We start from the raw sequence: 57,671 nt of genomic DNA on the forward strand, positions 1-57,671 counted from the left end.
AAACGTATTTTTTCTTTTCATAACGATCTGGAAGGGTTCAATTCTTTCAACCTTTGGGCAGAGACACTTAAGACTGAGAATAAAAAGACTGCAGTTCTGATCGGCTGCGAGCCAACAGGTCATTACTGGTTTGCGTTTGCGAAGTATGTAAATGATCATCAGAAAAGATTAGTAATGGTCAATCCATTCTCGGTTAAGAAGATCAAGGAACTTGATGATAACAGTCCAAAGAAAACAGATTCAAAAGATCCAAAAACAATCGCAAAACTAGTTGTGGATGGGAGATATTCAATCTCATACATGCCAGAAGGCATTTATGCCGAAATAAGAGACCTGGTATACAGCCGTGAGCCTATATGGATAATCTGAGGCATAAGTGTCGTGAAGAGCCGTATGCCTGAATTGGGCACGTACGGATCTGTGGGGGATATACCTAGTAATAGGTGTTTCTACCCGACAATTTAGGACTCGTCAGAGGATGGTGATCCTGGTAGACATGAGAGGTTAGTTACGAGAGGTCCTCACCCACTGCTTATTGCTTTTCGCAACCTCCACAGGGGAGTTACTTGATTCGGTTAAAATATATGTAAATTTTCCACCAAAATATTATTGACGTAAGAAAAACCACATGGTATTTTATTTTTGGAAAAAATGAAAATTATTTTAAAGGCAAACCTGTTGAAAGGCAGGGTCGCAAAGCCAGAAGGGACTAAAGTCAGAAAGTTTGACCATGTCAGCCGGTTGCCACTGTTTCCATATCATCATAATATATGGAAAAGATGTTTGAACAGGAGAGATTCCGATACCTTTTATACTATATAGATGTGTGATTTTAAAGAATATAGTAGGGACACTGGCAGATTTTGGCAGATGTCCTTTTTGTATGCAAAAATGGGTAACAAAACTAGCAGGGACAGGTTTTCTGTATACAGATAAAAGCAGGATGAAGAAGGCATAAGACGGAGAGAGGACTTTTATAAAATGAAAAGTTATGAAGACAAAATATATTCCTTAGGTGAGACTGTAACGGGGCAGACACAGGCCATGTCACAGGCCGTACAGAAAACACTGGAAAATAATGGCGGGGTAGGTATAATGACAGGATCTTATGACCAAAACCTGTCTATTTTGTCTGTGGATAATCTGCTGTTGCATAGTACAGGATATACATTCGATACTTTCATGGAACAGACAAAAGGCTCATTGAGAAATTTCTTTTATGACGAGGAAGATATACTGGAGCGAGACCGTTTTTTGCAGCTTCACGGAACAGGGGAAGCACAGATCCTTGCAGCAGACGGTACAGTGAATAATGTACGGCTTTGTAAAGAGGATGCGACAGATGAGGCGGGCAGACAGATCTGGGTTATGTCCGTACAGGTCAACTGGGATCATGTAAATCTGGCACTGCTCAATGAGGCTATCTATTCCGGCTTCTGGTATTTTGACTGTGACGAAAACAGTGAGATTGTGAATGCAAACTGGAGTCATGAATTCCGAAAAATGCTTGGCTATCATGACACCCTGGACTTTCCGAATAAACTGGAATCCTGGTCAGATCTTCTGCATCCACAGGATAAAGAAAGAGTGATGGTGCAGCTTCAGGCGGCAATTAAGGATAAGACGAACCAGATAAAATACCAGGTAGAGTATCGTATGAGAATGAAGGATAATCAATACCAGTGGTTTCGGGCATCGGCAGAAGTAATACGCCGTCTGGATGGTTCTGCCAGCAGGATTGCCGGGATTTTTATTAACATTGATGGGGAGAAAAAAGAAATCATGCAGGCACAAAAATCTGCTGCTTTCCACCGGGCTTTTACGAAAGCAGATTTGTGCGAGTATTATGTGAATCTGGAAGCGAATACTTTTGATACCTTTAAGGTTGAACCGTCCCTGATGACAGTCTTTGAACAGAGTCATACGTGGGATGAATTGATCCGGCATTTTGTGGATTCCTATGTTGTGGAGACAGATAAGAAGGCGGTATCCTCTTTTTACGACCGTGGTTATATTGCAGAAAGGCTGAAGGGGCTGGAAACCGAATTGGCTTTAGAGTGCCGTATCACTCTGAATGGAGAAGAACGATGGGTCCGCAATGTGGTCATACGTGGCGAAATAGAGGATTCAGAATATGCCATGATCTTTCTGCGTGATATCACAGAGACAAAGGTAGAGAGCGCACGGCATCTGCAGATGGTAGCAGATAATGCTTCCATGGAGCAGCTGATCCAGAGCATAGTGCGTCTGGTTGACCGCTTTGTTGTCTGTGATCTGGAAAATGACAGATATGAATTCTACAATCTGAATGGACAGATGATATATAAACCTCTGGGATTTTATCATGATTTTCAGATGCAGGTTCTTGAAAAATATAAGACACTGGAACCATTGGAAGCTATAGATATCCTGATAGCCCCGGATAATATTCGGAAAAAACTGAAAAGTGAAAATGATATTTATAAGTTTGAGTATTGCAGCCTGGATGAAAAGACTTATAAAATCGCTTCTTATATTCCCTTGGAATGGAAGAATGGAAAGCTGGAAAAGGTATTGCTGGCATCCATGGATGTGACACAGGAGAAGAAAGCAGAGATTGAATCCCGTCAGGCACTGAAAGAGGCTTACCGGTCCGCAGAAAATGCAAATCGTGCGAAAACAGAATTCCTTTCCAATATGTCCCATGATATCCGGACACCAATGAATGCGATTGTGGGTCTGACAGCAATCGCAGGAGCAAATGTTGAGAGCCAGGACAGAGTCATTGAATGCCTCGGCAAGATCACAGAATCAAGCCGCCATCTGCTGGGGCTGATCAATGAAGTATTGGATATGGCACGTATTGAAAGAGGAAAAATGACACTGGCACAGGAAGATTTCAATCTGTCAGAGCTGGTAGATAATCTTATTACACTCACGAAACCGGTGCTTGATGAACATAAACATAATTTTGATATACACATCAATCATATTGAACATGAGGCTGTCTGTGGTGACAGCTTGAGAATTCAGCAGGTATTTGTGAATCTGATGAGTAATGCGATCAAGTATACACCGGATGGCGGGAATATTATTTTTTCCATAGAGGAAAAGCCAAATGGATTTTCAGAACTTGGATGCTATGAATTTACGATTGAGGATAATGGAATCGGTATGTCACCGGAATTCCAGAAAATCATGTTTGAGCCGTTCAGCCGCGCGGATGACCACCGGACAACCAGAGTCCAGGGAACTGGTCTGGGAATGGCAATCAGCAGAAATATTGTGAACCTGATGAATGGCACTATTAAAGTGGACAGTACCTTGCACAAGGGAACTAAAATCACAGTAACAATTTATCTGGAGCTTCAGGAAAAAGAAAAAGAACAGGACAGAGATCTGATGAATCTGCCGGTCCTGGTTGTGGATGATGATAGGACATGCTGTGAAAGTACAGTTGCAACATTAAAGGAAATCGGTATTATGGGTGAATGGGTTCTCTCTGGCAGGGAAGCGGTTGAGCGCTGTTATGCACGGCATGAGTTGAAAGATGATTACTTTGCTGTTATTTTAGACTGGAAGATGCCGGAGATGGATGGTATAGAAACTGCCAGACAGATCCGGAAACGGATAGGAAAAGAGATCCCCATCATTGTACTGACATCCTATGAATTCAGCGAAATTGAAGAAGAAGCAAAGGCTGCAGGTGTAGATGCTTTTATTGCAAAACCGCTGTTCCGTTCCCGGCTGACGGCAACACTGCGGCAGTTTACTTCAGGAAGAAAAGAAAAAATAGCAAGAAATTATCTGGAGAAGCTGTCAGAATCAGACTACACGGGAAAAAGGATTCTGCTGGTTGAGGATAATGAGTTGAACAGAGAAATTGCTGGTGAAATTTTACAGATGACAGGTGCAAAAGTGGAAACGGCAGAAAATGGGAAAATTGCAGTTGAAAAAGTGGAAGCTTCTCCGGAAGGATTGTATGATCTTGTTTTTATGGATATCCAAATGCCTGTCATGAATGGTTATGAGGCAACTGCAGCAATCAGGAGCCTTCCGGGTGAAAAGGGAAAACTGCCTATTGTTGCCATGACTGCCAATGCTTTTGCAGAAGATGTACAGCTGGCCAAAAATACAGGCATGAATGGACATATCGCGAAACCGCTGGATATGAATAAGCTGAATGATGTTCTGGAAAGCTGGCTGTAACTGATTTTCATGTGATCACAAAGTATATTACTAGGAACAGAGTGAACAGTAACAGTAACTCAGGTGATGCTGCATAAATCCTCAAATACTCCTTGCAATAAAAAAATACAGCAATTATAATATAAATACAAAAGCCGGATGCGGAGGCTGACTTCTGAAAACAAAGAAAGGAAGTATAAAATGGCGAAAATTTTAATCAGTCCGTCCAAATATTTACAGGGTGCGGGAGAAATGAAGAATCTTGGAACTTATGCTGCAAAGAGCGGAAAAAAAGCGTTGGTTCTGATCAGTAAAGGCGGATATAAAAGAATCGGTAAAACGATCGAAGAGAGCTTTGCTGAGAGTACCTGTGAGGTGGTTTTTGATTATTTTAACGGAGAATGCTGTAACAGTGAGATTGATCGTCTGGTAAAGATCGTAAAAGATGAGCAGTGTGATCTTACCATTGGTATTGGTGGAGGAAAGATCTTTGATACAGCGAAGGCAGTTGCATACTATGCGGGAACACCGGTATTTATCTGTCCGACGATCGCATCTACAGATGCCCCTTGCAGTGCTTTGTCTGTTATTTATACAGAAGAAGGAGTTTTTGAAAAATATCTGTTTCTTCCGGCGAATCCGAATCTTGTTCTGATGGATACAGATATCATCACCAAATCGCCGGTTCGTCTTACTGTGGCTGGTATGGGAGATGCACTGGCAACATATTTTGAGGCAAGGGCATGCAAGAGAAGCGGAGCAACTTCCTGTGCAGGAGGTAAGACAACAGAGGCTGCCATGGCACTGGCTGAACTTTGTTTTAATACCTTGATGGATGAGGGCGTAAAAGCTAAGATAGCTCTGGAAGCAGGCGTATGCACACCGGCAGTTGAGAAAGTGATTGAGGCTAATACACTTCTTTCTGGAATTGGTTTTGAAAGTGCAGGACTTGCAGGTGCACATGCGATCCATAACGGATTTACTGTACTGGAAGAATGCCATCATATGTATCATGGAGAAAAAGTTGCATTCGGAACCATCACACAGCTGGTACTGGAGAATATTCCCCAGGAAGATCTGGAAGAGATCATCTTATGGTGCATTGAAGTAGGACTTCCTGTTACTCTGGCAGAGCTTGGAGCTGGGAAAGTAACTGATGAGCAGCTTATGGAAGTTGCCACAACTGCATGTGCGGAGAATGATACACTTCACAACATGCCATTTGAAGTTACACCGGAAACTGTATTTGCAGCAATCAAAGCGGCAGATGCATATGGAAGATATTACCTGGATGAGGAATAAACAGATAAAAAGTAAATAGCTGATATAAATAAAAATTGCAATCTGCAGAAACAAGAGTTATCAAGTATTGTTATCCTGCAGGTTGCTTTTTTTTATGTATGGCTGTAATATAACAGAAAGATCAGTAAATATTGGAACAGAAAACATACGGAGGAATATTTGTGGCAAAAAAACGAAAACCCAAAATGGAGCTTCGATATTATAAGATGCCGGAGGGGAGCCCCATCCTTGCATTGCTTGGACAGAAGTGGGTTCAGAATTATGGGAACGATATCGATTATCTCCATTTTCATAATTATCTGGAAATCGGATTCTGCTATGAAGGACAGGGATTTATGATACTTGGAGAGGATAAGGTACAGTTTCATGACCGGGATTTTACGGTGATCCCATCCAATTATCCACATACCACAAACAGTGATATTGGAACTATCAGCCGCTGGGAGTATCTTTTTATTGATGTAGAAGGATTCCTGGATAAATTTATTAATAATTCGGTAAAAAAAGAAAAAATCGTTCAGCGGATCAACTCCAGATCACTTTTTCTGAATGAAAAAGAAAACCGATCCATGGCAGGTAAGATCCTTAAGATCCTGGATATCATGCGGGATGGAGAGGAATTTTATCTGGAAGAAGCTAAGGGAGTTTTGGCATCGCTTCTTGTGGAAATCGCAAGGATAAACCGGGATTCAGGCGAAGAACGTTACAGCGAAGGCAGAGGAAAAGTCATGGATATGATATCCAGGTTCCAGGATTATATTTCTGATCATTACATGGAGGATCTTCGTATTGACGAACTGGCAGAATACTGTCATATCAGTGAAACTCATTTGCGCCGGATATTTACGACTTACATGAAGATGAGCCCGCTGGAATACATCAATACGATCCGTATCCAGGCGGCCTGTGATTATCTGAAAAAAACAGATCAGCCAATTGCAGATATAGCACATAAGTGTGGCTTTACCACCAATTCCACATTTAATCGGAATTTTCGTCAGGTTACGGGAATGACACCGCTGGAGTGGAGAAAACGTCCGGAGAACTATGAACAGCAGCTTCTTAAGTTTGACATCCATTCAGAGGAAGGCTGGTAAAACAACAAAACCAGATCTGTGGATCTGTCACGACAGAATAGAAATATCAGACTGTATGCGGATCAGGCAGATAGAAAGAGGTAAGAAATGTACGATTACAGGATTGTGGAGCAGGTCTCCAGAAAAAAGAAACATATGTCAGGAGCTCTCAGAAAAGTAATGGTGATCTTTGCGGCAATTTTTGTACTGATGGGTATCACGATCTCTCAGGCATTCATGCTTCCGGGATTTCTTCTGGCGCTGCTTTACTTTGCTTATGACATATTCAGCCAGAGAGACTATGAATATACCATGGAAAACGGACAACTGACCATAGATGTGATCTATGGAAAAAAATATCGTAAAACAGCTCACGTGCTGAAGCTTGAGGAGATGGAAGTGACAGCACCTCACTATCATGAAAAAGTGGCAAAATATAAAAAGAATACCGGAACGGAGAAACTGAAAAAATACGATTATACCTCTTATGAAGATGATGTGCCTTACTATACCATGATCATTCAGGAAGATGGACGTAAAATAAAACTTCTTCTGGATCTGACAGAGGAAATGCTGCATACGATGAAAACGCAGTTTCCTGAAAGGGTTTATTTTGCATAATATGCAGAAATGTTTGTGAAATATGTATGAAAAACAACATAAAATTTTATGAAATAGAAACAAAAACCTTCTTTTTTGACAAAAAATGTTCGCACAATGTCAAAAAAGAAGGTTTTTTTGGGGCATCCTGACGAATGTAAAAAGAAAAAATCCTCAAAGTGCATATTTTTTGTAAAAATATAGCGTGACAATAGTGCACAATCAATAAAATGGTTGAAATTGCACATTATATGAACAATTCTGCAAACTATAGAGGAAATACGTATGCTATAATCCATTCATAAGCAAACGGGAAATGCTTAATAAAGGAGGAAAAGTAAATGAAGAAAAAATTACTCGCAGTATTAATGACAGGTATCATGGCAATGTCTTTTGCTGCAACTACTACAGCAGTATATGCAAAAGGTGATGACGATAACACCCTGACTGTATGGGCATGGGATCAGAACTTCAACATCAAGGCTATGAATATTGCAGGTGAGCAGTATGCAAAGGATCACGAAGGATTCAAGGTTGATGTAGTTGAGACATCTTCTGATGACTGCCAGACCAAACTTACAACAGCAGCAAACGCCGGAGATTACAGCACACTTCCGGACATCGTTCTGATGCAGGACAACAGCTATCAGAAGTATCTGAAGAGTTATCCGGATGCTTTCACAGATCTGAAGGATATGGATATCAACTGGGATGATTTCGGAAAACTGAAACAGTCCTACTCCATGGTAGATGACACACATTACGGAGTTCCGTTTGATAACGGTGCAACAATTGCCTGCTATCGTACAGATATCCTGGAAGAAGCAGGATATACCATTGATGATCTTACAGATATCACATGGAGCAAATTCATGGAGATCGGAAAAGACGTTCACGAAAAAACAGGTAAATATCTCCTTACAAGTGAAGCAACAGGTGGCGATACTCTGATGATGATGATCCAGTCCTGTGGAGCAAACTTCGTAAATGATGACGGAGAGGCTTATATCGTTGGCAACGATGTAGCAGAGAAATGCGTAGATCTTTATGTGGATCTTGTAAAGAACAATGTTGTTAAATTAGTAAATAACTGGGATGAGTACATCTCCACAATCACAGGCGGAGAGGCTGCCGGTATCGTTAACGGTAACTGGATCACAGCTACACTGATGGGAACAGAGGATCAGAAGGGTCTGTGGCAGATCACAACAATGCCGAAAGTTGACGGCGTTGATACAGCTACAAACTATGCAAACAATGGCGGATCTTCCTGGTACATTACATCTAACTGCAAGAATGTAGAGCTTGCTGAGGACTTCCTTGCAAGTACATTTGGTTCCAGCACAGACTTCTATGATGCAATCCTTCCGGAAACAGGTGCAATTTCCTGCTACCTGCCGGCTGGTGAGTCTGAGGTTTACAATGAGCCAAGCGAGTTCTTCAATAACCAGCCGATCTTCTCAACAATTGTAGAGTACTCTTCACACATTCCGGAATTTACAAAAACTCCGTACCACTATGAGGCAAGAGAGTGCATCAACACAGCTGTTGTTAATATTGTAAACGGCGCAGATAAAGAATCTGCACTTCAGGAAGCACAGGATACACTGGCATTCAAGATGACAGAGTAAAACTGAAATATTAATGAAATACAGAGCAGGGGACTGCATGCAGTCCCTTGTCTTATGTAAAGGTTTAGATGTTTGAAAGGAGGAGTTCCTGTGAATTCCAAAAAAAGTGGCATGTCTCTGGTAGCGAAACAAAGAGCGGCCGGCTGGATCTTTCTGGCACCGGCAACCATTATGATCGCTGTCATGAGTTTTTATCCGATGATCCGCGCATTTATCATTTCTTTACAGACAGGTGCCGGAGCAAACATGAGGTTTGCGGATCCGATCTTCAGTAACTATAAACGTATTATGGTGGATAAGGTATTCCAGCAGTCCATTGTCAATACATTTCTGTATCTTATTATCCAGGTGCCGATCATGCTGGTCCTTGCGATCCTGCTCGCACAGCTTCTGAATAACAAAGATCTGAAATTCAAAGGATTTTTCCGTACATGCGTATTCCTTCCATGTGCGACATCTCTTGTATCTTATTCCCTGATCTTCCGTTCCATGTTTGCAACAGATGGCCTGATCAACAGTATCCTGATCAAACTTGGAATTTTAACAACCGGTTATAACTTCCTTGGAAACTCCACAAGTGCAAAGATTGTTATTATCATCGCGCTGATCTGGAGATGGACTGGATATAACATGGTATTTTATCTTGCGGGACTTCAGAATATCGAATATTCCGTATATGAGGCAGCAAAGATCGATGGAGCCAATGGCTGGAAGACTTTCTGGAAGATTACAGTACCGCTTCTGAAACCGACGATCATCATGACATTCATCATGTCTATTAATGGTACACTGCAGTTGTTCGATGAGTCTGTCAACCTGACAAAAGGTGGCCCGGCTAACTCAACCATCACAATGTCTCACTATGTTTACAATACATGTTTTATTAATGTGCCAAACTTCGGATATGCTGCAGCAATGTCATTTATCATATTTATCATGGTAGCTATCCTGGCCTTTATCAACTTGAAAGTAGGTGATACACGTGACTGAGAAAAAGAACAAATCCGCGATCCAGAGAAGATTGATCCCTACATATATTTTCCTGATCATCGTATCATTTATCTCTGTATTTCCGTTGTACTGGATGATCTCCGCAGCAACCAATACATCCACAGATGTATCCAGAGGCCGGATTCTTCCGGGTACATATTTCATGCAGAACTTTAAGAACCTGACAGCACAGCAGCCGCTGTGGAGAGCACTTGGAAACTCTCTGTTTTATGCGGTTCTGACTACTGTTATCTGTCTTCTGATCTGCTCTATCGCAGGTTATGGATTTGAGGTATATCATGACAGATGGAAAGACAGACTGTTCTCCATCCTGCTTCTTGCAATGATGGTTCCTCAGGTTGCCACAATGGTTCCGTTATTTAAGATGTTCTCCAAAGCAGGCCTCTTAAATACAGCGGTAGGTTTTATCCTTCCGATCATCTCCACGCCATTTATGATCATGATGTTCCGTCAGAATGCAAGAGCATTCCCGATCGATATCATTGAAGCAGCTCGTATTGACGGATTAAGTGAGGTAAGGATCTTTTTCCAGATGTTTATCCCGACTATGAAATCTACTTATGCGGCGGCAGCAGTTATCACATTTATGAATGCATGGAATTCCTATCTGTGGCCGAAGGTAATCATGACAGATAATAAGGCGATGACCATGCCGATGTTGATCGCCAATCTGATCACAGGATATGTAACGGATTACGGCATGCTGATGTGCGGCGTATTATTCTGTTCCATTCCGACTATGATCGTATTCTTCGTATTACAGAAACAGTTCGCAGAGGGTATTACTGGAGCTGTAAAATAATTTTAAAACAAAAAGGATGCTGCTGAAATCTTTAGGTATATTGTATAATATGCTTTAACTGGATCACGCAGCATTCTTTTTATACCAGATCAACTGTGGATCAGTTGCCTGGTATAAAGCTTCGTAGCGGAGCGGATGACTTTGTCCGCTTGATGCGAATAAATCATAAGGAGATAAAAAAATGGCAGAGCAGATCAGATACGGCCATTATCTGCACGGCGGCGATTACAACCCTGAGCAGTGGCTGGACAGACCGGATATTCTGAAAAAAGATATCGAATATTTCAAAAAAGCCCATATCAATACCGTTTCCATGGGAATGTTTTCCTGGGCAGTGCTGGAGCCGGAAGAGGGGAAATATAACTTTGACTGGCTGGAAGAAGTGATCGATAATCTGTATAAAGAAGGAATTTATACGATACTTTCCACACCATCCGGAGCAAGACCGAAATGGATGGCAGATAAATATGAAGAAGTTCTTCGCATGGATCCGGATCGCACAAGAAGATTTTTCGGTGGAAGACATAATCACTGTTATACTTCTCCAGTATACAGGGAAAAAGTCTACAATATTAATAAGAAGCTTTCTGAACGTTTCGGAAAACATCCCGCAGTGCTTTTGTGGCATATTTCCAATGAATATGGTGGAGAATGCCACTGTCCTCTGTGCCGGGAAAAATTCCGGGAATGGCTGAAAGAAAAATACGGGACCATCGAAAATTTAAATTCCAGCTGGTGCACAACGTTTTGGAGCCATACCTATAACAGCTTTGATCAGATCGAAAGTCCTTCGCCAAAGGGGGAAAATGCTCTTCATGCACTTACCTTGGACTGGAAACGTTTTGTTACAGACAGGACTGTGGATTTTATGAAGCATGAGATTTCTGCGATCCGTGCAGGTGGTTCCGAGCTTCCGGCAACCGCCAATCTGATGTATGACTACAACGGACTGGACTATAAAAAATTTAAGGATGTTATGGATATTGCATCCTGGGATAATTATCCAAGCTGGCATAAAAAAGACAATTATACCACAGCGTTGGACGGAGCCATGCAGCATGATCTTATGCGAAGCATCAAGAAAGCACCGTTTCTTCTGATGGAATCCTGTCCCTCTGCGACCAACTGGAAGCCTATCAACAAGCTGAAAAAACCAGGAATACATCTGGCTGCCTCTCTGCAGGCAGTTGCTCATGGTTCAGACAGTGTTCTGTATTTCCAGCTTCGTCAGAGCCAGGGAGCCTCTGAGAAATTCCATGGTGCGGTGATCGATCACTACGGTGGGGATGATACTCGTATTTTCCGCGAAGTGACAGAGGTAGGAGAAGCGTTGGAGCAGATCCGGGAAACTGCTGGAAGCGTGACGAAGTCTCCGGTGGCTGTTCTCTATGACCGGGAAAATGACTGGGCGCTGAAGGATGCGCAGGGACCTCGAAACGAGGATATGCATTATCAGGAAACTGTACTGAAACAGTATCGTGCTCTCCGAAGAAAAGGCTATAATACAGATATCATCAATATGGAACATGAGCTGTCCAGGTACCGTTTGGTAACGGCACCGATGGCCTACATGTTTTATCATGGATATGCCGAAAAGCTTCGCACTTTTGCAAAAAACGGTGGTACTTTGGTAATTTCCTACTGGTCCGGACTTGTAGATGAAACAGATAAATGCTATCTGGAGGGAACCCCTCACGGACTGATGGAAGCAGCTGGTATCCGTACGGAAGAGATCGATGCACTTTATGACTGGGAAGAAAACGTAGGTATCCCGGAAACAGGAAATCATCTCAGAATTACAGAAAGCTATACCTGCAAAAATCTCTGTGAGCTTGCAAAGGTTTCCGATGCGGAAGTACTGCTGCGTTATGGAAGGGATTTCTATCAGGGGTATCCGGTACTGACTCACAAGAAATACGGAAAGGGCCATGTTTATTATGTGGCGGCAGATATGGAAGCAGCCTTTTATGAGGATTTTCTGGGAAGGGCAGCAGAGGAAGCAGGCGTGAAGATGCCGCTTACATTTATACCGGAAGGTATTTCTGTGACAACCAGAGAAAATGAGGATACGGAATATCTGTTTATCCAGAACTTCGGAGAAAAGACAGAAACAGTTTCTGTCTCGGGGGATTACGAAGTTCTCTACGGATCAACAGATGAAAATATTGCTCCGCTTGCCACCAGGATTTTAAAGCGGAAAAAATAATCACAGTAAAAAACACAGCAAAAAGTATAAAGCATATTTGTTTTCGGACGGTATGCTTTTTACTGCTGTCTGGGAAAGAGAAGGTAAAATGGCAGGTACACCAAAAGAAGAGATAAAAAGAATAGCGGATCAGTTTGCATTTACCGGAGAACTGGTTTCCTGCGGCCCCTGCGGAAGCGGGCATATCAACGAAACCTATATGCTTAGATATCGGATCGGAGAGATGGGGTCCATTAAGGTGATCCTTCAGAAGATCAATCGGGAGATCTTTCAGAAACCGGAAGAACTGATGGAGAACATTGCCGGAGTCACCGGGCATCTGAAAAAGAAAGTTCTTCAGAAGGGAGGAGATCCGGAACGGGAGGTTCTGAACCTGATTCCGACAAAGGACGGGAAGGCATTCCTGACAGATGAAAACGGAGAATGCTGGAGAGCTTATATTTTTATTACCGATGCAGTAAGCTATGATCTGGCAGAAAAACCGGAGGATTTTTATGAAAGTGCAGTTGCATTTGGAAAATTCCAGGAAATGCTAGCAGATTACCCGGCAGAGACTCTGCATGAAACGATAAAGGATTTCCATGATACAAAGAAACGTTTTCAGACTTTGAAAAATGCCATAGAGAAGGACAGCCGCCATCGTGCTGCATCCGTAAAAGAAGAGATCGCATTTGCGTTTCAGCATGAGTATCTGGCAAATGTATTCGGTGAGCTTCTGGCAAAAGGTGAGGTGCCCCTTCGGGTAACGCACAACGATACGAAGCTGAATAACGTTATGATCGACTTGGAAACAGGAAGGGGAATCTGTGTAGTGGACCTGGACACGGTTATGCCGGGACTTGCCATGAATGATTTTGGAGATTCCATTCGTTTCGGGGCCAGCACTGCATTGGAGGATGAGAAAGATTTAAGCAAAGTTTCCTGTGATATGGAGCTCTATGAAATCTATGTAAAAGGCTTTCTGGAAAGCTGTGGAGATAAGCTTAGTGCAAAAGAGATCGAGATGCTTCCCATGGGAGCTAAGGTGATGACTTATGAATGTGGCATTCGCTTTCTTACCGATTATCTGGAAGGAGATCATTATTTTAAGATCGACCGGGAAGAACACAATCTGGACCGCTGCCGCACACAGTTTAAGCTGGTGGCTGATATGGAACAGAAATGGGATACTATGCAGACGATCGTGAAAAAATATCAGAAATAAAAAAACAGGGATTTTTACAATGGAGGTAAAGTGATGAGCGAAACAAAAGGAAGAGTGACCATTCCGACAGATCTGGATGTGATCCCGGAGACACTGAAAATGCTGGATGAGTGGGGTGCAGATGCCATCCGTGACTGTGACGGAACGGAATTTCCAGCAGAGCTGAAGAAAACCGGCGCAAAGATTTATGCAACTTATTATACCACCAGAAAGGACAATGCCTGGGCAAAGGCCCATCCGGAAGAAATCCAGCAGATGTATATCATGACATCCTTTCACACGGCAGTGTCGGATACTCTGGAAATCCATCTGATGGATCATCTGTATCCGGATATGCTGGCTGTGAATACAAGAGATGATATCAGAAGATGGTGGGAAGTCATTGACCGGACTACAGGGGAAGCTGTCAGTACAGAGGAATGGTCATACGATGAAAAAAACGGAAATGTTGTGATCAGGCCGGCGAAAGAGTTTCATGAGTATACGGTAAGTTTTCTTGCATATATCATGTGGGATCCGGTACATATGTACAATGCAGTTGTCAATGACTGGAAGGATGTAGAGCCTCAGATCACTTTTGATGTGCGTCAGCCCGCAACACGTGCACATTCCATGGATCGCCTCCGCAGATTTCTGGATTCCCATGATTATGTGAATGTAGTACGATTTACTACATTTTTTCACCAGTTCACACTGATCTTTGATGAGATGGCACGGGAAAAATATGTAGACTGGTTTGGATATTCCGCTTCGGTGAGCCCCTATATCCTGGAACAGTTTGAGCAGGAAGTGGGATATAAGTTCCGTCCGGAGTTTATCATTGATCAGGGATATATGAACAACACCTACCGTATCCCATCAAAAGAATTTAAAGATTTCCAGGCTTTCCAGAGACGGGAAGTGGCGAAGCTTGCAAAGGAAATGGTAGACATTGTCCATGAATACGGAAAAGAGGCCATGATGTTCATGGGCGATCACTGGATCGGTATGGAGCCCTTTATGGATGAGTTTGCTTCCATCGGGCTGGATGCGGTAGTGGGAAGCGTCGGAAACGGAGCGACCCTACGTTTGTTCAGTGATATTAAACATGTAAAATATACAGAGGGAAGATTTCTGCCGTACTTTTTCCCGGACACCTTCCATGAGGGCGGGGATCCTGTAAAAGAGGCAAAAGTAAACTGGGTGACTGCAAGAAGAGCTATCCTTCGAAGTCCGATCCAGAGAATTGGATACGGCGGTTATTTGAAACTGGCTCTGGAATTTCCGGATTTTGTACAGTATATCAAGGAAGTCTGCCAGGAATTCCGTGTGCTCTACGACAATATCCAGGGAACCACACCATACTGTGTAAAACGTGTGGCTGTTTTAAATTGCTGGGGAAAAATGCGCTCCTGGGGCAACCATATGGTACATCATGCCATCTATTACAAGCAGAATTATTCCTATTTCGGAATTATCGAGGCATTAAGCGGTGCGCCTTTTGATGTGTCCTTTATCAGCTTTGATGATATCCGTCAGGATAAAGATCTGCTGAATGATTTTGATGTGATCATCAATGTAGGTGATGCGGATACTGCACAGTCCGGTGGTGAGAACTGGGCAGATCCAAAGATTCTTACAGCTGTGCGGAAATTTGTCTATAATGGTGGCGGATTCATTGGAGTGGGCGAGCCAGCAGCTCATCAGTGGCAGGGGAAATTCTTCCAGCTGGATGACATCCTTGGCGTAGAGGAAGAAAGAGGATTTAATCTTAATACCGATAAATACAACTGGGAAGAGCATAAAGAGCATTTTATCCTGAAGGATACAGACGGAACCGTAGATTTCGGTGAGGGGAAAAAGAATATCTTTGCACTTCCGGATACGAAGATCCTTATCCAGAAAGATCAGGAAGTCCAGATGGCAGTAAAAACCTTCGGAAAAGGCCGGAGCGTTTATATCAGCGGACTTCCGTACAGCTTCTGCAACAGCCGTATCCTTTATCGTGCTGTGCTCTGGTCAGCAGCGGCAGAAAATGAGCTTTTCTGCTGGTTTTCTTCCAATTATAATGTGGAAGTACATGCTTATGTGAAAAATAAAAAGTATTGTGTGGTAAACAACACCTATGAGCCACAGGACACTACGGTTTACACAGGGGATGGAAAGAGCTTTGACCTTCATCTGGAAGCTAATGAGATCCGCTGGTATCAGATCTGAGAAAGCAGGATACAGGTTTACTGATAAAGAAAAGCTGTGAAATTGTCTGAGGGCGTTGACAGAGAAAAAAACTTATAATATAATAAATCCATTCCAAAAGTAGGAAAACAAAGCTGTTGTAATAGAGAAAATCTATTATAACAGCTTTTTGTTATTGCTGACAAACAATTTTACTTACAAAGAGGAGGGATTTATGAACAAAAAGATCAAAACCCTGTTTTGCAGAAAAAGAGTGCTTTTTCTCCGGAAAATAAAAGCAGAAAAAGCAGTATTGTGATAAAATAAAAGAAAAATATTTCAAAGATAAAATGATCAGAAGAAAAGAGGCAGATAGATTATGACAAAAGCAGAAAAAAAGACACTGAAGCTTCCAGCAGAGAAGCCTCAGTATATTACAGTAAATGATATTACTTACGCACAGGTGGACTCCTGGTTCGGACATTGCAGGCGGGATCTGAAACTGGATATAATCTACCCGGAAACAAAAGATGGAAAAACCTATCCCTGCATCCTCTGGATCTGCGGAGGCGCATGGCTGATGATGGATAAATCCGCACATAATCTTTATCTGAGCAGACTGGCATCCAGTGGCTTTGTAGTGGCAAGTGTGGAGTATCGTACTTCCAATCAGGGCCCGTATCCCATGCCGCTGCAGGATGTAAAGGCAGCTATCCGTTACCTGAAAGCCCATGCAGACCGGTTCCGCATCAACAAAGAGCAGATAGGAGTTATGGGAGAGTCTGCCGGAGGATATCTTACCTGTATGGCTGCGCTGGACAATGATCCGGCTCTGGATGTGGGGGAGTATCTGGAAGAATCCAGTAAGGTACAGGCTGCCTGCCCATGGTATCCGCCTACGGATCTTTCCGCATTTCCATGTGAATCTGCAGAAAAATGTGCTTCTTCCGCAGAATCCCTTCTGCTTGGATTTAATTCCATGTTAAATAAAGAAAAGGCATACCAGAGCAGTCCGGTTTCCAAGGTTACGAAGGATGCACCGCCATTTCTGATCATTCATGGCAACTGCGATCAGGTCGTTCCTTATGTTCAGTCGGAAACTTTATACGGACTTCTGGAGAAAAAAGACTGTGATGTCACTTTGCTGACACTGGATGGTGCAGACCATGCAGATATCCAGTTTTTCCAGGATGAGGTGTGGAACCGGATCGCAGAGTTTTTCCATGAAAAACTGAAATAAATAAAAGACAGGAACACAGATCATCCAGCAGTTGTTGTAAATATGTGATCCTGAAAAGACCAAAATAGAAAAGAGAAACACAAATGATAACATTAAACGATTATCTGTATTCCGGAGATACTCTTCTCCGGATACTGAAGAAATACATTCGGGATCTTAGGACAGAGGCGAAGGAAAAACATAATGAGATCGATCTGGTACACTGTAATTTTTTGATCCAGATCCAGGAGCTTCTGGAGCATAATGATTTCCTCACTGCCCAGTCTCAGAAGATCCGGGAATTTTATAAATATATGGCAGGGGAATATCCGTTTCTGGCATTTACCTTCAAGGGAAGGATCAAATCCCTGATCCGTGCGGAGGAAAAATTTAACGGATATGTAGTGGAGTTTATTTATGACTATTATAAAGAATATGGGGAATATCCTTCCGTATCCCAGATCAAGGAACGGTTAAGCTGTTTCCGCGATTTTATTGCCTACAGGATCGTTATCGCCATGCCCAGATGTCATTTGAAAAATGGTGAGAATGTCAGAGAAGAAGAGCTTCGTTATCTTTATGAGATCGCCAATATACTTCCGGGATTTTTGGAAGAAAGAGGATTTACCGCAGAGCCGGCTAGAGGAGTGCAGGAAAGTACATCGCCACTGCTCAGCAGGGAAGCAAAGCCTTACTATAGGGATTACATCTGTAATAACAGTGAGGATGATTATCAGTCCCTGCATATCACGTTTTATGATAACAGTTCCCGAAGCTATATGGAAGTACAGCTGCGGACCAAAGACATGGATGATGTTGCGGAGATTGGTTCCGCCAACCATTTAAGCTATGAGAAAAAACAGGAAAGTGAACGCAGGAGAAGGGACGCGGTTCCCCAGGGGGAATGTATCTATTTTGATGAGGCTTATGAGCGGGGTATGCGACTTCTTGGACTGGATCTTGCTGCGCTGGACGTTAATATGTTTGGTGCGGTAAACAACAGCCTGATCAATGATGGCTGCGGACTGTTCCGCGGAAGGATGATCCTTCCTTATGAGCATCTTTCCCGTTTTCAGAATGATATCGTTGACTGAGGGAGGATGACATGAAAGACTTGACAAAAGGGAAGCCTTCCACATTGATCTTGTCCTTTGCGCTTCCTGTATTTCTGGGAAATCTCTTGCAGCTGACGTACAGCCTGGCAGATACCCGGATCGTGGGAAGCTTTCTTAAAGAAGATGCGCTGGCGGCAGTAGGGGCCACCAGTCCTTTAAGTGGGCTGATCATCGGTTTTCTGATGGGCCTTGCAAATGGATTTGCCATTGTCACCGCACAGAAATTCGGTGCCGGAAACCGGGAAGAAGTACGAAAATCCTTTGCGCTGTCTCTTGTAATGGGCAGCGTGATTTCTCTGATCCTGACTGTTTTGGGACTTTTGTTTCTGCATCCGATCCTGAGGTTCCTGAATGTTCCGGATCATTTGACGGGAACTGCCAGGCAGTATATCTTTATTATTATCGCAGGTATGCTGGCAACGTTTCTTTATGATACCTGCGCGGCATCTCTGCGCGCACTTGGGGATACGGTGACGCCTCTTGTGATCTTGGCGGTGTCTGTAACTTTAAATATCGCAGGAGATCTGTTTTTTATTCTGGTAGTAAAAGCAGGAGTTCAGGGAGCGGCCGTTGCCACGGTACTTTCACAGACGCTGGCATTTCTTATATGCTGGTTTTACATGATCCGCAGGTATGAGATCCTACGACTGAAAAAAGAGGATTTTTTCGGTCTCGAAAGAAATATGATGAAAAATATGCTGAGTGCCGGACTTTCTATGGGACTTGTAAGCTCTCTTGTAAATCTTGGTACACTGGCACTTCAGACCTCCATCAATCGGCTGGGAAGAGATATCATTGTGGCACATACAGCAGCTCGTAAGATCACAGAGATGTTTATGATCATGTTTGGCGTGTTCGGCCAGACCATGGCGATCTTCTGCGGCCAGAACGCAGGTGCAGGGAGGATGGACCGGGTACGCCATGGAATCGGTCTTGCAGTTCTGTATACCTGTATCTGGTCCGTGATGACTGTGATCTTCAGTTTTACCATTGGAAAACAGCTGATCTATCTGGTCACAGGAAGCCATAATGAAACGGTGATCCGCAATGCCGCCAATTATCTTAAATTTGATACGATCTTTTATTTCGTAACGGCTGTGATCAGTGTCCTCAGAAATGCTATGCAGGGCCTTGGAGAAACGGTGATCCCTCTGGTTTCCAGTGCGCTGGAGATGATCGGAAAAGTAGTGATCGCGGTGACTCTGGTGCCACTTCTCGGATATACCGGCGTGATCGTAGCAGAACCGATAGTCTGGGTCATTATGGTGATCCCGCTGATCGTGAAGATACTTAAGATGCCGGAATTAAAGAAAACAGTCTGAGAGATTCGAAGATCCGATGAGAAAGATTCGCGTGAAAAATAAAAAGCACATTGTATGGAATGAGCCGCCACCGGAAAGTATGACTTTTGGGGTGGTTCAACCATAGCAATGTGCTTTCTTTAATTTTACATAGTTGCTGTCGCTTCTTTTACGTTTTCCTTTTCAGGAAAGATATGTCTGAAAATAAAACGTACGATCGGACCTGCATAGATCAGCTGCCAGAAGAATGCCATCGGGAAGTTGAATGCGGTTGTCTGAAGCCATACAGCTACGAACTGATTTCCTGCATCCTTAAAGAGAATGGTTGCGGCAAGACTCATTAATGGGCACATGAAAGCAACGGAAGGAACGGAGATCGCAAGGATCTTGCTGAAGGGATGACAGCTTTTGAAATCTACCATGCGCATTGCACAACCAAAAGCAAGCTTGGATACAATAAAGAAGTCAAGGATAAATGCGATCGGTCCCATGATCACCAGCTCATGAAAAGCGTCAAGGAACACGCGGTTTGTCATACTCCCTGTGTTCAGGGAAATGTTGTAGCAGATCATGGCGTAAACCATAAAAAATACCATGATAAGGGTAAAGATAACTTCCTGAAATTTGTTTTTTGGCATAAAAAATCCTCCTTTAAAATGATTAAGTGATAATGTAAAACCTCAGAGCATGTGTTGTTCGTTAATCATTCAGGAGAATGTGCGTTTCCAATATATGACAGGATTTTGTCATAAACCATATTCGGTTTTTTGACCAAATCAAACTGCGAAGCAGTTATTTGGCTGTAAGCAGGCAGCAGAGCGGTTTACGAATATCCGCTTGATACCGGCGGTTATGATATCATAAGTAGTAAAGCCTTGTCAATAAGTAAAATTCGCAACATCCTGCGGAATGTTCTGAAAAAACATGGAAATATCAGAAGAGTAATTGAGAAAAAAATGGCAATAACTCCTCTTGACCGTTAAAGTTAGATATAGTAAACTTGTAAACAGTTAGCGGATTCTAACTAATGCGTAAAATTTGTGGCGGGCCGTATCCCCTGACAAAATGCGGCCTGAACAGGAGTTACGGACAGGGCGAAAAGACCAGACAGGAGGATAAATATCAAATGGATTATTTAGAGATTGAGAAGGTCATTGGAAGAGAGATCATTGATTCAAGAGGAAATCCGACCGTAGAGGCAGAGGTTTATCTGGCAGATGGAACGGTCGGAAGAGGAGCAGCACCAAGCGGAGCGTCCACAGGAGAATTCGAAGCACTTGAGCTGAGAGATCAGGATAAAAGCCGTTTTGGAGGAAAAGGTGTTTCGAAGGCCATTGAAAATATCAATACAGTAATTAATGATGCGCTGGCAGGAATGGATGCATCTGATATTTATGCAGTGGATGCTGCCATGCTCAAAGCAGATGGAACAAAGGACAAATCAAAACTGGGCGCAAATGCCATTCTTGCGGTTTCTATTGCGTGCGCACGTGCGGCTGCGATTTCTCTTGACATCCCCCTTTACAGATTTCTTGGTGGGGTGAACGGAAACAGACTTCCGGTTCCGATGATGAATATCCTAAACGGTGGTGCACATGCTGCGAATACCGTTGATGTTCAGGAATTTATGATCATGCCGGCAGGAGCACCAAGCTTTAAAGAGGGACTTCGCTGGTGTACGGAGGTATTCCACGCTCTTGCTGCACTTCTGAAAGAAAAAGGCCTTGCAACAAGCGTTGGAGATGAAGGTGGTTTTGCACCAGACCTTGGAAGCGATGAGGAAGCCATTGAGTACATCCTTGAAGCAGTGAAAAAAGCAGGATATGAGCCTGGAAAGGATTTTGTACTTGCCATGGATGCTGCATCCAGTGAGTGGAAAGGAAACAAAAAGGGGGAGTATGTTCTTCCGAAATGCGGAAAGAAATTTACATCTGCGGAGCTTGTTGATCACTGGAAAAATCTGATCGAAAAATATCCAATCTACTCTATTGAGGATGGCCTTGATGAGGAAGACTGGGAAGGCTGGCAGATCATGACAAAAGAACTTGGAGGAAAAGTACAGCTTGTAGGTGATGACCTGTTTGTTACAAATACAGAGCGTCTTGAGAAAGGTATCAGCCTTGGCTGCGGAAATTCTATTCTGATCAAACTGAATCAGATCGGTTCTGTATCTGAGACTCTGGAAGCCATCAAAATGGCACATAAAGCTGGCTATACAGCGATTTCTTCTCATCGTTCCGGAGAGACAGAGGATACAACCATTGCAGATCTTGCAGTGGCACTGAATACCTGCCAGATCAAGACAGGAGCTCCTTCCAGAAGCGAACGTGTGGCAAAATATAATCAGCTTCTCCGTATTGAGGAAGAGCTTGGTGATGCAGCAGTATATCCGGGATTCCGGGCATTCAATATCAAGAGATAAGATCATAACTAACACATTTCTCAAAAAGGTACGCTTTGGCGTGCCTTTTTTTGGCGAAAATAAGGTTGCCAGATTTCTCAAAATAGTATATTATGATTTACAGCCGTGTGAAAAAATAAAATTGAATATTGGAGATGCTATGAAAGAATACGTAAATACTTTTATGCGTTACAGGTTTCTTCTGGGAGAGCTTGTAAAAAAAGGAATCAAACTGAAGTACAGACGTTCCTATCTTGGTATCATCTGGTCTCTTCTTGAGCCGTTGCTTACCATGATCGTACTGACGATCGTATTCGGTACCCTGTTTGGAAACAAGGATCGGACATTTCCTGTATATATCCTGACAGGACGTCTTTTGTACACATTCTATTCCAGTGCCACAAAAGCGGCATTGAAATCAGTAAGAGCGAATTCGGCAATGATCAAGAAAGTTTATGTGCCAAAATATCTCTATCCGCTGTCAAGTGTACTTTTTAACTATGTGATCTTCCTGATCTCACTGATCGTGCTGGTTCCGGTAGGAGCAGTACTTGGTGTGGAGCCGACACTTTATATGCTCCAGATCCCGATCGCGCTGATCCTGGTATTTCTGTTGTCTTATGGTTGTGGAATGATCCTTGCTACGATTGGCGTTTTTTTCAGAGATATGGAATATCTGTGGTCAGTAGCGCTGATGCTGATCATGTATACCTGTGCGATCTTTTATTATCCGTCCAGACTGCTGAAAAGTGGTTTTTCATGGATCCTGAAATATAATCCGCTGTACTGTACCATCGATGTTTTTCGTTCAGGAATGTTCGGGGAGCCGATGAACCTGCATTATGCGGCATACGCACTGGTATTCAGCCTTGTGACGATTGCCATCGGAATGTTCTGTTTCAAGAAGAAACAGGATGAGTTTATCCTTTATATTTAACAGGAGAAAAATATGGAAAAACCTGCAGTAGTTGTAGATAACGTAAGTATGAAGTTTAATCTCAGTAAAGAAAAGGTAGACAGCCTGAAGGATTACGTGATTAAATTCTTAAAAAAAGAAATTAAATATAATGAATTCTGGGCTCTTCAGAATGTTGATTTTGAGGTGAAAAAAGGTGACCGTGTAGGAATCCTGGGACTTAATGGAGCGGGAAAAAGTACTCTGCTCAAAGTAATTGCCGGTGTATTCAAGCCTACCGAAGGCAAGGTGGTCCGAAACGGACGTCTGGTCCCTCTTCTGGAACTGGGAGCCGGTTTTGATTCGCAGTATACAGGACGTGAGAATATTTTTCTGTATGGTGCGATGCTCGGATATTCCAAGAAGTTTCTGGAATCGAAATTTGATGAGATCGTTGAGTTTTCTGAACTGAAGGAATTTATCGATGTCCCTATTAAGAATTATTCTTCCGGTATGAAGGCAAGACTTGGATTTTCCATTGCCACACTGGTATCACCGGATATCCTGATCCTGGATGAAGTCCTTTCTGTAGGAGATGCCAAATTCCGGAAAAAGAGTGAAAAGAAAGTCTTAAGTATGTTTGATAAGGGCGTTACGGTACTGTTTGTATCCCATTCTCTGGAACAGGTACAGCGCTTGTGCAATAAAGCAATGATACTTGAAAAAGGAAAACTGATCGCATATGGAGATATTGATGAGATCTCGGCCAAATATACGGAGATGATCAGATAAAGAACAGAAGGCGGCCTAGGCAGTCGCATAAATAAAAAGAACCGGACAGTGAACGGTTTGAATAGCAGATAGCCAGACGATTTGCGGAAATGATGCAAATGTCTGGCTATTGTGTTATTATATTACGAAGAAAACAGGGAGGCAAAAAGATGACTTTACAGCAGATCCTTGAAAAGGTAAAAAAAGGCCAGCTCTCTGTGGAGCATGCAGAGGACCTTCTGAAAAAAGAGGGATATGAAGAAATGGATTATGCGAAGCTGGATACTACCCGAAAAGCGAGGACCGGTTTTGCGGAGGTAGTTTACTGTGCGAGAAAAGCAGACGAACATCTTTTGAATATCTATCAGAAGCTTTATGAGGAAGATGGAGAAGTCTTTGGAACAAGGGCGTCAGAACATCAGTATGAACTGGTAAAAAAGGTTCTTCCTGATGTGGTTTATGATCCTGTTTCCGGAATTTTGAAGATTGAAAAAGAGAAGGAGCATATCGGAAAGGTGGCAGTATGTACAGCCGGAACAGCAGATATTTCTGTTGCGGAGGAAGCTGCCCAGACAGCAGAGTATTTCGGCACACATGTGGAGAGGATCTATGATGTGGGAGTCAGTGGTATGCACAGACTCTTTTCCAGGCTGGATACCATCCAGGAGGCTAACTGTGTGGTTGCGGTAGCAGGAATGGAGGGTGCGCTGGCAAGTGTTATGGGTGGTCTTGTGAAACGTCCGGTGATCGCGGTACCTACTTCTGTGGGATATGGCGCCAGCTTTCATGGATTGTCAGCGCTTCTGACAATGATCAATTCCTGTGCCAACGGAATTGCAGTAGTAAATATTGACAACGGATTTGGGGCAGGATATCTGGCAACCCAGATCAATCGGCTTGCGGAGGGAAAATAAATGAGAAACAAATTATATCTGGAGTGTACCTCCGGGATCAGCGGGGATATGACAGTTGCGGCTCTTCTGGATCTGGGTGCAGATCAGAAAAAACTGGTGAGAATTCTTAAAAGTCTGCCGGTAAAAGGTTTCGACATAAAGATCAGCCGTGTGATGAAATCAGGGATCGATGCCTGTGATTTTGATGTACTACTGGATCATGAGAATCATGATCATGATATGAAATATCTGTATGGGCATGATGGAGATTCTCACAGCCAGGATCATGAGGAACATCATTATCAACATAGTCATGAAGCCCATGAGCATCCCCATTCTCATGAACATCATGTACAGGAAACCCATGGAAACAGTCATATATATACAGAAACGATGCATTCCCACCACGGACACCATCACCATGAACACCGTGGCCTTAACGAGATCATGGAGATTATCGACCATGCAGATATGACAGATCGTGCAAAATCCTATGGAAAAAGAATTTTTAAGATTCTTGCCGAGGCAGAAGCAAAAGCCCATAATGTACCGGTGGATCAGGTCCATTTCCATGAAGTGGGTGCAGTGGATTCCATTGTGGATATTCTTTCTGTTGCAATCTGTATGGATGATCTGGATGTGGAGGAAGTGATCGTTCCAAGACTTTGTGAGGGTAGCGGAACGATTCGCTGTCAGCACGGAATCCTTCCGGTGCCGGTACCGGCGGTAAGTAATATTGTAAGTGCTCATCAGCTGAAGCTGCATATCACATCGGTGCAGGGTGAACTGATAACGCCTACAGGAGCAGCCATTGTGGCGGCATTCCTTACATCAGAAAAACTGCCTGAAGATTTTACGGTGGAGAAGATCGGTATCGGAGCAGGCAAGCGCCAGTATGAGTGCCCGGGAATTCTCCGTGCCATGCTGATCCGGGAATCCGAGGAGGAGGCTTCAGGCAATGATACTTGTACGGAAACAGACACCATTATAAAGCTGGAATCCAACATTGATGACTGTACAGGAGAAACGCTTGGCTATGTTATGGAGCTTCTGTATGAGGCAGGAGCCAGAGAGGCCAATTACATGCCTGTATTTATGAAGAAAAACCGTCCGGCATGGCTGCTTACCGTTCTATGTAAAAAAGAACAGGTTTCAGCGATGGAGCAGATTATTTTCAGAGAAACGACAACCATTGGGATTCGTCGCCAGGAGATGGGGAGAACCATTTTGAAAAGAGAGAAAAGAACGGTTACAACCCCGCTGGGAAATGTAGAAGTGAAGGTCTGCACTTTTGACGGACAGGAATATTATTATCCGGAATACGAAAGCGTAAAAAAACTTTGTGAAAAAACAGGGATTTCTTATAAAGAAGTATATCATATGGCTGTGCGGGGATAAGATCGGGTTGGTTGCCTTGTATAATGCACTTACATATTGACACCTTTTCGAAAAAACTATATAAATGTATATAGAAAGATTATTGCCGGACGGAACAGTTGGCAACGACACAGTAAGGCAGAGGCAGGAGAAGGATTTATGGCGGTAACAATACAGCAGATTGCAGAACAGGCAGGGGTTTCCAGGGGAACCGTGGACAGAGCATTGAACCACAGAGGACGGATCAATCCGGAGGTGGCAGAGAGAATCTGCCGTCTGGCGGACGAGATGGGATATGTACAGAAAGAACGGAAACATTCCAGAACAGCTAAAGATGAAAGACTGAAGATCGGAGTGGTGACACAGCTTGCCAGATCTTCTTTTATGCAGGAAGTAAACCGTGGTATTGAGAAGGCAGCCGTGGAACTGAAAGAAAAAGGGATCCAGCTGATCCTGAAAGAGGGTCTTTCCGTTGATGAAGAGGAACAGCTGCAGGCCATTGAGGAACTGGAACAGGAAGGAATCCGGGGACTTGCGATCATGCCGGTAGACAGTGAGACTGTCCGGGAGAAACTGAATGCTTTGATCGAAGAGAAGAATATCCCAGTAGTAACCTTTAACTCTGATATTGTAGGAACGAGAAGAACCTGTTTTGTGGGAATGGATAACCGCAAGAGCGGACGTACCGCAGCCGGACTTCTTGGAATGCTGACAAGAGGAAATGGAAAGATCCTGATCATCACCGGATATTTCAGCAATCATGTTGACAATCAGCGAGTGGATGGCTTTGTGGAGGAAGCCAAGCGGGCTTTTCCACATCTGGAGATCGCCGGTGTTCACGGAAGCTTTGATGAAGCAGCTGAGGTGGAGCACATTATAGAAAATGCCATGATGAGTACTTCAGGGATCAGCGGGATCCTGGTGGTATCCGGAGGCCAGGCAGGAGTGGGTAAGGCATTTGAAAAGCTGAGACTTGACCGCAGGCCCTACGTTGTGATCTACGATCAGACTCCGAAGAATGAACGGGCACTGAAGAATGATCATGTGGATTTTCTGATCGACCAGAATGGATATGTCCAGGGGTATGAACCGCCAAGGATCCTGGCGGATATCCTGACAAAAGGACAGGAGCCGGAGAGAGAATATCTCTTTACAGATATCAAGATCAAAACAAAATATAACCTTTGAACATGTATTGGGCAAAGTATCATATAAAATAGTCTGCAGGATGAAAACTGCAGGCTTTTTTATATTACAGGAAATCTGTAAGATACTACGATATGAAATATAGATTCCAAGAAAACGACTGTCTGGATACATTTGATTGCGTGTTAATAGCGTGCTAAAAATATCAACACGCAAATGCACATGCAGATAATAGCTACTTTGAACAAAACAAAACTACAAAAATTGTATAGAATAACTGAAAAAAAGAAAAATGAAAAGAAGTACTTGCCCAAATTGTAAAACAGTGCTATATTAACATCATAAGAAACACGCAAGAAAGCACGCTAAATAAAAGAAAAAGCACGCAAAGTAAAAAAGCACACAAAAAAGAAGTAAAAAATAAACCATCAAACAAACGGAGGTAAGATCATGAAGTATATCGAATTTGATGAATCCAGACCAATGGACCTGGTGCTCCTTGGAAGAGTTGCCATTGATTTTAATCCTGCTTACAACGATCAGGTAAAGGAGGAGTTCAAACCCCTGAAGAAGGTACATATGTTTGAGAAATTTGTAGGAGGATCTCCTGCAAACATCGCTGTAGGTGTTACCAAGCATGGCCTGAAAGCAGGATTTATCGGAAAGGTTTCGGATGATCAGTTCGGTGAGTATGTTGTAGATTATTTTGATGAGAGAGGAATCGATACCTCACAGATCACAAAATGTACAAACGGAGAGAAGCTGGGACTTACCTTTACCGAGATGCTTTCTCCAAAGGAAAGCAGTATCCTCATGTATCGTAACCGTATCGCAGATCTGCAGCTTCATGTAGACGACATCCACGAGGATTATATCAAAAATGCAAAAGCGATCCTCATTTCCGGAACTGCTCTTGCAGAGAGCCCTTCCAGAGAAGCAGCGATCAAAGCGGTTATGCTTGCTAAGAAAGTAAACACAAAGATCATTTTTGATATTGATTATAGAGAGTACAACTGGAAGAATGCAGATGAGATTTCCATCTACTATTCCATCGTAGCTAAGGAAGCTGACATCATCATGGGCTCCAGAGAAGAGTTTGACCTTACAGAGAAACTGATCAAAGAAGGCATGACTGATGAGGAGAGTGCAGCTTACTGGCAGGCAAAAAATGCAAAGATCGTTGTCATCAAACACGGTATGAAGGGTTCCACAGCCTACACAGTTGATGGACAGAAGTTCAGCATCAAGCCATTCCCGGTTGAGGCAAGAAAAGGCTTCGGCGGCGGCGACGGATACGGCTCCGGATTCCTGTATGGACTGTATCAGGGCTGGGAGATCATTGACTGCCTGGAGTTTGGTTCTGCTGAGGCATCCATGATGGTTAAAAGCAACAACTGCTCCGATTCCCTTCCGGGACCGGATGAAGTTCACGCATTCATTAAAGATGAAAAAGAAAAATTCGGCGAAATGATCGCAAGAGTATAAAGAAAAGGAGTGGGAAAAATGGCAAAGACAGTAAGAATGACAACTGCACAGGCAATTGTAAAATTTCTGGATAATCAGTATGTTTCCATGGACGGAGTGGAGACAAAATTCGTAGAAGGATTTTTCACGATCTTCGGACACGGTATTGCTGTAGGACTTGGTGAGGCACTGGATACAAATCCGGGACAGCTGAAGGTTCTTCAGGGAAGAAATGAGCAGGGTATGTGTCACGTTGCTACCGCTTTTGCAAAACAGAGCAACCGCAAAAAAATCATTGCATGCGCTTCCTCCATCGGACCTGGAGCTGCAAACATGGTAACAGCATGTGCAACAGCAACTGTAAATAATATTCCGCTTCTTGTATTCCCGGCAGATACTTTTGCATCTCGCCAGCCTGACCCGGTTCTCCAGCAGCTGGAGCAGAGCAGCAGCCTTGCCATCAGTACGAACGATGCATTCAAACCAGTCTGCAAATACTGGGATAGGATCACAAGACCGGAGATGGTCATGACCGCTCTGATCAATGCAATGAGAGTTCTTACAGATCCGGCTGAAACAGGTGCATGCTGCATCGCGCTTTGCCAGGATGTTGAGGGTGAGTCCTTTGACTTCCCGGAGTACTTCTTCAAGAAGAGAGTGCACAGGATCACAAGACCGGTTGCAGTAGAGGAAGAGCTTGAGGATGTGGCAGAGGTCATCGCAGGAGCGAAGAAACCGCTTATCGTTGTTGGTGGTGGTGTCCGTTACTCAGAAGCTGGAGAAGCTGTTGAGAAATTCTGTGAAGAGTTCAAGATCCCATTCGGCGAGACACAGGCCGGAAAGAGTGCCTGCCAGTCTGGCAATCCGTACTGTCTTGGCGGTATCGGTGTAACAGGAACCTACGCTTCCAACATCATCGGTAAAGACGCAGACGTGGTAATTTCTATCGGTTCCAGAATGTCTGACTTTACAACAAGCTCCAAGCATCTGTTCCAGAATGAGGATGTTCAGTTTGTAAGTATCAACAACTGCAGATTCCACGCATACAAGATGGATGCAGTAAAAGCAGTGGGTGATGCAAAAGCTACCGTAGAAGCACTAGCAGAAAAGCTTCGTGCAAGAGGATATAAATCTGCATACACAGATGAGATCGAGAAAGCAAAAGCTGCATGGGATAAAGAGATGGAGCGCCTTGGAAGCATTGAGTACACAGGAGATGATTTTGAGCCGCTGATCAAGGCAAGAGATCCTCGTACGATTCCGGAATATGTAAAGCTTACAAACGGAAAGATCACACAGACAGCAGCACTTGCAGCAATCAACAGAACTATCGACAAAGATGCAACCATCATCACAGCAGGCGGTTCCCTTCCAAGCTGTATGCAGCGTATGTGGAGAACAGACAAACGTGGCGGATATCATGCAGAGTACGGATATTCCTGTATGGGATATGAGGTTGCCGCTACCCTCGGTGTGAAATTTGCTGAGCCGGATAATGAAGTATACTGCGTAGTTGGAGATTCCAGCTTCCAGATGCTCCACAGTGAGATCATGACTATCATGCAGGAGAGACAGAAAGTCAATATCATGGTATTCGATAACTGCGGATTTGGCTGCATCAACAACCTTGAGATGAACCACGGAATCGGAAGCCTTGCAACAGAGTTCCGTTATACAGACGGCAAGAAACCGACCGGAGATCTGATCCCTGTAGATTATGCAAAGATCGGCGAAGGCTATGGTCTGAAGACCTATACCTGCCGCACCATCCAGGAATTGGTAGACGCTCTGGAAGATGCCAAAAAGCAGGAGATCGCATGCCTCTTTGATCTCAAAGTTATCCCGAAGACCATGACAGACGGATATGAGTCCTGGTGGGATGTAGGAATCGCAACAACATCTGAGAAAGAAAGCGTAAGAAAGGCCTGCGAGGGAGTTATGAAAGGCCGTGAAGAGGCAAGACTGTACTAATCTGGGAGGTAAGAAAATGAGTAAAGTATTTGGTTATCCGGAATATGACGAAAAAGGCGAAAAGATTCTTACAACATACGATAATGAGTACAAGGCCATGATGATGGACATCCGTGTTTACCGTATGAAGGCAGGGGAGACAAGAACATTTTTAAGAGAGGGTGAGGAGACAGCAGTTCTCCTCCTCTCCGGAAATATCACCTATAAATGGAACGGAAACGAAGCTGCAGCAACCAGAAAAGACGTGTTCACAGAGGGACCATGGTGTGTTCACGGATGCACAGGAACTGAGATTACAGTTGTAGCAAATGCAGAGTCACAGATCCTTGTTCAGTGCACAAAGAACGAGAAAGATTTCGGTGCAAAACTCTACAAACCGGAAGATGCTCCGTGGGGATATTCCTGCGTAGGCAAGTTCGGAAATGTTGCGAAGAGAAGAGTAAACACCATCTTCGATCATGACATTTCACCGGAGTCCAATATGGTACTTGGTGAGGTTCTCAATGACAGAGGAAACTGGTCCGGATACCTGCCGCACAGACATCCGCAGCCTGAGACATACTTTTTCAAATTTGATCATCCGGAAGGATTTGGAGCAAGCTTTGTCGGTGATCAGGTATTTAAGAGTACAGATGAGAGCTTTTCCGCAATTCCAGGAGGAGAGCTTCATCCGCAGGCAGTTGCACCTGGATATCAGATGTATACATGCTGGATGATCCGCCACATTGACGGAAATCCGTGGCTGCAGACAGACCGCTGCGAGGATGAGAGATATACCTGGCTTCATGACGCCGAGTTTTAAGGATTCGGAGATACTGATACTGGATCGTAAATAACAGGCAGCAGGAAGAGGAAAATGCTGTTGTTCGTGAGGAGCGGACAGCAGTAGACCTGCTGCTATTATGAAAAAAATTGTACTGACTGAAGGGAGATTTTGACAATGGCAAGAGAATTTATTGTACCTGGAGAAATTATTTCCGGTTCCGGAGCACTGGACATGGCAGAAGGAGCACTGAAACTCCTTGGTAAAAAAGCTCTGATCGTAACCGATAAAGTAATGATCGACCTGGGAAACTGTGCAAAAGTTGAGAAGGCGCTGACAAATCAGGGCATTGAATACAGCATTTATTCTGACATCTGTGGTGAGCCAACAGATACCATGATCGAAAAAGGCTTACAGATCTATAAAGATGAGAACTGTGACTTCCTGGTAGCTCTGGGAGGCGGAAGCCCCATTGACTCCATGAAAGCCATCGGCTCACTGGTAGTAAACGGTGGAAGCATTTCCGACTACATGGGAAAAGTGATCGATGTAAAGATGCCGCCAATGGCGGCGATCCCTACCACAGCAGGAACGGGATCTGAGGCAACACAGTTCACGATTATCACGGATACCAAAAAAGACATCAAGATGCTTCTTAAAGGCAAAGTTCTCATGCCGGATCTTGCCATTATCGACCCGCAGTTTACTATGACTGCACCTCCAAAGATCACAGCAGCAACAGGTCTTGATGCACTTTGCCACTGTGTGGAAGCTTATACATCCAGAAAAGCACAGACACTTTCCGATACTTTTGCAGTATCTGCAGTAAAGAGGATCTTTAAATATCTTCCGGTTGCATACAAAGACGGAAAGAATGAAGAAGCCCGTGTACAGATGTCTGTCGCTGCTCTTGAGGCAGGAATCGCATTTAACAATGCATCGGTTACCATTATCCATGGAATGAGCCGTCCGATCGGAGCATTGTTCCATGTAGCACATGGACTTTCCAATGCCATGCTTCTGAAGGAGTGCCTTACCTTTGCGCTTCCTGGAGCATACGACAGATTCGGAGCTCTGGGACGTGATATTGGTGTGGCAGATGCAGCTGATTCTGATCAGGAAGCGGCTGAGAAATTCCTCAAAGCAGTAGAGGCACTTGTAAACGAGCTGGATACTCCGACTCTGGAGCAGTTCGGTATCAATAAAGAAGAGTTCTTCAACGTCATCGACAAAATGGCACATGATGCCATGGACAGTGGAAGTCCTCAGAATACCATGCGTGATGTAACAGAAGAGGAAGTAAAAGAAATCTACAGAAAACTCTGGTAAAATGTAAATGTAAACCCTGCATTGCCAGATAGGAAAAGACTCCGGACCGGAGAAAAAGGCTCCGGAGTCTTTTTTCCCGTGGCAAATATAGCTGCAAAAGAAAAGGAGGCATATCCTTCATGAGAAAAAAGTATATCTGTATTCTGGTGGCAGTCATAGGAGTTTGCAGCCTTTCCGGATGCGGGTCTTCTGCAAAGAAAACAGAAGAAGAGCAGGTAACGATCGGTGTTGTTACAAAATCTAAAAGCAGTGAATATTGGTTGTCTGTCTGCGACGGAATGAAAGATGCGGCAGAAAAATATCATGCAGATGTGGTGATTCTGTCTCCGGATTCCGAAACAGAAGAAGAGGTTCAGAAAAATATGATCCGGGATCTTCTGAAAACCGATATCCAGGCGATGGCAGTTTCTCCTATAGATTCCTATGAATGCGAAGATTATTTAAATTTCGCAAGAGAAAAGGGGATTTCTGTATATGCCTGTGATACTCCCATAGAGGATTCAGAAATCCCTTATATTGGAATTGACAATGAAAAACTAGGCTATGAGCTGGGCGAGCAGCTTGCAAAGGCTCTGGATCATAAAGGAAAGATTGGCGTGATCGCCGGTGATTTTAAGCAGGCTGGACACCGGATGCGTGTTGCCGGATTTGAAAAATATATGGAAAAAGAGCCAGGGATCACCATTGAAATGGTTCGGAACGGATACAGCAATATGCGGGTTTCCCAGAAGGATGTGGATGAGATCCTGGTGAAGTATCCGGATCTTAACGGAATCATGGCCACAAGTGCAGTGACGGCCCTGGGGCTTTCAGAGGCAACTGAAGGACGGGAGATTTCTATTGTTTCCGTAGATGCTCAGGAAGATGCCTTGAAAGCGGTTCAGGATGGGCGTATTGTGGCGCTTGGCGCGCAGTCCGGTTATCAGATCGGTTATGAAACCATCCGGTATATTGTGAAGGATCTGGAGGGAGAGGGAACAGGAGAAGATGAGATTCTGGATTCCCAGGTGCTTACCGAAGAAAATATTGATACATATATGAAGGATGACGGACATTCTCATCCCTGATACAAGCAGGTTTCCGTCCGCTGCTTATTATTTTTTACAATCCGGCAGAGGCATTGACTGATTCGGTAAAAAGTCAGGCTGGTATCCAAAAATAAAACACGAAACATAAAAATAGGACAAAAGAAGGATGTAGAGATATCAGAATCAGAAAAACTTTGGTACAGATTTAACAGTCAGGTAAAAATAATACCGAAAAAACTAAAATTTCTCATACTATGATAATCCTGTATTTTCGATAAAATAGAATCATCAAAAGGAAAGCGAAAATAAAAAACGAAAAGAAATGAAAGGGCGGGATAATAAGATGGAGAAGAAAAAACTTTCGGTATCAACAGGGCTGTGTTATGCTGGAGGAGATGTAGGATGTAATATCGTGTTCGGAATGATCGGAACACTGCTGACGCTGTTTTACACAGATTATGTAGGGATAAGCGCAGCAACAGTAGGACTGGTAATGTTACTTTCCAGATGCTTTGATGGATTTTCCGATTTGGTCATGGGTGTCATTGTAGAGAGGACCAATTCCAAATGGGGAAAATCAAGACCCTGGCTTCTGTGGATGAGCATTCCGTTTGCGCTGTCAGCAGTACTGCTTTTCACAGTGCCGCGTACAACAGGGATGCTTCAGTTTCTGTATCTCTTTGTAACCTATAACTTCTGTACGACCATATGCTATACAGCGATCAATCTTCCATATGGAAGCCTTTCTTCAATGATGATCCGCGAATCATCAGAGAGAGATAAACTCAGTGTATTGAGAATGGGACTGTCACCTATCGGAAAGATCGTTGCAGCAACCTGTACACTGCCGCTTGTAAAGCTTCTTGGAAATGATCAGGCTGCATGGATCAAGGTTATGAGTGTATGGGCAGTGCTTGCACTTGCACTTCTGCTTCTCTGCTTCTTCAGATGTGAGGAAAAGGTTCAGATCGAAGCAAGAAAGAAAGATGAGAAGCTTCCGATTCCGACAATGCTGAAGGCACTTTTTGCAAATCAGTATTTCTGGGCAGTAATGCTTCTGTGGACAGTACAGAGTGTATCCTTTACGATCACAGGAACCATTCTTCCGTACTACTGTAAATATATTTTCAACAATGATACATGGATGTACAGCGCACTGTTCCTTACAGAAACCCTGGTTCTGGTAGTGGGAATCTTCATCTGCTCACCGTTGATCAAGAAATTTGGAAAAAGAAATATCGCATTTGTCGGCGGATTTGTTGCACTTGGCGGCCAGATTCTGTTTTTCCTGAATCCATACAGCTTCGGCTTCATGGTTATGAGCTGTGTCACACGTGCCATCGGACTTGCTCCACTGAACGCAGTTGTATTCAGTATGGTTGGTGATGTAGTAGAGTTCGGACAGTGGAAAAACCATATCCGTCAGGAAAGTCTGATCTTTGCAGGCGGTTCCATCGGAACAAAAGTTGGCGCAGGTCTTGCCTCCGCAGTGATCACAGGTCTTTTAAGCAGTTCCGGATATGTAAGCTCATCTGCAGGAATAACTGCACAGCCGGAAACAGCACTGGAGATGATCGTTTCTCTTTATAAATTTGGACCGATTCTCATTGCAGCAGTGATCATTGTAACGCTTTTCGGATATAAGCTTGACAAAATGTATCCGGCGATCATGCAGGAGCTTACCGAGCGCGAGGCACACGGACAGTTATAAACATTTTATTGTAAAACATATATTCAACCGCAAACAGGAAATCAGGCAGGGGTAGGATACTCCTGCTGTTTCCTGCGTTTATGGGCATATAGCATAGAGAGGCGTATATCCGCTTTACGGAAGGGAGGAGTTCTATGTTAAAAAGTATCCGGGCAAAGATATTACTGGCGATCCTGACAGTAACCATGTTTACTGCCTGTTCTCTTACGGTGGTATTTTATTTTCGGGCAGCAGGGATGATCGAAGAAAATTATTCAGGTATCCTGTATGGACGGATGCAGCAGACTATAAAAGAGCTGGACGAATCCCTGAAAGAGATTTATTATGTGAATACGAGAACTGCCTGGGATACAGATATACGGAATAATGCGAAGGACTACAGCTGTACAGGAAATGAAAACAGCCTGGAAAATATGGCTGGGCTTCTCCGGGAACACAGTCGGGAATATAAAGATATCAACTCCCTTTACTTTGTCTTTCCAGACAAAAAAATGGCTGTGACTTCTGAGGAATTTCCGGTAAACAAGCAGGGGATTTCAGGAGAACATATCGAGGAATTGGAAAAAATACAGGAACTGGATTCCTTTCCGGTTCTTGTGGAATCTCCGATCCATGAAGGCGGCAGCTTTCTTTCTGTGATCCAGAAGGTAGAGGATGATAACGGAGAGATTCTGGGGTATGTTGTCGCAGACATCAGGGAACGGGCAATTTATTACGAATATCTGGAAGCTGTCAATGACGAAAAGATCACCAGAATAGTTCTGGTAGACAGAAATGATGAAATCGTGACATCCGGAGACTACAGTGACATTGGAAAAACATTTCCAGAGATTACAGACCAGAATGTTCCCAAAATGGAAGGCTATGCAGAAAAAAACGGTGTGATCTCTTTTTTTAGCAGAGGTAGCTTTTCAGACTGCGGCTTATATCTGGAGGTACCGAAAAAAGAAGTTTTAAGCGGACTTTCCCGGATGCGGCTCTTTCTGATCGGAATATTTGGTGCAGTTTTTGTGGCAGCTGTGCTGCTGGCACTGTGGCTCTCCAGAGTAGTCTGCGGACCGCTCAGATCCATGACTGGCACGGTTGAGAAGGTTGGTGAGGGAGATCTGAGCCTCCGTACAGAAGTGACTACTGCTGATGAGATCGGAACCCTCGGAAAAGAATTCAACCACATGCTGGATTATATCGAAGCTCTGATCGCCCAGGTGATTGAAGAGGAACAGCAGAAAAAAGATGCAGAGCTGGAAGCACTGCAGTATCAGATCACACCGCATTTTATGTATAATACATTGAACTCCATCAAATTTGCGGCATTTCTGAAAGGGGAAAAAGAGCTGGCGGGGCTTATTGGAGATTTCGTGGAGCTTCTGCAGGCCAGTATCAACAAAAAGGGAAGCTTCCTTTCTGTTGCCGATGAGATCCATATACTGAAAAATTATATCCATCTGCAGGATTTTCGCTATCAGGGAAGCTTTCAGGTGAAATATGAGATCTCTGAGGAAGCATACCGGTGCTATATTCCAAGACTGATCCTTCAGCCGCTTGTGGAGAATGCTCTTCTTCACGGGATCGACATCAAACGGCAAACAGGAAAAATCTGGATCAGCGGAAACGTAAGTGAAGGAAAGCTGATCCTCATAGTAAAGGATAACGGCAGAGGAATGACAAAAGAGCAGATCCGAGATCTTTTTAACAGTCATGCAAAAAAAACAAACGGACTTTCCGCAGTAGGGATTCCAAATGTAAAAGAACGCCTGGAGCTTTATTACGGGACACAGGGAGGAATGGAATACGTAAGCAGTGGAAACGGTACGGAGGTCACGGTATTTCTGCCTGCGATCTATGATATGCCTGAAGAAGGGAGAAAAAATTAATGTACAGAACACTGGTGGCAGATGATGATTTTCTTGTAAGGAGCTATCTCAAAACCCTGGATTCCTGGGAAAAAGCAGGATATGAGATCGTGGATGATGCAGAAGACGGGGAGGAAGCTTATGGATTCCTTCAGAAAGAAAAAATCGATGTTCTTGTGACGGATCTTACCATGCCTGTGATGGATGGAATTGAGCTGATCAGAAAGATCCGTGAGGAAAACAGGGATATCTATATTATCGTGCTCAGCTGTCATGATGATTTTGAATATGTAAAAGAGGCCATGCGCCTTGGGGCGGATGAATATGTATTAAAGAACAGTTTGGATGAGGATAGTCTTTATGATACTCTGGAAAAATCAGCCCGGCTGATCGAGAAGCGCAGAGAAAAAAGTCAGGAACAGGCACGGACGAGAAAGCTGATCCATCTGGGAAGTCACGCTCTGAAGTATTATTTTTTTAACGGACTGATCTCGGGGATGCTGAAAAATCAGGCACGTGAGGAAAAGCGTGTGGAAGCCGGAATCGCCGGGAAATATTTTAACAGTGCTGTGATCTGTATGTTTATGGAGAACTGGGCAGAGAGGGAAAGACAATGGACGCCGCTGGAAGTGGAACAGTATTCCCATCATTTCCGTCACAGACTGCTGGAACGTACGGAGGAGCTTCTTGGGACAGAAAGTGAATTTGCGGAAGTGGTCTATCTTGGCGCAGGGATTTTTTGCTGTTTTCTTGATCTTTCCGGAGACTGCAGGACATCGGCTATGCAGCAGAGACTGACTGAGGCAGCAGCGATCTGCTACCGGCACTGTCAGGAGGATCTTTGTGATTTTGGTATCAGTGTCAGCAGTGTCTGCATGGGAGAGGATGGGATCCGCCAGGCTTATCAGCAGGCCAGAGAAATGATGAAGCTGCATTTTTATGAGAAAAAAGAGATCCTTTATTTTGAAGGACGGAAGAAAGCGGACAGTGTTTTACCGGAAAGTGCTGAGAAGCTGGAAGGGCAGATTTCCAGGTTGAAGGCAGGGAAAGACCGAAAGAAAGCGGAGGAGCTTTGGACACAGGTTCTCGCTGACTGTCAGGATCGTTATACCGACGGAAGACTTCTGGTACAGTGGCTTAAGAAATTGAATCAGACAGCCGGAATTGAGAAAGAGCTCATCTGGTATGGAGATATCGAAAGTTTTGAGAAATTCAGGGAAAAGGGCAGTGCCTGTATTTCACAGCTTTTTGTAGGGGAAGAGGATGCTGTTCCGGAGGGGACCTCTGCTGCTGTGAAAAAAGCTCTGGAGTTTATCCGGGAACATTATGAAGCGCCGATCAGCCTTCAGGATGCAGCAGATGCGGCGGAGGTGAATCCTGCTTATCTCAGTTATCTTTTCAAACAGGAGATGAAGATCGGTTTTTCCAATTATGTGCAGGAGCTTCGGATCGACTGTGCAAAGAAGCTTCTTTCAGAGACGAACTGTAAAGTTAAGGATGTGGCGTTGCGTTCCGGGTTTGGAGATTATCATTATTTTTCCAAGATATTTAAGAAGTTTACGGGCTTAAGTCCTGCGGAATACAGAAAAGAATCCGGATTATCATAGAAAGAGGTGCTTAGTATGGGAGTTACTATAAGGCAGATCGCGGAAGCTGCCGGTGTTTCCAGAGGTACTGTTGACAGAGCGTTAAATAACAGGGGCAGGATCCGTCCGGAGGTTGCTGAGAGGATCCGTGCCATCGCTGATGAGATGGGGTATAAGCCGAATCAACTGGGCCGTGCTCTATCCATGAGCAGAAATAATATTAAGATCGGCGTGATCCTGCAGGGTGCGGAAACACCTTTTATGAAAGAAGTTCTGAAGGGAATCCAGGAGGCGTGCGCTGAGGTGGATAATCTTGGTGGTACAGTCCTGGTCCATAAGATCGAGCATCAGAATGCGGAGGATGTTATTCTCGCTATGGAGAAGATGCGGATGGAAGAGGTTAGTGGTATTGCCATGGTTCCTTTGGATGAGGAACGTGTGAAAAGGGAAATTGACCGGTTTGTGGAGGAATTTCGGATCCCGGTGGTGACGTTTACTTCGGATGTGGAGGATACGAAACGACTTTGCTTTGTAGGGCAGAACGGTGTGCAGTGTGGCCGTGCGGCTGCGGGGCTTATGGGGGAGCTGACCGGTGGAAAAGGAAAGGTTGCTGTGATTTCCGGCTATAGTACCAATACTTCTCTGAGCAGCAGGGTGATTGGATTCCGTGAGGAAATTGCGCGGAAGTATCCTGGGATTGAGATCATTGGGCCGGAGTATTGCTTTGAGGAGAATGGCAGGGCCAGGGAGATTACGGAAGGGATATTTAAGGATGTTCCGGATCTTGACGGGATATATCTTACTTCTCATGGTGAGGAGGGGGTGTGTGAGGCGATTGCCGGAGCGGGGAAAGCTGGTCGGGTGAAGATGGTTGCCAATGATTTTATGGGGCGGAATTATGAGCTGATGAGGGAAGGGTTTATTCATTTCCTGATCGGGCAGGATGCCAGGATACAGGGGTATGAGCCGGTGATGATTTTGTTCCGGCTGCTGTTTAATGGGGAAGCGCCGGAGAGGGCGAAGATTTTTACGGAAATATATATAAGGAATGAGTATACGATTCCGGAGGGGAGACACTGAAGTGGGGTGTCTTCTTTTTTTGTGCGGAGGGACGCCGCGGAAGGGGATGCTGTCTGGTCTGCGGCTTCGTCGGGGGCTGGCTTCTAGGACGCCGGAAATCTGCTAAAAGCGTTTTTCAAAAGTCCGAACTCGCGGCCTGCTGCCGCTCAGACAGCGGACTTTTGAAAAACAACGCAGATTCCCGCCGTCCAAGAATCAGCTCCCCTCCTGCAGAAGCAGAGCCAGACAGCATCCCCTTCCGCGGCTGGTGCTTCCAGCGAGAAAAAATGTCGTTTGACGATAGGTTGTGGGTCGTCAGCGCTGCGCTGGACGACTGCAAGGGCTGAGTTTGCGCCTGTTTGCAGGGAGAGTTTGGGCATCGGCGCTGCGCTGGATGCTGGAAGGGGTGTGGCATCGGCGCTGTGCTGGATGTTTGAAGGGATGTGAGCTGTGATGCTGCGCTGGATGCTTGAGGGGATGTAAGCTGTGATGCTGTGCTGGATGCTGGAGGGGATGTGAGCTGTGATGCTGTGCTGGATGCTTAGAGGGTGGTGGGGTGTGAGAGATTTGGGGTGATTGTATGGGAATGTGTTGGAGATGTTTTCGGTGAAGTTGACCTAAAAATATTACATATTGTGGCTAAAAATAGTTCTCGTCATTTTTAATAGAAAAAAGATGGTAATATTGTACAATATTAGGGGTTGCGATTTGTGTGTTGCGATGATATTATATTAAGCATAAAGAGCGTGTTCGGACACGCAAAGAGATTACATTGGGAAAATAAATCAAAAGGAGATCAAAACTATGATTAAAGTTGGTATTATCGGAGCAGGTAGAATTGGTAGAGTTCATATTACCAGTATCACAACAAGGGTGCCGGATGCAGTGATCAAGACGGTTGCAGATCCTTTCTTAAATGATGAGACTGCTGCATGGGCTAAGAGCATGGGTGTTGAGCACACGACTAAGGATTATAAGGAAATCATCAATGATCCTGAGATTTCCGCAGTTCTGATCTGTTCTTCTACAGATACTCATTCTCCGATTTCTGTAGAGGCTATCAAGGCTGGCAAGCATGTTTTTTGTGAGAAACCGATCGATCATGACATTGCCAAGATCAAAGAGGTTATCGATGCTCTTGAGGGCACAAATCTGAAATATCAGGTTGGTTTTAACAGAAGATTCGACCATAACTTTGAGTCTCTTCAGCAGGCTGTTGCAGCTGGTAAGGTTGGTAAACCGGAGATCATCAAGATCACTTCCCGCGATCCTGAGCCGCCTAGCATTGATTATGTTAAGGTTTCCGGTGGCATGTTCCTGGATATGACAATTCATGATTTCGATATGGTTCGTTATCTTGCAGGCTGCGATGCTACAGAGGTTTATGTTCAGAGCGCAAATCTGGTTGATCCGGCTATTGGTGAGGCTGGGGATGTTGATACAGCTGTTATCACTCTTCAGATGGAGAATGGTGCTATTGCTGTTATCGATAACTGCAGAAGAGCTTCCTATGGCTATGATCAGAGAGCTGAGGTTTTCGGTTCTGATGGTATGGCTGCTATTTCCAATGACAGCCAGTCTTCCACAGTAATCAGCAATGCTGAGGGTGTTACAGGCGAGAAGCCGATGTTCTTCTTCCTTGAGAGATACATGGACGCTTATGGTAAAGAGGTTGCAGCATTTATTGATGCGATCGTTAATGACAAAGAGACACCTCTTAATGTTTATGATGGTCTGAAACCGGTGTTAATGGGTCTTGCAGCTAAGAAATCCAGCGAGGAGCACAGACCGGTTAAGATTTCTGAGATTATGGAATAATTCAAATAAAAAGGAGAATTGACCAATGTTTGATAAGAATAAAGTAAAGCTTGGTATTGCACCAATTGCATGGACAAATGATGATATGCCGGATCTTGGCAAAGAGAATACTTTTGAGCAGTGCGTCAGTGAGATGGCTCTTGCCGGTTTCACAGGCTCCGAGGTGGGTAACAAGTATCCGAAGGATCCTGAGGTTCTTAAGAAGGCTCTTGAACTTCGTGGTGTTGAGATCTGTAACCAGTGGTTCTCAAGCTTCCTGATCACCAAACCGTTTGAGGAGGTTGAGAAGGAGTTCCGTGCACAGCTTGCTTTCCTGAAAGCTATGGGTGCGAAAGTGATCGGCGCATCTGAGCAGAGCTACAGTGTTCAGGGCCAGATGGATACTCCGGTTTTCGGACATAAATATGAGATGAATGACGAAGAGTGGGATACCTTCTGCACAGGCATGAACAAGCTTGGTAAGATCGCAAAAGAGGAGTATGGTATTGCTCTTACTTTCCATCATCATATGGGTACTGTTGTACAGAGCCTTGCTGAGGTTGACCGTATGATGGAGAATACAGATCCTGAATATGTAAGTCTTCTTTTTGACACCGGTCACTTTACATACTGTGGAGAGGATCCTCTTGAGGTTGTAAAGAAATATGTTCACAGGATCAAACATGTTCATCTGAAGGATATCCGTCCGGAAGTTGTTGAGCAGGTTAAGAAAGAAAACATGAGCTTCCTTGCAGGCGTAAGAGCCGGTGCCTTCACGATTCCGGGAGATGGATGCATCAACTATGATCCGATCTTCAAGGTTCTCGAGGATGCAGGCTACGAAGGATATATGGTTGTTGAGGCTGAGCAGGATCCGGCTAAGGCTAATCCGCTTGAGTATGCGATCCGTGCAAGAAAATTCATTGCTGAGAAGACAGGCTTATAATTACGACAGGGAAATAGGTGCATGCTGATGTACAGTTAAGCGGAATAAAGATGTCCGCTTTGCATAGAAAAAGCGGTATCAGCCAGTAGTGCTTTGACACCGCTTTTTTCTGTAAGATGCAAACAGTGTACGATAAACAGGACAGGAGGGCCAAATCATGGCACTTGTGAAAATGAAAGATCTGCTGAGACGTGCCGAAGAGAAAAATATTGGCTGCGGTGCTTTCAGTGTTGGTAATATGGAAATGGTAAGAGGTGCGATCCGCGCAGCAGAAGAACTGGATACTCCGATCATCCTTCAGATCGCGGAGGTGCGTTTGAAAAATTCTCCGCTTCACCTGATGGGACCGATGATGGTACAGGCTGCAAAGGAGGCTAAGGTGGATGTGGCTGTCCATCTGGATCATGGTCTTACTTTTGAGACGGTTGACAAGGCTCTGGAGCTTGGCTTTACATCGGTTATGCTGGATGCTTCTACGCTTCCTTTTGAGGAAAACATCGCCAGAGTAAAGGCCGTTGTGGAGAAAGCACGTAAATACGGTGCTACAGTTGAGGCTGAGCTGGGACTTGTGGGCGGAAGTGAGGATGGAAGCTGTGACCACGGTATCCGCTGCACAGATCCGGATGATGCGGTCGTTTACGCAAGAGAGACAGGTATTGATGCGCTTGCAGTTGCCATCGGTAATGCCCATGGTAATTATCCGGTAGCGCCGACGCTTGCTTTTGATGTATTGGAGAAGATCCATGAGAAAGTGGATATTCCGCTGGTTCTTCATGGCGGCAGTGGTATCACTGATAAAGATTTCCAGAGGGCGATCTCTCTTGGCATCCGTAAGGTGAATATTGCCACAGCAAGCTTTAACAGCCTGACAGCTCATGTGGAGAAATATATGGAATCAACAGACAAGCATAATTTCTTTGACCTCAATGAGGCTATGGTCCAGGGTACTTACGAGAATGTGAAGAGACATATTCTTGTATTTAATGAGCCATATCAGGAGTAGGCCAAGGATTTTCTTGTAAAAAAAGAAAAGGTCTGATAAGATGTTCTCAGTGAAAATAACTGGGAACATCTTTTTTGTGCCCATAAAAGAGGAGAGATAAAAATGGAACAGAAAGAGACTGTCTGTTCAGTTGCGAAGAAATGCGGCGGTTGCCGTTATCAGGGTGTATCCTACCAGGAGCAGCTTCGCAGGAAACAGAGAATTACAGAAGGCCTTCTGAAAAAATTCGGAAAAGTAGAGCCGATCATTGGAATGGAAGATCCCTATTATTACAGAAACAAAGTTCATGCAGCTTTTGGCCGTGACCGGAAGGGAAACGTAATTTCCGGGATTTATGAGGAGAAGAGTCATAGGATCGTTTCCGTAGATGACTGTATGATCGAAGATAAAAAAAGTCAGGAGATCATCCGTACCATACGTGGTATGCTGAAATCCTTTAAGATCAAGACCTATGATGAGGATACAGGATATGGACTTCTCCGCCATGTGCTTGTGCGGAGAGGCTTTTCCACAGGAGAGATCATGGTGGTATTAGTTACGGTTTCTCCAATATTTCCATCTAAGAATAACTTTGTAAAAGCTCTCCGTAAAGAGCATCCGGAGATCACTACGGTGGTTCTCAATGTCAATGACAGACAGACAAGCATGGTACTTGGAGACCGCAATATCGTACTTTACGGACCGGGATTCATCAAAGATCGACTTATGGGACTGACCTTCCGTATTTCTCCATCTTCTTTTTATCAGGTAAATCCTGTGCAGACAGAAGTACTTTACGGAAAGGCTATGGAGTTTGCGGCAATGACAGGAAAAGAGAGGGTGATCGATGCTTACTGCGGCACAGGTACTATCGGGATCATCGCTTCCGGGAATGCCAGGGATGTCATTGGTGTAGAACTGAACCGTGATGCTATCCGTGATGCCAGAATGAATGCCAGGGAAAACAAGATCCGTAATGTTCGTTTTGTTCCGGGAGATGCAGGATGGTTTATGGAAGGAATGGCAGCAGAGGGAGAGAAGGTGGAGGTTGTTCTCATGGATCCGCCACGTTCCGGAAGTGACCGTAAATTCCTTCACTCCCTTTTGACTCTTTCACCGGAAAAAATTGTTTATGTATCCTGCAACCCGGAAACCCTGGCAAGAGATCTTGCCTGCCTTACTAAGAGAGATTACCTGGTAAAGAAGATGCAGCCGGTTGATATGTTCCCGCTCACCGATTCAGTGGAGGTTGTTTGCCTTCTGGAGAATCGTAGGACCAGACCGGGAAGAGCTTAGATTTTTGGCAGCTCACAATGATATGCGATGCCAAGGGGCGTAACAAGAAGCGGATGGACCGGACGGTATACCGGAAGCTTCAGCCTCTTTTCAAAAACGGTAGTAAATTCCTTAAACATGGAAGAACCGCCAACTACATAAACAGCCGGAACCTGATAGCCCTTTAGAAATTTCTCGGTGATCACAGCCATTTTTTCTACAGTGGCCTTGATCACAGGGAAAATTTCGTCTTCTTTTTCCGGAGTAGTTTTCAATACTTCGGCTTCCTCATAAGGGATCTTATAGTGACCGGCGACTGTCATGGTCATATGGCTGCCGCCAGTAGCCTCATCATCGGTATAGATAACTTTTCCGTCTTTCAGGATGCTGATACCGGTTGTGCCGCCACCCACATCCACAACAGCACCGTCTGTGATCTTAAGGACAGCAGCTGCGGCAGTAGGCTCGTCCACGATATTTGTAACCTCGAAACCGGCACCCTCCAGAACATAGCCGATGCTTTTGACACTGCCCTCAGAAACTCCTGGAGGGATGGCAGCAGCACCGTAAATAAGTTCTGTGCCAAGCCTTTCCTCCAGCTCATTTTTAAGCTTTGTCACAAGCTGGACAGATTCATAGTAATTGACGATCACTCCATCCTGGATCGCATGGGATGGTGCGGAAATTCCGGCTATGGGACGGTTATTCCGATCGACAACGGCAAGAACGGTATTGGCAGTACCAAGGTCGATGCCTGTCTTCAGACGACCGCGGAATTTTTTACATTCACCTGTTTCTACAAGTTCTGCAAAATTGGACAAAGTTCTGTTTTTTAATTCCATTCAAAATACTCCATTTCTTTCAGACAGGGACAAAAAGAATTTTGCCCCTGATATAAATTCTAATAATTGCGGCCGGTAAAGATGGCAACGGATCTGGGCCGCATGCAGAAATCGTGTTCAATGCGTGGCTCCTGGCCTTTTTCGTAGAAATAACGGCCATTTCCGTCACCGAACGTGTTGACACAGAGATACCATGCACCGGGACGGGCAAGCTCCGGAAGTGTGACCGTCACGTCCTCCCAGTATGCGTTGATCACAATGTAGATCAGGTCATCGGTGCCTTTGCTCTTATCATAGCCTGCAAAGCTTACAGCGAAGGTGTGGGCATCTCTTGGAATGGTCACATCCCTTGCGTCAATGTTATGGGTGTGGATATTTTCCATACCGCATACTGCGTTGGGAAGCTTCCGGGAGATAACAGGGTGGTCTTTACGGAACCGGATCATAAATTTGAAAAATTCAAAAAGATCGTGATTTTTCTCCAGAAGCTTCCAGTTGATCCATGAGGTTTCGTTATCCTGACAGTAGGTATTGTTATTTCCGTGTTTTGTGTTTCCGAATTCATCACCTGCAAGGAACATCGGGGTTCCGCGGCTGGACATCAGTACAGCACAGGCATTTCGTATCATGCGGAAGCGGAGGGAAAGCACTTCGGGGTTGGTGGAATCGCCCTCTTCTCCACAGTTCCAGCTGCGGTTATCGTTGGAACCGTCGGTGTTATTCCAGCCGTTTGCTTCATTGTGTTTTTCATTGTAGGAATAAAGATCATACATGGTGAAGCCATCGTGGCAGGTAAGGAAATTGACACAGGAATTGTATCCTGCATAATTGTCATTATGATCAGAATAAAAGCCTCCGTACAGATCACCGGAACCGGAAATACTCCATGCAGCGTCCCAGGCATTCCAGAAATCTCCCTTCAGGAAGGAACGGAGGCAGTCACGGTAACGGCCATTCCATTCAGCCCATCTGCGGCTGGCAGGGAAAGAACCAACCTGATACAGCCCGCCGGCATCCCAGGCTTCTGCGATCAGTTTGACATTTCTAAGGACCGGATCGTAAGCAAGGAGCTCCAGAAGGGGCGGATTGTTAAGTGGAGAACCGTCCTCATGGCGTCCGAGAATGCTGGCAAGATCGAAGCGGAAGCCGTCCACACGGTAGTTGATGGTCCAGTAACGTAAGCATTCAAGGATCATCTGACGTACAATGGGATGGTTACAGTTCAGAGTATTTCCACATCCGCTGAAATTGTAGTAATTTCCCTCTGGAGTCAGCATATAATAAACCTTATTGTCAAAGCCCTTAAAGCAGAAGGTTTTTCCCAGCTCGTTTCCTTCGGCGGTATGATTGAATACAACATCAAGAATTACTTCGATGCCATTTTCGTGGAGCTCACGGATCAGCTCTTTCAGCTCAGTTCCCTCACAGTTATGCTCCGGCTTGGAAGCATAGCTGGTGTTTGGAGAAAAGAAGTTGACAGAATTGTATCCCCAGTATTCCAGAAGCCGTTTGCCATTTACAGTACGGGCATTCATATTCTCGTCGAACTCGAAGATCGGCATCAGCTCTACGGCGTTGATCCCCAGTTCCTTGAGATAAGGGATCTTTTCACGAAGACCGGCAAAGGTTCCCGGGTGCATAACACCGGAAGAAGAATCCTGTGTAAAGCCGCGGACGTGAAGCTCATAGATGATCAGGTCACTGATCTTACGGGTGGACTGCGGCATGTCTTCCCAGTCAAAGGAATCACGTACCACACGGGCATGATAGCTTCCGATCTTTTGCTGGCCCCATTCACGCTGACCGGCAACGGCTTTGGCATAAGGATCAAGAAGAACCTTTGTCTTATCGAAGATGTGACCCTTTTCCGGTTCGTAAGGACCGTCAATGTGGTAGCCGTACTCCAGATCTTCGATGTCCAGTCCCATGACGATCATGGAGTAGACATCACCGATACGACAGGCATTGGGAAAAGGAAGGACTGCGAAGGGTTCCTCTTCTCCGGAGTGGAAAAGAAGAAGCTCGCAGGATGTACCGTGGCGGGTATGTGCGGTAAAGTTGACTCCGTTGGAAAGAGGAGTAGCGCCATTTAATTCAAAAAACCCGGGACGTACAGGAAATCCCGCAATAATATCTGTGGGCCGGGATGTCAGTGTATTCTCAGAGAGCATAGTCTGATTCTGTGTTTTCATTTCCGGTATCCTCCTTGGTGAAAATTTTTTTACAAACAAAAATATTATAACTGATTTTCAGAAAAAAGTACAGGCTGGGTTGTTGAGAACAAAGTGAACAGCAGCATTCCAATAACGCGGGAACCTTCGGGAAAATCTTCTTGAGGTTTTTGACGGGAAGGCTTACAATATGAACCAGAAACTTTGAAAATGTAAGGAAAGGAATAATAGCAGTATGAATGAAGAAACACTGGAGATTTCTTTTGACCAGATAGAGAAAGAACGGGGGAAATATCTTCTGATAGATACCCGTGATAAAGTAACTGTAGAATATGGAATGATCCCGGGAGCAATCTCTGTTCCGGAACAGGAACTGGAAGAGCGGGCAGAAGAACTGAGGGGGGATAAGATACCGGTCCTTTACTGTACAAGAGGGCTTTTCAGCCAGGAGGGTGCAGAGATGCTCCGGGAAAAAGGAATTCCCGCACTGAGCCTGAAAGGTGGATATACAGGATGGCTTTTTCAGCAGATGCAGAAAGAATCCGGTAAAGAGAACAGTGAAGAAGAGGAAAATGATGCAATGGAACAGCGGCGGAAGGATATCGAGCTGAGTATCCGCAAAAAGTTCCATAAGCAGCTGTTTTCCAGATTTGCCAGGGGAATCAACGATTATGAGCTGGTGAAGCCGGGAGATAAGATAGCAGTCTGTATTTCCGGTGGTAAGGATTCCATGCTGATGGCCAAACTGTTCCAGGAACTGAAGCGTCATAACAAGTTTCCCTTTGAACTGGTGTTTCTTGTGATGGATCCGGGATATAATGAGGCAAACCGTGCGGTGATCGAGCACAATGCCAGGCTTCTCGGGATTCCGATCACAGTGTTTGAGACTGAGATCTTCGATGCGGTTTATAATATAGAAAAATCCCCATGCTATCTCTGTGCCCGTATGAGAAGGGGCTATCTTTACAGCAAGGCAAAGGAGCTTGGCTGCAACAAGATCGCTCTTGGACATCACTATGATGATGTGATCGAGACGATCCTGATGGGAATGCTTTACGGAGCGCAGGTACAGACTATGATGCCGAAGCTCCATAGTACAAATTTTGAGGGAATGCAGCTGATCCGTCCTATGTATCTGATCCGGGAGGCAGATATCAAACACTGGAGAGATTATAATGACCTTCATTTTATCCAGTGTGCATGTAAATTTACCGATACCTGTACTACCTGCCGTACAGATGGTACCAGTGTTTCCAAGAGAATGGAGATCAAGAATCTGATCGCAGAACTTAAGAAGGTAAATCCACATGTAGAAAGTAATATTTTCCGAAGTGTGGAAAATGTTAATCTTCATACAGTTATCGCATACAAAAAAGATGGAGTGAAACATTCTTTTCTGGAAGGGTATGAGGACTGACAGATATAAATAAAAGCTGCTCAGGCGTTAGCCCGGGCAGCTTTTACTTTTTCCCGCTGTTTGGTAAGATCATAATATTCATCAGAGATGATCCCGCGACTGGAAAGTGCTTCGTAGGTTTTCTGCTGTGCGGGGGTCATCTTCATTCCGATCGTGGAATTGACATCGGTCAGTACGCAGCTTGTTTTTTCTACCAGCCAGAAAAGTGCGGAATCATCATCGGGGATCATTTTCCAGATTTCGTTTTCTGTATATGGAAGAAGGGACATGAGAGTTTTTAAGTGTCCATCCTGGATCAGACGGTAATCCCCGTCCGGCATGATGATGCCATCGCCATAGAGTTCTTTTTTCTGTTCCATTTTCTGCAGAAGTTTTTCTGTGAGTTTCATGATCGGCTCCTTGATCTTTATTATTTCAACAGTTTTCAGGCACTGCTTTTTTATGAAGTTAAAAAAATAACAATCAGCGTCTATTGTATGAAGCGGCGACAAAAATGTCAAGAGGTTAAAAAGATTTTCGATGCTTATGAATGATTTTTGTTGTGCAATTTGTTTGCTTTTGTGAGGCTAAAGGTTAAAATTATGTAAAAATTATCGTAAAATAAGATCTTCTGTGGTATAATATGAATATTCAAAAAATTCAAGGAAGGACGATGCAGATGTTGAAAAACTGGAACCCGGAACAGATTCCGGAAAAAGAGGATATCAAAGTGCGTTTAAGCGCTGCAAGAACCAGATTATATGAATTGCAGATGGCTCTGAAAGAGCATAAGATTCCGGTGATCGTGTTGTTTGAAGGCTGGGGAGCTTCCGGAAAAGGAAGTACCATAAGCAAGGTGATCAAGAATATCGATCCTCGTTTCTTCAAAGTTGCGACTATGTCAGCGCCTACAGAGGAAGACCTTCGGAAACCATTTCTTTACCGATATTTCAGGGAAATCCCGGAAGCGGGCAAGTTTACATTTCTGGATTCAGGATGGATGGACCAGACCTGTCGTGAACGTATGGATAAAAAGCTGAAGGGTGACAATTATGTAAAACGGATTGACAGTATCCGGAGATTTGAACGTCAGCTGACGGATAATGGATATGTGCTCCTGAAATTTTTTATGCAGATCGACCGGAAAGAACAAGAAAAACGTATGGGCATTCTTCTGGAAAGCAAGGATACCAGATGGAGAGTCAATGAATATGATCTCTGGCAGAATGATCATTATAAGAAGTGCAGAAAGATTTTTGACCAGTATATGCAGGATACCAATACATCTGCGGCTCCATGGTATATTGTCGATGCCGGTGACCGGAAGTGGGCAGAACTGCAGGTGCTGGAAACCATGATCAGCAATATAGAGGTTGCCATGGAAAACAGCAAACATGCCGTGCCGATCCTGCAGAATGTTTTTCCTCTGGTGGAGATGCCCAGATTAAGCGAGATTCCTCTGGATGGAAAAGAAGTGGGGGATGAAGAATACAAGGCAGAGCTTAAGGAACTGCAGGCAAAGCTTGGAAGCCTGCATAACCGTCTTTACCGAAAAAGAGTGCCTGTGATCATCACCTATGAAGGCTGGGATGCTGCCGGAAAGGGAGGAAATATCAAGAGGATCACGGAGGCTCTTGATCCCCGTGGATTTGAGGTACATCCTATCGCAAGTCCGGAGCCTCATGAAAAAGCCCGTCATTATCTGTGGCGTTTCTGGACAAGGCTTCCCAAGGATGGTCACATTGCCATCTTTGACCGGACGTGGTACGGAAGAGTGATGGTAGAACGTCTGGAGGGCTTCTGCAGCGAGAATGACTGGAGACGTGCCTACAATGAGATCAATGAATTTGAGAAGGAGCTTTCTGACTGGGGCGCTGTGATCGTGAAATTCTGGGTCCACATTGATAAGGACACCCAGCTTGCCAGGTTCAACGACCGCCAGAGCAATCCGGAAAAACAGTGGAAGATCACGGATGAGGACTGGAGAAACCGTGAAAAATGGGATCAGTATGAAACAGCAGTAGATGAGATGCTTCAGAAAACCAGCACTGCTTATGCACCATGGCACATTCTGGAATCCGTAGATAAGAAATATGCAAGGCTGAAGGCGCTTCGGATCGTGATCGAAGAAATTGAGAAAGCGCTGAAATAAGAGATAAAAGCTGCGGCAGGATAACAGATATTCTGCTGCAGCTTTTTGTCTGAAGAGAGATGAATCAATTCCGGAGATAGTTTCGCATACTGCGAAGAGCATGTTTTTCCAGTCGGCTGACCTGAGCCTGGGAGATACCAATCTCATCAGCTACCTCCATTTGGGTTTTTCCCTCGTAGAAGCGGAGATCGATAATGTGACGTTCACGCTCTCCAAGCCGGTTCATGGCATCTCGAAGAGAAATATCCTCCACCCAGTTTTCTTCCAGGTTCTTTTTATCACTGATCTGATCCATAACATATAGGGTATCTCCGCCTTCGGAATACACGGGCTCAAAAAGGCTTACCGGGCTCTGGATCGCATCCATGGCATAGACGATCATTTCCTTGTCGATACCGATCTCATCAGCGATTTCTGCAATGGTAGGCTCTTTGAGATGCTGCCGCATATAGTTTTCCCGGGTATAGATGGTTTTGTAAGCGATATCCCGCAGAGAACGGCTGACCCGTATGCTGTTGTTATCACGGAGATATCTTCGGATCTCTCCGATGATCATGGGAACTGCATAGGTGGAAAATTTTACCTGAAGAGTGGTGTCGAAATTATCGATCGCTTTGATCAGGCCGATGCAGCCGATCTGAAAAAGGTCATCCGGATTTTCACTGCTGTTCTGAAAACGCCGGATCACGCTTAAAACAAGCCGCAGATTGCCTTTGATGTACAATTCCCTGGCTTCTTCATCGCCAGCTTTGATTCTTTTAAAGAGCTCCGCCTTTTCTTCCTGATCGAGAACGGGAAGGGTTGAGGTATTTACTCCGCAGATTTCAACTTTATTCAGTGCCATCTTAGAATCCTCCTTGTCTTGTCAGTACATTAAGATGATTCTCAGAGGGCGGTTGAAATATACTTTTTCAGGGAAAATATAAAAAATAAAGGGCCTTGACAATAAGGAGGTATTTATTCTCCGGACAGCAGTTTTTCATTACGGAAATCAACAAGGATGATATCTTCGCCGATCTGGCGGATGCAGTCCCATGGAATGGAATATTCATTTTCTTTGGAAAAACACCAGCAAAATTTTCCCGGTTCCGGCATGATCAGGGCTTTCAGACGTGCGGTTTCACAGCAGAATTCCACATCAAGAGGGCAGCCAAGACTGCGGCAGGTATGGATATTGATCACTTCTTTTTGTTTCAGCTCACAGATGCGCATAAATTCATCACCTGGTATGATTTTATGGAAAATCTGTAAAATTTATGCAAGTCCGATTGTTGACACATTATGTGCATTTATTTTATAATAAAAACGAATTTAGTAATGATTTACTGATCCGGAAAGGGGGAGAGTTCCGTGAGATGTCCGTTCTGTAACCAGGATAATACAAGAGTTGTAGATTCCAGACCTGTAGAGGATACCAATTCCATCCGCCGCCGCCGTCTCTGTGATGCCTGCGGAAAGCGTTTTACAACTTATGAGAAGGTGGAAACGATTCCGCTGACTGTGATCAAGAAGGATCAGAACCGGGAAAGCTATAAACGTTCCAAGATCCAGGATGGTGTTCTTCGTGCCTGCTATAAGCGCCCCATTCCCATTGAGAGAGTGGAAGAGATGATCGATTCCATAGAAGGAGATATTTTCCGGTCAGAAGACCGTGAGATCAGCAGTACCAAGATCGGAGAGATCGTTATGGAGCATCTGAAGGATCTGGATGCGGTGGCGTATGTACGCTTTGCGTCTGTATACAGAGAGTTTAAAGATGTCAGTACCTTTATGGATGAGCTGAAGAAGCTGATCAATTAAGAGATTAAATGAATAGACCGCAAATGCAGGAGATTTCAGGCCGATTGTCAAAAGACAACCGGCCTTTTTTGAACGCAGATCGCGAAGCGACTGCGTTCATGAGCAAGTAGCGAAGCGGATTGCGAATGTCCGCTTTACACATGAATGTTCGATTTTTCAGAGATCGTAAAAGTGGATACAAAAAAACAGGAACCGCCTGGGAAAAATCCTCTGCGGTCCCTGCTATAAATATACATTAATGATTCAGGAAACTTAATTAAACAATACCCTGAGCTTTCATAGCGTCAACAACTTTTTCGAAGCCGGCGATGTTTGCACCTACAACATAGTTGTCTTCCATACCGTAACGTTTAGCAGCGTCATCAGCTTTGTGGAAGATATCGATCATGATGTTGTGGAGTTTCTCATCAACCTCTTCTCTTGTCCAGGAAAGTCTCATGGAGTTCTGGCTCATCTCAAGTGCAGATGTGGCAACACCGCCAGCGTTTGCGGCTTTACCAGGCATGAAGAGAACACCGTTCTCCTGAAGGTATGTTGTTGCATCAAGAGTAGTAGGCATGTTTGCACCTTCAACGACGTATTTGCAGCCATTTGCAACCAGTGTTTTAGCTCCGTCAAGACCAAGCTCGTTCTGAGTAGCGCATGGAAGGTAGATATCACATTTGATATTCCAGATGCCAAGTCCCTCAGTGTAGGTAGCACCCTCAACACGGTCTGCATATTCTTTGATACGTCCACGTTTTACTTCTTTGATATCCTTTACGACGTCAAGGTTGATTCCGTTCGGATCGTAGACATATCCGTTGGAGTCGTTCATTGCAACAACCTTGGCACCAAGCTGAGTAGCTTTCTCAACAGCGTAAATAGCTACATTACCGGAACCTGTTACAACGATTGTTTTTCCTTCTACAGAATCATTGTGAGCTTTGGCAATCTCGTTGAGCATGTATACAACACCGTAACCGGTAGCCTCTGTACGGATCAGGGAACCTCCGAAGGAAAGACCCTTTCCTGTAAGGACACCCTCATAAAGGCCACGGATTCTCTTATACTGTCCGAAGAGATAACCGATCTCACGTCCGCCGACACCGATGTCACCAGCCGGAACATCTGTATCTGCGCCGATATATTTGCAAAGCTCTGTCATAAAGCTCTGGCAGAATGCCATAACCTCTCTGTCAGATTTACCCTTAGGATCGAAGTTGGAGCCACCTTTTCCACCGCCGATCGGAAGGCCTGTAAGAGAGTTTTTAAAGGTCTGCTCAAAACCAAGGAATTTCAGGATACCCTGATTTACAGAAGGATGGAATCTTAAGCCGCCTTTGTATGGTCCGATGGCGCTGTTGAACTGAACACGATATCCCTTGTTAACCTGTACAGTTCCGTTATCATCGATCCACGGTACTTTGAAGGAGATGATCCTCTCTGGCTCTACAAGACGCTCAAGGATAGAAAGTTTACGATACTCTTCCTCATTTTTGTCAATTACGACTTTAAGGGAATCGAGAACTTCCTTAACTGCCTGATGGAATTCTGGCTCGCCAGGATTCTGTGCTACAACTCTTTCATAAACTTCTTCTGTGTAAGACATTATTGTTTCCTCCTCATCACATATTAAATTGCGTTGAAAACTAAATTCGAGTGCTATTATACATTAACATGCTAAAAAAGGGAAGTGCTAAATTTATTTTTTTTAAATTTTTATTTCTTGCGTTGAAAGCCTAAATGTGAGATGATATAGAATAAATATTTTTTGACTATGAAATTAAAATGGTTAAATAATAGTGAAAATTAGAAGAGGAGTGGTTTTTATGAGAACATTCGGGAAATCATCAAAGCTTGACAACGTGCTGTACGATGTGCGCGGACCGGTTGTGGATGAGGCTGCCAGAATGGAAGAAGATGGAATGGAGATTCTGAAGCTGAATATTGGTAATCCGTATCCATTTGGGTTTTCAGCACCTCAGGAAGTGATCCTGGATATGCTGAGTAATGTTCGTACTTCCCAGGGATATTCCGATTCCAAGGGCATTTTTTCTGCAAGAAAAGCGATCATGCAGTATGCACAGCTTCGCGGGATCCCGGGAGTTACCATTAATGATATTTATACGGGAAATGGTGTCAGTGAACTGATCAACCTTTGTATGCAGGCGTTACTTGATAACGGAGATGAGATCCTGATCCCGGCTCCGGATTATCCGCTGTGGACAGCTACTGCAACACTGGCAGGCGGAAATGTAGTTCATTATATCTGTGACGAACAGTCTGACTGGTATCCGGATATTGAGGATATCAAGAGCAAGATCACACCAAGGACCAAGGCGATCGTTATCATCAATCCCAATAACCCTACAGGTGCAGTATATCCGAAGGAGATCCTGGAACAGATTGCAGACATTGCAAGAGAAAATGAGCTGATCATCTTTTCTGATGAGATCTATGACCGTCTTGTTATGGATGGATATAAACATACATCGATTGCATCCCTTGCACCCGATGTGTTCTGTGTAACATTTTCAGGATTGTCCAAGTCTCATATGATCGCAGGTTTCCGCATCGGATGGATGATTTTAAGTGGTGCAAAAAGTAAGGCGAAGGGTTATATAGAGGGAATCAATATGCTCTCTTCCATGCGTCTCTGTTCAAATGTTCCGGCACAGTCCATTGTACAGACTGCACTTGGCGGATATCAGAGTGTCAATGAATATACGCAGCCGGGCGGACGTGTTTATGAGCAGAGAGACTTTATTTACAAGGCACTGAATGATATTCCGGGAATTTCCGTTGTAAAACCACATGCGGCATTTTATATATTCCCGAAGATCGATACTGAGAAATTCAATATTTTCAATGATGAACAGTTTGCTTTGGATTTTCTTCATGAGAAACAGGTGCTTGTTGTTCCGGGCAAGGGCTTCAACTGGAATCAGCCGGATCACTTCCGTATTGTTTATCTGCCGGATATACGCCAGCTTGACAAGGCAATGAAGAAGATGAAAGAGTTCTTTGCTACATATAAGCAGGTCTGATCGCAGATAGACAAGAGGAGATTTGCGATCCGCATTCGCTGCCTGCTCATAACCGATAAACTGTAAAGCAGATATTCGGTTATATTTTCGGCATAGACCGGAACCGAAAAAAATGTTATAATATATCTGAAATATCCCGGCCAGCTACGCCGGGATATACAAATAAGACCAGAATTGCTTGAGAGGGGAATGAGGAGGGACCGTTATCGAACAGCAATAAAACAGAAATCGAAAGGGGAAATAACTGATGAGCAAATTCAACATGAAAGTGACACCTGAGATTGAGAAACTTACCCAGATCTGTCGTGAGAATGACAAACTGGATCTGTCTTTATATGGCAAATACGATGTCAAGCGAGGCTTGCGTGACCTGAATGGAAAGGGTGTCCTTGCAGGACTGACCCAGATCTCCAATGTCCAGGCAACGAAGATCGTGGACGGAAAAGAGGTTCCCTGCGCAGGTAAGCTTTCTTATCGCGGGTATGACATTAAGGATCTGACAAATGGTTTTATCAATGACCGGCGCTTCGGTTTTGAGGAAGTAACCTATCTGCTTCTTTTCGGAAAGCTTCCGGATCAGGAAGAACTGAATGGATTTTCCGGGATTCTTGCGAACCAGCGTATGCTTCCGCGGAATTTTGTAAGGGATGTCATTATGAAGGCACCATCCAGAGATATTATGAACGCTCTGTCAAGAAGCGTGCTGACACTTTATTCCTACGACAAAGACCCGGATAATATTGAACTGGAGAATGTGCTCCGTCAGTGTATCAACCTGATCAGCGTTTTCCCGCTGTTATCTGTTTATGCATATCAGGCCTATAACCACTATGAGAAAGGCGAGAGTCTTTATATCCATCAGCCTAAAAAGGAGCTTTCCACAGCTGAGAATATCCTGCGTCTGTTAAGACCGGATAAGAAGTATACGGCACTGGAGGCAGAGATCCTTGATATTGCTCTGATCCTTCATATGGAGCATGGCGGTGGTAATAACTCTACTTTTACTACACATGTGGTTTCCTCTTCCGGGACAGATACGTATTCTGCGATCGCGGCAGCACTAGGTTCTCTGAAAGGCCCGAAACACGGCGGTGCCAACATCAAAGTCGTAAAAATGTTTAACGATATGCGTAAACACGTACATGACTACAGTGATGAAGAGGAGATCAGTGCATACCTTAAGAAGCTTCTTCATAAAGAGGCCTTTGATAAACGTGGACTGATCTATGGTATGGGACATGCGATC

General features: G+C 44.3%; 45 protein-coding genes and 1 riboswitch (1 of these 46 running past the window's edge). Of the genes, 38 read left to right on the forward strand and 7 right to left on the reverse strand.

The annotated features are described in order from the left end of the window. The 14 genes from EAI83_RS00005 to EAI83_RS00070 all read left to right on the forward strand — a co-directional run. Positions 1-369, forward strand: a 369-nt coding sequence (locus EAI83_RS00005; protein ID WP_243113428.1) for an IS110 family transposase, incomplete at its 5' end; no start/stop codon positions are given. Positions 370-658: 289 nt separating this feature from the next. Next, a riboswitch (cyclic di-GMP riboswitch) is annotated at positions 659-749 on the forward strand. 232 nt (positions 750-981) lie between these two features. Continuing rightward, complete coding sequence (locus EAI83_RS00010; RefSeq protein ID WP_129974421.1) at positions 982-4,188, forward strand: hybrid sensor histidine kinase/response regulator; 3,207 nt, start codon at positions 982-984, stop codon at positions 4,186-4,188. 180 nt (positions 4,189-4,368) lie between these two features. Then, on the forward strand, positions 4,369-5,469 hold the full coding sequence (locus tag EAI83_RS00015) for a glycerol dehydrogenase (protein WP_044961632.1): 1,101 nt from the start codon (positions 4,369-4,371) through the stop codon (positions 5,467-5,469). A gap of 161 nt (positions 5,470-5,630) precedes the next feature. Next, positions 5,631-6,566: a helix-turn-helix domain-containing protein gene (locus EAI83_RS00020; RefSeq protein WP_243113429.1), complete on the forward strand. Its 936-nt coding sequence runs from the start codon at positions 5,631-5,633 to the stop codon at positions 6,564-6,566. Positions 6,567-6,653: 87 nt separating this feature from the next. After that, positions 6,654-7,166 (forward strand): hypothetical protein, encoded by a 513-nt coding sequence (locus EAI83_RS00025; RefSeq protein ID WP_021651763.1) that lies wholly within the window; start codon positions 6,654-6,656, stop codon positions 7,164-7,166. Between the two features lie 320 nt (positions 7,167-7,486). After that, a complete protein-coding gene (locus tag EAI83_RS00030; RefSeq protein ID WP_015524390.1) occupies positions 7,487-8,776 on the forward strand; it encodes an ABC transporter substrate-binding protein in 1,290 nt (429 codons plus the stop codon). A 90-nt stretch (positions 8,777-8,866) separates the two neighbouring features. Next, on the forward strand, positions 8,867-9,766 hold the full coding sequence (locus EAI83_RS00035; RefSeq protein WP_129974422.1) for a carbohydrate ABC transporter permease: 900 nt from the start codon (positions 8,867-8,869) through the stop codon (positions 9,764-9,766). Further along, on the forward strand, positions 9,759-10,589 hold the full coding sequence (locus tag EAI83_RS00040) for a carbohydrate ABC transporter permease (protein ID WP_173723223.1): 831 nt from the start codon (positions 9,759-9,761) through the stop codon (positions 10,587-10,589). Before EAI83_RS00035 ends, EAI83_RS00040 begins: the two co-directional genes overlap by 8 nt. Before the next feature lie 181 nt (positions 10,590-10,770). Next, on the forward strand, positions 10,771-12,795 hold the full coding sequence (locus EAI83_RS00045; RefSeq protein WP_129974423.1) for a beta-galactosidase: 2,025 nt from the start codon (positions 10,771-10,773) through the stop codon (positions 12,793-12,795). Positions 12,796-12,883: 88 nt separating this feature from the next. Further along, positions 12,884-13,999 (forward strand): phosphotransferase enzyme family protein, encoded by a 1,116-nt coding sequence (locus tag EAI83_RS00050; protein ID WP_015524392.1) that lies wholly within the window; start codon positions 12,884-12,886, stop codon positions 13,997-13,999. Between the two features lie 33 nt (positions 14,000-14,032). Next, positions 14,033-16,195 carry a 1,3-beta-galactosyl-N-acetylhexosamine phosphorylase gene (gene gnpA / locus EAI83_RS00055; RefSeq protein ID WP_129974424.1) on the forward strand — a complete coding sequence of 721 codons (2,163 nt, stop codon included), beginning with the start codon at positions 14,033-14,035 and terminating at the stop codon, positions 16,193-16,195. A 337-nt stretch (positions 16,196-16,532) separates the two neighbouring features. Further along, complete coding sequence (locus EAI83_RS00060; protein ID WP_129974425.1) at positions 16,533-17,393, forward strand: alpha/beta hydrolase; 861 nt, start codon at positions 16,533-16,535, stop codon at positions 17,391-17,393. Positions 17,394-17,476: 83 nt separating this feature from the next. Beyond that, a complete protein-coding gene (locus EAI83_RS00065) occupies positions 17,477-18,466 on the forward strand; it encodes a guanosine polyphosphate pyrophosphohydrolase/synthetase (RefSeq protein ID WP_022426324.1) in 990 nt (329 codons plus the stop codon). Positions 18,467-18,477: 11 nt separating this feature from the next. Next, complete coding sequence (locus EAI83_RS00070) at positions 18,478-19,809, forward strand: MATE family efflux transporter (protein ID WP_022426323.1); 1,332 nt, start codon at positions 18,478-18,480, stop codon at positions 19,807-19,809. A gap of 125 nt (positions 19,810-19,934) precedes the next feature. Here EAI83_RS00070 and EAI83_RS00075 read toward each other — a convergent pair whose 3' ends face one another. Then, the gene (locus EAI83_RS00075; protein WP_021651751.1) at positions 19,935-20,426 is read right to left on the reverse strand and encodes a DUF2798 domain-containing protein; all 492 of its coding nucleotides are present in this window, start codon (positions 20,424-20,426) and stop codon (positions 19,935-19,937) included. A 488-nt stretch (positions 20,427-20,914) separates the two neighbouring features. Between EAI83_RS00075 and eno the strand changes: the two genes are divergently transcribed. The 19 genes from eno (at position 20,915) to rlmD (ending at position 45,056) form a co-directional block, all read left to right on the forward strand. Then, positions 20,915-22,210, forward strand: a complete 1,296-nt coding sequence (gene eno, locus EAI83_RS00080; protein ID WP_044961624.1) for a phosphopyruvate hydratase — start codon at positions 20,915-20,917, stop codon at positions 22,208-22,210. Positions 22,211-22,349: 139 nt separating this feature from the next. Continuing rightward, entirely contained in the window at positions 22,350-23,126 is a 777-nt protein-coding gene (locus EAI83_RS00085) for an ABC transporter permease (RefSeq protein ID WP_044961662.1), read from the forward strand. Between the two features lie 12 nt (positions 23,127-23,138). Beyond that, positions 23,139-23,876, forward strand: coding sequence for an ABC transporter ATP-binding protein (locus EAI83_RS00090; protein WP_021651749.1), 738 nt, complete (start codon positions 23,139-23,141; stop codon positions 23,874-23,876). A gap of 149 nt (positions 23,877-24,025) precedes the next feature. Continuing rightward, positions 24,026-24,769, forward strand: a complete 744-nt coding sequence (larB, locus tag EAI83_RS00095) for a nickel pincer cofactor biosynthesis protein LarB (protein WP_022426321.1) — start codon at positions 24,026-24,028, stop codon at positions 24,767-24,769. Continuing rightward, the gene (gene larC / locus EAI83_RS00100; protein WP_129974426.1) at positions 24,770-26,146 is read left to right on the forward strand and encodes a nickel pincer cofactor biosynthesis protein LarC; all 1,377 of its coding nucleotides are present in this window, start codon (positions 24,770-24,772) and stop codon (positions 26,144-26,146) included. Between the two features lie 138 nt (positions 26,147-26,284). After that, a complete protein-coding gene (locus tag EAI83_RS00105; protein ID WP_022426319.1) occupies positions 26,285-27,313 on the forward strand; it encodes a LacI family DNA-binding transcriptional regulator in 1,029 nt (342 codons plus the stop codon). A 408-nt stretch (positions 27,314-27,721) separates the two neighbouring features. After that, on the forward strand, positions 27,722-28,756 hold the full coding sequence (gene iolC, locus EAI83_RS00110; protein WP_015524405.1) for a 5-dehydro-2-deoxygluconokinase: 1,035 nt from the start codon (positions 27,722-27,724) through the stop codon (positions 28,754-28,756). 18 nt (positions 28,757-28,774) lie between these two features. After that, positions 28,775-30,706 carry a 3D-(3,5/4)-trihydroxycyclohexane-1,2-dione acylhydrolase (decyclizing) gene (gene iolD / locus EAI83_RS00115; RefSeq protein ID WP_015524406.1) on the forward strand — a complete coding sequence of 644 codons (1,932 nt, stop codon included), beginning with the start codon at positions 28,775-28,777 and terminating at the stop codon, positions 30,704-30,706. Positions 30,707-30,722: 16 nt separating this feature from the next. Then, entirely contained in the window at positions 30,723-31,508 is a 786-nt protein-coding gene (locus EAI83_RS00120; protein ID WP_015524407.1) for a 5-deoxy-glucuronate isomerase, read from the forward strand. 138 nt (positions 31,509-31,646) lie between these two features. Further along, complete coding sequence (locus EAI83_RS00125; protein ID WP_129974427.1) at positions 31,647-32,798, forward strand: iron-containing alcohol dehydrogenase; 1,152 nt, start codon at positions 31,647-31,649, stop codon at positions 32,796-32,798. Between the two features lie 119 nt (positions 32,799-32,917). Then, positions 32,918-33,865, forward strand: coding sequence for a substrate-binding domain-containing protein (locus EAI83_RS00130; RefSeq protein WP_015524409.1), 948 nt, complete (start codon positions 32,918-32,920; stop codon positions 33,863-33,865). Positions 33,866-34,169: 304 nt separating this feature from the next. Next, the gene (locus EAI83_RS00135; RefSeq protein ID WP_015524410.1) at positions 34,170-35,537 is read left to right on the forward strand and encodes an MFS transporter; all 1,368 of its coding nucleotides are present in this window, start codon (positions 34,170-34,172) and stop codon (positions 35,535-35,537) included. Between the two features lie 134 nt (positions 35,538-35,671). Beyond that, positions 35,672-37,411, forward strand: coding sequence for a cache domain-containing sensor histidine kinase (locus tag EAI83_RS00140; protein WP_129974428.1), 1,740 nt, complete (start codon positions 35,672-35,674; stop codon positions 37,409-37,411). Then, on the forward strand, positions 37,411-38,997 hold the full coding sequence (locus tag EAI83_RS00145; RefSeq protein WP_129974429.1) for a response regulator transcription factor: 1,587 nt from the start codon (positions 37,411-37,413) through the stop codon (positions 38,995-38,997). The genes EAI83_RS00140 and EAI83_RS00145 overlap by 1 nt, the downstream gene beginning before the upstream one ends. A 15-nt stretch (positions 38,998-39,012) precedes the next feature. Then, on the forward strand, positions 39,013-40,056 hold the full coding sequence (locus tag EAI83_RS00150) for a LacI family DNA-binding transcriptional regulator (protein ID WP_022426314.1): 1,044 nt from the start codon (positions 39,013-39,015) through the stop codon (positions 40,054-40,056). Positions 40,057-40,839: 783 nt separating this feature from the next. After that, entirely contained in the window at positions 40,840-41,853 is a 1,014-nt protein-coding gene (gene iolG, locus EAI83_RS00155) for an inositol 2-dehydrogenase (RefSeq protein ID WP_015524414.1), read from the forward strand. A 25-nt stretch (positions 41,854-41,878) separates the two neighbouring features. Further along, the gene (iolE, locus tag EAI83_RS00160) at positions 41,879-42,778 is read left to right on the forward strand and encodes a myo-inosose-2 dehydratase (RefSeq protein WP_022426918.1); all 900 of its coding nucleotides are present in this window, start codon (positions 41,879-41,881) and stop codon (positions 42,776-42,778) included. Between the two features lie 157 nt (positions 42,779-42,935). Further along, the gene (locus EAI83_RS00165; RefSeq protein WP_015524416.1) at positions 42,936-43,781 is read left to right on the forward strand and encodes a class II fructose-bisphosphate aldolase; all 846 of its coding nucleotides are present in this window, start codon (positions 42,936-42,938) and stop codon (positions 43,779-43,781) included. Between the two features lie 102 nt (positions 43,782-43,883). After that, entirely contained in the window at positions 43,884-45,056 is a 1,173-nt protein-coding gene (gene rlmD, locus EAI83_RS00170; RefSeq protein WP_059085471.1) for a 23S rRNA (uracil(1939)-C(5))-methyltransferase RlmD, read from the forward strand. Here rlmD and eutJ read toward each other — a convergent pair. Both eutJ and EAI83_RS00180 read right to left on the reverse strand, forming a co-directional pair. After that, positions 45,053-45,877: an ethanolamine utilization protein EutJ gene (gene eutJ, locus EAI83_RS00175; protein WP_059085472.1), complete on the reverse strand. Its 825-nt coding sequence runs from the start codon at positions 45,875-45,877 to the stop codon at positions 45,053-45,055. The two genes, rlmD and eutJ, sit on opposite strands and share 4 nt — an antisense overlap. Before the next feature lie 59 nt (positions 45,878-45,936). After that, on the reverse strand, positions 45,937-48,069 hold the full coding sequence (locus tag EAI83_RS00180) for a glycogen debranching protein (protein WP_059085473.1): 2,133 nt from the start codon (positions 48,067-48,069) through the stop codon (positions 45,937-45,939). 214 nt (positions 48,070-48,283) lie between these two features. Here EAI83_RS00180 and EAI83_RS00185 point away from each other — a divergent pair, with 214 nt between their 5' ends. Continuing rightward, complete coding sequence (locus EAI83_RS00185; RefSeq protein WP_092070442.1) at positions 48,284-49,465, forward strand: ATP-binding protein; 1,182 nt, start codon at positions 48,284-48,286, stop codon at positions 49,463-49,465. A gap of 20 nt (positions 49,466-49,485) precedes the next feature. On the opposite strand, the gene EAI83_RS00190 is transcribed toward EAI83_RS00185, so the two are convergent. Next, the gene (locus EAI83_RS00190) at positions 49,486-49,854 is read right to left on the reverse strand and encodes a hypothetical protein (protein WP_015524421.1); all 369 of its coding nucleotides are present in this window, start codon (positions 49,852-49,854) and stop codon (positions 49,486-49,488) included. A 269-nt stretch (positions 49,855-50,123) separates the two neighbouring features. Between EAI83_RS00190 and pap the strand changes: the two genes are divergently transcribed. Beyond that, on the forward strand, positions 50,124-51,596 hold the full coding sequence (gene pap, locus EAI83_RS00195; protein WP_129974468.1) for a polyphosphate:AMP phosphotransferase: 1,473 nt from the start codon (positions 50,124-50,126) through the stop codon (positions 51,594-51,596). A 64-nt stretch (positions 51,597-51,660) separates the two neighbouring features. Here the strand turns inward: pap and sigG are convergent, their stop codons facing one another. Both sigG and EAI83_RS00205 read right to left on the reverse strand, forming a co-directional pair. Beyond that, positions 51,661-52,440 (reverse strand): RNA polymerase sporulation sigma factor SigG, encoded by a 780-nt coding sequence (gene sigG, locus EAI83_RS00200; protein ID WP_015524423.1) that lies wholly within the window; start codon positions 52,438-52,440, stop codon positions 51,661-51,663. Between the two features lie 113 nt (positions 52,441-52,553). After that, a complete protein-coding gene (locus EAI83_RS00205) occupies positions 52,554-52,808 on the reverse strand; it encodes a YlmC/YmxH family sporulation protein (RefSeq protein ID WP_015524424.1) in 255 nt (84 codons plus the stop codon). 138 nt (positions 52,809-52,946) lie between these two features. On the opposite strand from EAI83_RS00205, the gene nrdR reads away from it, so the two are divergent. Further along, a complete protein-coding gene (nrdR, locus tag EAI83_RS00210; protein WP_021976805.1) occupies positions 52,947-53,396 on the forward strand; it encodes a transcriptional regulator NrdR in 450 nt (149 codons plus the stop codon). 256 nt (positions 53,397-53,652) lie between these two features. Here nrdR and gdhA read toward each other — a convergent pair whose 3' ends face one another. Further along, a complete protein-coding gene (gdhA, locus tag EAI83_RS00215) occupies positions 53,653-54,987 on the reverse strand; it encodes an NADP-specific glutamate dehydrogenase (RefSeq protein ID WP_015524425.1) in 1,335 nt (444 codons plus the stop codon). 220 nt (positions 54,988-55,207) lie between these two features. Here gdhA and EAI83_RS00220 point away from each other — a divergent pair, with 220 nt between their 5' ends. Together EAI83_RS00220 and EAI83_RS00225 are read left to right on the forward strand one after the other, a co-directional pair. Continuing rightward, positions 55,208-56,425 (forward strand): aminotransferase class I/II-fold pyridoxal phosphate-dependent enzyme, encoded by a 1,218-nt coding sequence (locus EAI83_RS00220; protein ID WP_129974430.1) that lies wholly within the window; start codon positions 55,208-55,210, stop codon positions 56,423-56,425. Positions 56,426-56,672: 247 nt separating this feature from the next. After that, positions 56,673-57,671 carry the 5' portion of a citrate/2-methylcitrate synthase gene (locus EAI83_RS00225; RefSeq protein ID WP_129974431.1) on the forward strand. It continues 363 nt past the right edge of the window, so the window shows 999 of its 1,362 coding nt (coding positions 1-999); it begins with the start codon at positions 56,673-56,675; its stop codon lies beyond the right edge, outside the window.

The sequence above is a fragment of the Blautia sp. aa_0143 genome (genome assembly GCF_004167315.1).
In the GTDB taxonomy this organism is placed as follows: domain Bacteria; phylum Bacillota; class Clostridia; order Lachnospirales; family Lachnospiraceae; genus Blautia_A; species Blautia_A fusiformis.

Coding starts and splice junctions, on each gene's coding strand:
- EAI83_RS00010 (WP_129974421.1), top strand. CDS start 982: ATGAAAAGTTATGAAGACAAAATATATTCCTTAGGTGAGACTGTAACG.
- EAI83_RS00015 (WP_044961632.1), top strand. CDS start 4,369: ATGGCGAAAATTTTAATCAGTCCGTCCAAATATTTACAGGGTGCGGGA.
- EAI83_RS00025 (WP_021651763.1), top strand. CDS start 6,654: ATGTACGATTACAGGATTGTGGAGCAGGTCTCCAGAAAAAAGAAACAT.
- EAI83_RS00030 (WP_015524390.1), top strand. CDS start 7,487: ATGAAGAAAAAATTACTCGCAGTATTAATGACAGGTATCATGGCAATG.
- EAI83_RS00045 (WP_129974423.1), top strand. CDS start 10,771: ATGGCAGAGCAGATCAGATACGGCCATTATCTGCACGGCGGCGATTAC.
- EAI83_RS00050 (WP_015524392.1), top strand. CDS start 12,884: ATGGCAGGTACACCAAAAGAAGAGATAAAAAGAATAGCGGATCAGTTT.
- gnpA (WP_129974424.1), top strand. CDS start 14,033: ATGAGCGAAACAAAAGGAAGAGTGACCATTCCGACAGATCTGGATGTG.
- EAI83_RS00060 (WP_129974425.1), top strand. CDS start 16,533: ATGACAAAAGCAGAAAAAAAGACACTGAAGCTTCCAGCAGAGAAGCCT.
- EAI83_RS00065 (WP_022426324.1), top strand. CDS start 17,477: ATGATAACATTAAACGATTATCTGTATTCCGGAGATACTCTTCTCCGG.
- EAI83_RS00070 (WP_022426323.1), top strand. CDS start 18,478: ATGAAAGACTTGACAAAAGGGAAGCCTTCCACATTGATCTTGTCCTTT.
- EAI83_RS00075 (WP_021651751.1), bottom strand. CDS start 20,426: ATGCCAAAAAACAAATTTCAGGAAGTTATCTTTACCCTTATCATGGTA.
- eno (WP_044961624.1), top strand. CDS start 20,915: ATGGATTATTTAGAGATTGAGAAGGTCATTGGAAGAGAGATCATTGAT.
- EAI83_RS00085 (WP_044961662.1), top strand. CDS start 22,350: ATGAAAGAATACGTAAATACTTTTATGCGTTACAGGTTTCTTCTGGGA.
- EAI83_RS00090 (WP_021651749.1), top strand. CDS start 23,139: ATGGAAAAACCTGCAGTAGTTGTAGATAACGTAAGTATGAAGTTTAAT.
- larB (WP_022426321.1), top strand. CDS start 24,026: ATGACTTTACAGCAGATCCTTGAAAAGGTAAAAAAAGGCCAGCTCTCT.
- larC (WP_129974426.1), top strand. CDS start 24,770: ATGAGAAACAAATTATATCTGGAGTGTACCTCCGGGATCAGCGGGGAT.
- EAI83_RS00105 (WP_022426319.1), top strand. CDS start 26,285: ATGGCGGTAACAATACAGCAGATTGCAGAACAGGCAGGGGTTTCCAGG.
- iolC (WP_015524405.1), top strand. CDS start 27,722: ATGAAGTATATCGAATTTGATGAATCCAGACCAATGGACCTGGTGCTC.
- iolD (WP_015524406.1), top strand. CDS start 28,775: ATGGCAAAGACAGTAAGAATGACAACTGCACAGGCAATTGTAAAATTT.
- EAI83_RS00120 (WP_015524407.1), top strand. CDS start 30,723: ATGAGTAAAGTATTTGGTTATCCGGAATATGACGAAAAAGGCGAAAAG.
- EAI83_RS00125 (WP_129974427.1), top strand. CDS start 31,647: ATGGCAAGAGAATTTATTGTACCTGGAGAAATTATTTCCGGTTCCGGA.
- EAI83_RS00130 (WP_015524409.1), top strand. CDS start 32,918: ATGAGAAAAAAGTATATCTGTATTCTGGTGGCAGTCATAGGAGTTTGC.
- EAI83_RS00135 (WP_015524410.1), top strand. CDS start 34,170: ATGGAGAAGAAAAAACTTTCGGTATCAACAGGGCTGTGTTATGCTGGA.
- EAI83_RS00140 (WP_129974428.1), top strand. CDS start 35,672: ATGTTAAAAAGTATCCGGGCAAAGATATTACTGGCGATCCTGACAGTA.
- EAI83_RS00145 (WP_129974429.1), top strand. CDS start 37,411: ATGTACAGAACACTGGTGGCAGATGATGATTTTCTTGTAAGGAGCTAT.
- EAI83_RS00150 (WP_022426314.1), top strand. CDS start 39,013: ATGGGAGTTACTATAAGGCAGATCGCGGAAGCTGCCGGTGTTTCCAGA.
- iolG (WP_015524414.1), top strand. CDS start 40,840: ATGATTAAAGTTGGTATTATCGGAGCAGGTAGAATTGGTAGAGTTCAT.
- iolE (WP_022426918.1), top strand. CDS start 41,879: ATGTTTGATAAGAATAAAGTAAAGCTTGGTATTGCACCAATTGCATGG.
- EAI83_RS00165 (WP_015524416.1), top strand. CDS start 42,936: ATGGCACTTGTGAAAATGAAAGATCTGCTGAGACGTGCCGAAGAGAAA.
- rlmD (WP_059085471.1), top strand. CDS start 43,884: ATGGAACAGAAAGAGACTGTCTGTTCAGTTGCGAAGAAATGCGGCGGT.
- eutJ (WP_059085472.1), bottom strand. CDS start 45,877: ATGGAATTAAAAAACAGAACTTTGTCCAATTTTGCAGAACTTGTAGAA.
- EAI83_RS00180 (WP_059085473.1), bottom strand. CDS start 48,069: ATGAAAACACAGAATCAGACTATGCTCTCTGAGAATACACTGACATCC.
- EAI83_RS00185 (WP_092070442.1), top strand. CDS start 48,284: ATGAATGAAGAAACACTGGAGATTTCTTTTGACCAGATAGAGAAAGAA.
- EAI83_RS00190 (WP_015524421.1), bottom strand. CDS start 49,854: ATGAAACTCACAGAAAAACTTCTGCAGAAAATGGAACAGAAAAAAGAA.
- pap (WP_129974468.1), top strand. CDS start 50,124: ATGTTGAAAAACTGGAACCCGGAACAGATTCCGGAAAAAGAGGATATC.
- sigG (WP_015524423.1), bottom strand. CDS start 52,440: ATGGCACTGAATAAAGTTGAAATCTGCGGAGTAAATACCTCAACCCTT.
- EAI83_RS00205 (WP_015524424.1), bottom strand. CDS start 52,808: ATGCGCATCTGTGAGCTGAAACAAAAAGAAGTGATCAATATCCATACC.
- gdhA (WP_015524425.1), bottom strand. CDS start 54,987: ATGTCTTACACAGAAGAAGTTTATGAAAGAGTTGTAGCACAGAATCCT.
- EAI83_RS00220 (WP_129974430.1), top strand. CDS start 55,208: ATGAGAACATTCGGGAAATCATCAAAGCTTGACAACGTGCTGTACGAT.